Below are 55,750 nucleotides of genomic sequence, written 5' to 3'. Positions count from 1 at the left end.
TCGGCGGCCAGCTGCACGACGGTGCGCGCCCAGACCAGGCGGGCCCAGTGAAACGTCAGCACCATCACGGTGATCCAGGCGACGACCAGCCCCACGCCCGGCCCGGGATGCCCGGCGGCCACGGTCTGGCGCGACCAGATCGCCAACAGCCCCGCGCCGCACGCGATCGCCGAGCCCGCCAGCGCCACCCAGGCCAGCGCCCAGCGCCGTGTCATCAGCGCCAGCATCGAAAAGCCCACGCCGAACACCAGCGCCAGCCAGGCGAACACACGCGACGGGAGGGACACGGCGGCGGCGCCGGCGCCGTGGCTGGAGAACAGCACGTCCCAGCCCCGCACGTGCCCGGTGTGCGGCAGGATGAACGACGCCAGCAGCACGAACACCAGGATCGCGACCACCAAAGCCCTTGGGCCGGGCTCGATCTCGCCGGCCACCCGGCGTTCGGCGGCGTCGATTTCGGTCCGCAGCGCGTCGATGTCGGTGTGTTCTTTCTTCATCGGGCACATCCCAGGGGTTCGAGCGGATCGGTGGCCGGCCCGACGGCCGGCAGGCCCAGGCCGATCGTGCGCGGGCGCCGCCCGGCGGCGTGGGCGTCGCCCGCCCGGGTGCGGCGGTGGCCGAGGATGCCGGCGTCGGCGATGAGGTGGTGCGGCGCGGCCCCGGTGATCTCCGCGGTGACGATGTCGCCGGGCCGGACCTGGTCGTTCGAGGCTTCGGAACAGGCTTCGAAACAGGAAAAGTGCACCAGCCGGCCGTCGCGCGCGCGCCCGGTCATGCGCGCCGTGCGGGCGTCCTTGCGCCCTTCGCCGGTGGCGACCAGCAATTCGACGGTCTGTCCGACCAGCGCGCGGTTGCCCTCCAGCGAGATCTGCTCCTGCAGCTCGACCAGCCGCTCGTAGCGTTCCTGCACAACGGCTTTCGGTAACTGGCCGTCGAAGTCGGCGGCGGGGGTGCCGGGCCGCTTGGAGTACTGGAAGGTGAACGCCGCCGCGAAGCGGGCCTGCCGCACGACGTCGAGCGTGGCGGCGAAGTCCTCTTCGGTCTCGCCGGGAAACCCGACGATCAGGTCCGTGGTGATCGCGGCGTGCGGCATGGCCGCCCTCACGCGCTCGATGATGCCCAGGTAGCGCTCGGCACGGTAGGAGCGGCGCATCGCGCGCAACACCCGGTCGGATCCGGACTGCAGCGGCATGTGCAGCGCCGGGCAGACGTTGGGTGTCTGCGCCATCGCCTCGATGACGTCGTCGGTGAACTCGGCCGGGTGCGGCGAGGTGAACCGCACGCGTTCCAGCCCGTCGATGCGCCCGCAGGCGCGCAGCAACTCGGCGAAGGCGCCGCGATCGCGGGGCTGCGCGGAGTCGGCGAAGGAAACGCCGTAGGCGTTGACGTTCTGGCCCAGCAGGGTGATTTCGAGCACGCCGTCGTCGACCAGCGATTGGACCTCGGCGAGGATGTCGGCCGGGCTGCGGTCGACCTCCTTGCCGCGCAGCGACGGCACGATGCAGAACGTGCAGGTGTTGTTGCACCCGACGGAGATGGAAACCCAAGCGGCATAAGCGGATTCGCGCGCGCTCGGCAGCGACGACGGGAACTGCTGCAGCGCCTCGGCGATCTCCACCTGCGCGACCCTGTTGTGCCGGGCGCGGTCGAGCAGCGTCGGCAGCGATCCGATGTTGTGCGTGCCGAACACGACGTCGACCCACGGCGCCTTGCGCAGTAGCGCGTCGCGGTCCTTTTGGGCCAGGCACCCCCCGACGGCGATCTGCATGTCGGGATTGCCGCGCTTGCGCGGGGCCAGGTGGCTGAGGTTGCCGTACAGCTTGTTGTCGGCGTTCTCCCGCACGGCGCAGGTGTTGAACACCACCACGTCGGCGTCGACCCCGTCGGCGGCCCGCAGGTAGCCGGCCGCCTCCAGCAGGCCCGCCAACCGCTCCGAGTCGTGGACGTTCATCTGGCAGCCGTAGGTGCGCACCTGATAGGTACGCGCTCCCGAGACGTCTCGGGCCACCATCGAAGTCACGGGGCTATGGTACGGCGACCGGGGTCGGCCGAATGAACCCCCAGCTCAGACCCGGCGGCGCTCCCGTTCGGCGGCCAGCTCGGCGAGCACCACCTCGCAGGCCAGGTTCTGGCCGTAGCCGCGGCGCGCCAGCATCCCCACCAGCCGGCGACTCAGCCGCGCGTCGTCGTCGCTGAGCGTCTCGCGCCGCAGCTTGGCCCGCACCAGCTCTTCGGCGCGGTCCCGCTCGGCGGCGGCATCGATCCCGGCCAGCGCGGCGCCGATCAGCTCTTTGCCGACGCCCTTGGTCCGCAGCTCAGCGGCCAACGCGCGCCGGCTCTTTCCCGCCTTGGCCCGCCGGGACTCGACCCACTGCTCGGCGAACTCGGCGTCGTTCACCAGGCCGACGGCGGTCAGCCGGTCGAGCACCCGCTCGGCGACGTCGTCGGGATATCCGCGTTTGGACAGCTGGCCGGACAGCTCGGCCCGGGTACGCGATCTCGCGGTGAGCAGGCGCAGGCACAGCGCCCGCGCCTGCTCCTCGCGGGAGGGCTCAGAAATCGACGGGGGCGGGCAAGACGTCGTCATCGGTCACCACGGCGCCAATGCCGAGCTTTTCCTTGATCTTCTTCTCGATCTCGTTGGCGATGTCGGCGTTTTCCATCAGGAAGGTGCGCACGTTCTCCTTGCCCTGGCCGAGTTGTTCGCCCTCGTAGGTGAACCACGAACCGGACTTGCGGATGAAGCCCTGATCCACCCCCATGTCGATCAGCGAGCCCTCCCGGCTGATGCCGCGGCCGTAGAGGATGTCGAATTCGGCCTGCTTGAACGGCGGCGACACCTTGTTCTTGACGACCTTGACCCGGGTGCGGTTACCGACCGCGTTGGTGCCGTCCTTGAGCGTCTCGATCCGGCGCACGTCCATGCGCACCGACGCGTAGAACTTCAAAGCCTTTCCGCCCGTGGTGGTTTCGGGGCTGCCGAACATGACGCCGATCTTCTCCCGGAGCTGGTTGATGAAGATCGCCGTGGTTCCCGAGTTGTTGAGCGCGCCGGTCATCTTGCGCAGCGCCTGACTCATCAGCCGGGCCTGCAGCCCGACGTGGCTGTCGCCCATCTCGCCCTCGAGCTCCGCGCGCGGCACCAGGGCCGCCACCGAGTCGATGACCAAGATGTCCAGGGCGCCGGAACGGATCAGCATGTCGGCGATCTCCAGCGCCTGCTCACCGGTGTCCGGCTGGCTGACCAGCAGCGAGTCGGTGTCGACGCCGAGCTTCTTGGCGTAATCCGGGTCCAGGGCGTGCTCGGCGTCGATGAACGCCGCGACGCCACCGGCGGCCTGGGCGTTGGCCACCGCGTGCAGCGCGACGGTGGTCTTACCCGAGGACTCCGGGCCGTAGATCTCCACGACCCGGCCACGTGGCAGGCCGCCGATGCCCAATGCCACGTCCAGTGCGATGGATCCCGTCGGGATGACCGAGATCGGCTGGCGCATCTCGTCGCCGAGACGCATCACCGAGCCTTTGCCGTAGCTCTTCTCGATCTGGGCCATCGCCAGCTCGAGGGCTTTTTCGCGGTCGGGGGCTTGCGTCATGGTGCCTCTTCCTATCGTCGTTGGGTTCTTCTGACCGGTATCGGTCGGTTGGCGGTGACCCTAGGCGCGGGGTCCGACAAGTCCCCGAACGCTCACCACAGTAGACGAACACCTGTTCGATTCAAGGTGACACGCCGGGCGCCCGACGGCGTGTGGCAACATTTGCTACCGACAAGGCGCTGACGGGGCTGACAACCTTGAGGAAACCGGTGCGAATCCGGTGCGGTCCCGCCACTGTGATCGGGGACGGACACGTCCCGACCCGAGAGCCAGATACTCACCGTCAGCGCTTCCTCACGAGAACTGGGGCGGATTTCCCCAGAGAGGGTTGGCTGCGCATGGACATTTCTGCCGAACTGGCCGAAATATCTTCCTACAAAAGGTTTTTCACGTTCACCGTCGGCGGCGACGCGGCGGGGTGGCATCCGGTCGGGCAGTCGTACGCCGACGGCTTCGCCGACCTGATCGACGCCACCGCCCGGCGCTATCACACGTCGGACCTGCGGATCGCCGCCTCGCTGGTTCACCTCGGCCACGCCACGCGGTTGTGGTCGCCGGTGCTGGCCTGTGCGCTGGCCCATGGCGTGATCCCCGATCTCAAATGCCTGCAACGCGCCGACGACGGGGCGCAGCTGCGCATCCCCGAGCCCGTCGGGCAGGCCGTCGACCGGCCGTCGGCGAAGTTGCTGTACCGCCTCGTCGTCAGAGGGCACATGAAACCGTTCGCCGCCGGCCTCCGCGTCAAGCTGGCGCCCGCCCTGCTGGCGGGCAACATCGCGTCCGCGCTGGTCGGGGCGTCCCGGGCGCTGCTCGTCGCGCGCCCCGACCTGCGGCCCGCGATCATCGCGATGACCGAGTCCCTGCTGGACACCGGCATGCTGGCCGGGTCCGGCGTGATCACCGGCTCACACCTGGGCTTCCGGCGTCGCAGCTGTTGCCTGTTCTATCGCGTGCCAGGCCGATCGGTCTGCGGCGACTGCGTGTTTCGGCGGACGGGGCGCCCGGGCCGCTGAGTGTGCAGCCAAGGTTTTGCGTGTGCGTCCAGGGCGATAAAAATGCTCCGATCGCGCCGCCAGCTCACACTTAACGCCGCCAAAGCACACTCACCACTGATCGCGCGGCACGTCGAAATCGGCGCAAAGGGCACGCCAGACGTCGCGGGGTTCGACCCCGTCCTCGATCGCCTGGGCAGCGGTGCGGCCGCCGAACCCGGTCAGCACGTGATCCACCAGCACCGACGCACCATAGGTGGAACCGAACCGCAACACAACCCGCTCGTTGAACTCCGTCAGCCGCACGCTCGCCAACATACCCACGGAGCTACCCCGCTAAAGCCAGCGCTTCGCGGCACACCCGCACCGGGTCGGCGACGTCGGCAATGCCGGCGGCGGCCTGGCGCGCGGCGTCGCGGTAGCCGGGCGACGACAGCACCTCACCCACGGCGGCCACCAGCGCGTCGGCGGTCAGCGGCCGGATCAGCCGTCCGCTCCCCTGGCGCACCACCCGGTTGGCCATCTCCCACTGGTCCCCGCCCCCGGGGACCACGACCAGCGGCACGCCGGCCAGCAGCGTCTTGCTCACGATCCCGTGACCGCCGCCGCAGATCATCAGGTCGGCGTGCGCCAGCAGGTCGGACTGGCGCCCCAGGCCGGCCACCGCGTACGGCGGCAGCGTCAGCTCCGCCCCGCCCAGCCGCGAGACCACCAGGCGCGAGCCCGCAGGCAGCGTCTCCCCGGGTATCAGGCACTGCAGCGCGGCTTCGGCCAGGCCCGACGTCCCGGTCGACGCGGTCGACGGCGCGACCACCACCACCGGCCCGGGGCCGGGCGGGACCTCGAGAACCCGATCGGTGGGCTCGAAGTGCAGCGGCCCGACGACGACGGCCTCCTCCGGCCAGTCCGGGCGCGGCACCTCGAGGGCGGGCAGCGTGGCGATCAGGCGGCGCAGCGGCCCCGGGTCGACGGCGGGCAGGCCGATCTCGAGCCGGGCGGCCGCGCGCTGCTTGATGCCGGCGCGCCAGGATCGTCCCGTCAGCGCCCGCATGCCGGCATCGCGCAGCCGGCCGCGGAAGCCGGTGCCCGGCGCCAGCCCGCTGCCGATCGGCGGCAGCCCCTTCGACGGCAGGTACAGCGGATGCGGGTTGAGCTCGATCCACGGGATCCCCAGCAGCTCGGCGGCCATCCCGCCGCCCGCGGTGATGACGTCGGAGACCACCAGGTCGGGCGCCAAGTCGCGCAGCGCCGGGACGTTGAGCACGGCCATCCGCGCGGCGCGGCGATGAATCCGGGCGCCGGCGTCGATGTCCTCGTCGGTGGCGGCCAGCCCGTCCAACTCGGCGGCCTCGATGCCGACCGCGCGGGCGGCGTCGGTCCATTCCGCGCCGGTGAACAGGGTGGGCCGATCGCCCGCCTCGACGAAGCGCTGGCACAGCGCGATCGCGGGGAACGAGTGCCCGGGATCCGGCCCGGCGACCACGGCGACGCGCATCGACCCCACCCTGCCACAGCGCAGCGCCGCCACGCACAGCCCCGGTCGAATAGGCTGGCGGCCATGACCGAGCTGACTGACACAGGCGTCGCGAACACCCGCACGGTCGAGGGTTTCCTGAACGCGCTTCAAGATTCGGACCTCGAGGCCGCCGAGGCCGCGCTGGACGACAACCTCGTCTACGAGAACGTCGGCCTGCCCACGATCCGCGGCCGCGACCGGGCGATCAAGCTGTTCCGCGCGATGGAGGGCCGCGGGGCGTTCGAGGTGAAGATCCACCGCATCGCCGCCGACGGCGCCGCGGTGCTCACCGAGCGCACCGACGCGCTGATCGTCGGCCCGCTGCGGCTGCAGTTCTGGGTCTGCGGCGTGTTCGAGGTGCACAACGGGCGAATCACGCTGTGGCGGGACTACTTTGACTTCTTCGACATGTTCAAGGCGACGCTGCGTGGCCTGGCGGCGCTGGTCGTGCCGTCGCTGAAGGCTTCGTTCTAGGCGTTCTAGGCGTTCTAGGCCTTCGGCAACCCGCCCAGCTCGTCGAACGCCTGCGCCCAACCCAGCAGGCGATCGGTCGCGCCGACCAGCTCATCGCGGTAGCGCTGGTGCGCCGCACCGGCGCCGTCGCCGTTCGCCGATGACACCAATTGCGCTGCGGCGGTGACCATTTCGTTGTACTGACGCACGCCGGCGCTCAACTGCGAGGTGAACGCGTTGATGGTGGGCACCAGATACGACCGCGACGACTCGGCGTACTGCGCCGCCCGCTCCATCGACACCACCTCGGCGGCGGTGGCCGCCATCGCCGAAGAGGTTTTGCGGGCCGCGGCGGTCAGATCACGGATCTCGTCGGCCGGCAGCATGGCGCCGCGCTCGATCACGCCCAACAGCGAGACGAACCCACGCTCGGACGCGCCCAGCGCGTACATCGCGGGCCGCGCGGCGGAGCCCGGCGGCGGCAGCCGGCGGGTGTTGGCGGGCCGCTGTGCCGGCAGCGGCTCGGCGCGCAGCCAGCGGTACCGCAGCAGCAACAGCGTCGCCGGGATCGCCAGCACGACCGCGATGGCGCCGGTGACCTCCAGCAGCAGCGCGAACCAGCCCCACGCCGCCAGCACGCCCGTCACCACGATCCAAAACAGGCAGCCGACGCCGAAGATCACACCCCAGCGCAGGGCGCGGCGCCGGCGGCGCAGCAACCGCGCCCGCGGATCGGCGGCGGCGCTGATCTTTTGGGCGACGAAGTCGGAAAGGTCTGCGGCGGTGTCCAATCCGCGCTGCAACGCCGCCCGCCATGGCGAACGCTGGGCCGCTTTCACCGCCATCGCGAACCGTCCGCGGCGTTACTGACCAAAGGGCTTCTCGACGACCTGACCGCCGGCGCTCTCGGCGGGCGCCGGAGTGGCCCCGGCGGCGGGCGTCCCACCCGCCGGCAGCGCGTCGCCGCGCATCGACGCGCGAATCTGCTCGAGCCGGGAATGGCCGGCCATCTGGATGCCGGCCTGCTCGACCTCGAGCATGCGGCCCTGCACGGAGCCCTGGGCGAGTTCAGCCGACCCGATCGCGTTGGCGTAGCGGCGTTCGATCTTCTCGCGGACCTCGTCGAGGTTCGGGGTGGTGCCCGGGGCGGCGATCTCGCTCATCGAGCGCAGCGACGCGCTGACCTGTTCCTGCATCTTGGCCTGCTCGAGCTGGCTGAGCAGCTTGGTGCGCTCGGCGATCTTCTGTTGCAGAACCATCGAGTTCTGTTCGACGGCCTTCTTGGCCTGGGCCGCGGCGGACAGCGCCTGGTCGTGCAGCGTCTTGAGGTCTTCGACGCTCTGCTCGGCGGTCACCAGCTGCGCCGCGAACGCCTCAGCGGCGTTGTTGTACTCGGCGGCCTTGGCGGCGTCGCCCGCGCCGGTGGCCTGGTCGGCCAGCGTCAGCGCCTGGCGGACGTTGACCTGGAGCTTTTCGATGTCCGCCAGCTGCCGGTTGAGCCGCATCTCGAGTTGGCGCTGGTTACCGATCACCTGCGCCGCCTGCTGGGTCAGCGCCTGGTGCTGGCGCTGCGCCTCCTCGATGGCCTGCTGGATCTGCACTTTGGGGTCGGCGTGCTCGTCAATCTTGGCGTTGAAGAGCGCCATCAGGTATTTCCACGCCTTGACGAACGGATTGGCCATCAGTCAGCTCCACCTTCGCTTCTCGTATGCCGGGCAGGCGCCCTGCCGCTCAATTTAATGGGTCGGCGACGATCGCCCCACCCCTGCGCGGGATCCGCCCCCCTGGCGCGTTCGGGCTAGGCCACGGCCAGCGAGGCCACCGGCGGAATGACGACCTTGGTGCTGGCGTCGATGGTGCTGCTCGCCCCGGCGGTCGCGGCGTTGTGGGCCGCGTGTTCCGCGCTGGCCATCCGCTCCCCGGCGCCGGTGAGGACCGCCGACAGCGGCACCTGCAGCGCGTCGCAGATCGCGTTGAGCAGCTCGCTGGACGGCTCCTTGCGGCCGCGCTCCACCTCCGAGAGATATCCGAGGCTCACCCGTGCCGAATCCGAGACCTCCCGCAGCGTCCGGCCCTGTGACGTCCTGGCCCGGCGCAACACGTCGCCGATGACCTCGCGCATCAATGGCGGCATCCCGCCCTCCTTAGTCCAGTCAGCCCTGCTCAGCACGAAAAACAGACCCCATTCAGCAGGCACTCATAAGGGTCAACGCCGCCGAGGGCGGCCTGGTTCCCGTTCAGCCGGTCGTCTGGCGAACTCGCCTGACGGTCCTGATCGTCGCGACGACGTAGTCGATGCCGGTCACCACCGTGAGCACGATCGCGATACCCATCACCACCGCCGCCACCACCCGGAACGGTCCCGTCAGCGGGAGCACGAACAGGCCGATCGCCAGCGCCTGAACCACCGTCTTGAGCTTGCCGCCCCAGCTCGCCGGGATGACGCCGCGGCGGATCACGGCCAGCCGCAGCAGCGTGACGACGACCTCGCGGGCCATGATCACCACAGTGACCCACCACGGCAGGTCGCCTAGCATCGACAGACCGATCAGCGCCGACCCGATCAGCGCCTTGTCCGCGATCGGATCGACGAACGCGCCGAATTCGGTCGCCATTCCGTAGTTGCGGGCCAACAAACCGTCGAACCGGTCGGTCAGGCAGGCGACGGCGAAAATCACGAAAGCGACTACGCGCCCGACGATTTGGTGACCGTCGCCGGTGAACAACGCGAACAGGAAGACGGGGACCAGCACCAGCCGCAGCAGCGTGAGGACGTTGGCCAGGTTGGCGATGCGGGCGCGGCCAGCCATCCCGGGCGTTTCAGGCTGTGCCGACACGGCATCAGAATAACCGTTGACCAGCGCTCCCTTCGCCGTTGCCGATACTGTTACCCGTGACCGAAAGCTCACGCGACCGCTTGCCCGTGGTCCGGCGCGCACGAACGTCGGATGTTCCCGCGATCAAACACCTCGTCGACACCTACGCCGGGCGCATCCTGCTGGAAAAGAACCTGGTGACGCTGTACGAGGCCGTCCAGGAGTTCTGGGTGGCCGAGGACGCCGACGGCAAGGTGGTCGGCTGCGGGGCGCTGCACGTGCTGTGGTCGGACCTCGGCGAGATCCGCACCGTCGCCGTCGACCCGTCGGTGACCGGCCAGGGCATCGGCCACGCGATCGTCAACCGGCTACTGGAGGTCGCGCGCGAGTTGCAGCTGGAGCGGCTGTTCGTGCTGACGTTCGAGACCGAGTTCTTCGGCCGGCACGGGTTCACCGAGATCGAGGGCACGCCGGTCACCGCCGAGGTGTACGAGGAGATGTGCCGCTCCTACGACATCGGTGTCGCCGAGTTCCTGGACCTGAGCTACGTCAAACCCAACATCCTGGGCAACTCCCGGATGCTGTTGGTGCTTTAACCCCGCGAGCAGACACAAAAGCCCCCGACACGCCGAGGAATTGGGCGCTTTTGCGTCTGCTCGCGCTAGTTGGGTTCGCCGCCCTCGGAGCCGCCGTCCACGCCCCGGATCGCGGCCAGCGTCGCCGCCAGCTCGTCGGGCTTGACCAGCACGTCGCGCGCCTTGGAGCCTTCGGACGGCCCGACGATACCGCGGGTCTCCATCAGGTCCATCAGCCGGCCGGCCTTGGCGAAGCCGACCCGCAGCTTGCGCTGCAGCATCGAGGTCGAGCCGAACTGGCTGGACACCACCAGCTCGACGGCCTGCAGGAACAGGTCCATGTCGTCGCCGATGTCGGGGTCGACGTCGGTGCGCTCGCTGGTGGTCTTGGCGGTGGTGACGCCCTCGGTGTATTCGGGTTCGGCCTGGTCCTTGCAGGCGTTGACGACGGCGTGGATCTCGTCGTCGGTGATGAAGGCGCCCTGCAGCCGGACCGTCTTGCTGGCGCCCATAGGCAGGAACAGGGCGTCGCCCATGCCGATCAGCTTCTCCGCGCCGGCCTGGTCCAGGATCACCCGGCTGTCCGTGAGCGACGACGTCGCGAACGCCAGCCGGGACGGCACGTTGGTCTTGATCAGGCCGGTGACGACGTCGACGGACGGGCGCTGGGTGGCCAGCACCAGGTGGATGCCCGCGGCGCGGGCCTTCTGGGTGATCCGCACGATGGCGTCCTCGACGTCGCGCGGCGCGGTCATCATCAGGTCGGCCAGCTCGTCGACGATCGCCACCACGTACGGGTAGGGCCGGTATTCGCGCTGGCTGCCCAGCGGCGCGGTGATCGCGCCGGAGCGCACCTTCGCGTTGAAGTCGTCGATGTGACGCACCCGAGAGGCCTGCATGTCCTGGTAGCGCTGCTCCATCTCCTCGACCAGCCAGGCCAGCGCGGCCGCCGCCTTCTTCGGCTGGGTGATGATCGGGGTGATCAGGTGCGGAATGCCTTCGTACGGCGTGAGTTCCACCATCTTCGGGTCGATCAGGATCATCCTGACCTCCTCGGGGGTGGCGCGCGTCAGCAGCGACACCAGCATCGAGTTCACGAAGCTGGACTTGCCGGAACCGGTGGAGCCCGCGACCAGCAGGTGCGGCATCTTGGCCAGGTTCGCCGAGATGAAGTCGCCCTCGATGTCCTTGCCCAGCCCGATCACCAGCGGGTGGTGGTCGCGCCGGGTCGACGGCGCGGTCAGCACGTCGGCCAGCCGCACCATCTCCCGGTCGGTGTTGGGCACCTCGATGCCGACGGCGGACTTGCCGGGGATCGGGGCCAGCATCCGCACGCTCTCGGTGGCCACCGCGTAGGCGATGTTCTTCTGCAGCGCGGTGATCTTCTCCACCTTCACCCCGGGGCCCAGCTCGACCTCGTAGCGGGTGACGGTGGGTCCGCGGGTGCAGCCGGTGACGGCGGCGTCGACCTTGAACTGGTTGAGCACCTCGCTGATGGCGTCGGCCATGACATTGTTGGCGGCGCTGCGCTTCTTGGGCGGATCGCCGGCGATCAGCAGGCTCAGCGCCGGCAGCGTGTAGGGCCCCTCGACCACCCGGTCCACCACCAGCGGCTCCGGCTTCTTGGCGCGACGGCGGCTCCGGCCGGGTTCGGGGATGGTGGGCGTCTCGTCGGCGATCGGTTCGTCGAGACTGGCCGGCGCGGCGGCGGCCGACGGCCACGCCTGCGGCTCCGGTTCCGGGGACTCGTCGTAATAGCCGTCGGAGAAGTCGTCGCGCGGCCGGTCGCTGTCGACCTCGTCGTCGAACTCGTCCGCGTAGTCGTAGGCGACGTCGTCGTCGCCGAGCAACCGGCCGCCGAACATGGAACGCACCACGTCGGGTACCTCCCGGATGGTGGTCCCGGTGAGCAGCAGCAACCCGAACATGAAGCCGATGAACAACAGCGGCGCGGCGATCCAGGGCGTCAACCCGTCCGACAGCGGCCCGCCGATGGCGAAACCGATGAATCCCGCTGCGCGGCGGCGCAATTCGGGGTCTTCCGGCGAGCCGGACCACAGGTGGCGCAGGCCGAGCGCCGACAGGGCGATCAGGCTGCCGCCCAGGATGAGCCGCGGGCGCGCATCGGGATTGGGCTCGGTCCGCATCAGCGTGACCGCCACCGCGGCGGCGACCACGGGCAGCGCCAGCACGCCCGAGCCGATGAAGGTCCGCAGCAGCGTGTCGACCCACGCGCCGACCGGGCGGGCCGCGTCGAACCACGAGCTCGCGGCGACCACGACGGCGACGCCGAGCAGCACCAGCGCGATCCCGTCGCGGCGGTGCCCGGGATCGATGTCGCGGGCGCGCCCGATGGAGCGCGCGGCGCCGCCGGTGCCCCGGGCGGCCATCAGCCAGGTGGCGCGCAAGGCGCGCCCGCAGGTCAGCCCCGTGGCGACCAGCAGCGAGGAGTTGCGGCGCTTGGCGGGCCTGCCCGCCTTCTTGCGGGGCGCCGCCGGGCGCGCGCTTCGGGACCTCCCCCGCGAAGGTGCCTTTGACCTGCTCGTTCGGGCTCCGGAGCGGGCGGCGGTCTTACTTGGCATGACGCTCAGAGTAGTCGCAAAAGCCTCATCTACACCACCCGCCACACTGGTAACCATCGGCGGGCGGGCGATGCCGCTGATCGGGCCTGGGTAGGGTGACTAGCGGTGATCTACGTCATGCCGTCACCCACCCCTCTCACCCCCAGGAGGCCCTGAGCATGCCCGTCGTCGTCGTCGCCACCATGACCGTCAAACCCGAATCGGTCGACACCGTCCGCGACATCCTGACCACTGCGGTATCGGAAGTGCACGAGGAGCCCGGCTGCCAGCTGTATTCGCTGCACCAGACCGGCGAGACCTTCGTCTTCGTCGAGCAGTGGGCCGACGAGGAAGCACTCAAGGTGCACAGCACCGCCCCGGCGATCACCAAGCTGTTCACGGCGGCCGGCGAGCACCTGGCCGGCGCGCCGGACATCAAGATGCTGCAGCCGATTCCCGCCGGCGACCCGGACAAGGGACAGCTGCGCGCGTGAGTGGTAACGCCCCGCTGCAAGGAAAGGTCGCGCTGATCACCGGGGCCGCCCGCGGCCAGGGCCGCGCGCACGCGGTGCGGCTGGCCACCGACGGCGCGAACATCATCGCGGTCGACCTGTGCGAGCAGATCGCCAGCGTCCCCTATCCCCTGGCCACCCCGGAGGACCTGGCGGCGACCGTGAAGCTCGTCGAGGACACCGGCGCCCGCATCGTCGCCAAGCAGGCCGACGTCCGCGATCGCGAATCGCTTTCCGCCGCGGTGCGGGCCGGCCTCGACGAATTCGGCCGGCTGGACATCGTGGTCGCCAACGCCGGCATCGCCCCGATGGCATCCGGTGACGACGGCTGGCGCGACGTCATCGACGTCAACCTCACCGGCGTCTACAACACGATCAAGGTCGCGATATCGCCCATGGTCAAGCAGGGCAGCGGCGGGTCGATCGTGCTGATCAGTTCGGCCGCCGGGCTGGCCGGGGTGGGCAGTCCCGACGCCGGCTCGGTCGGCTACGCGGCCGCCAAGCACGGCGTGGTGGGGCTGATGCGGGTATACGCGAATCTGCTTGCGGGCCAAAACATCCGGGTCAATTCGATCCATCCGACGGGTGTCGAAACCCCGATGATCAACAACGAGTTCACGCGGGAGTGGCTCGCCAAGATGGCGTCCCAGACCGACCAGCCGCGCAGCCTGGGCAACGCGCTACCGGTGGAAGTGCTGCAGGCCGAAGACATCGCCAACGCGGTGGCGTGGCTGGTCTCCGACCAGGCCCGCTACATCACCGGCGTCACCTTGCCCGTCGATGCAGGCTTCTTGAACAAGTAGTCGCTCATGGCGCGAAATCCCGCGGCGCAGACGGCGTTCGGCCCCATGGTGTTGGCCGCCGTCGAACACAACGAGCCGGCCGGGCGCCGGCTGGTGGACGACGACCTCGCGGAACTATTCCTGCCGCGCCCGCTGCGATTGCTCGCCGGCGCGACGCGCTGGGGCCCGGCCCGCCGCCTGATGATCCGCGGCTCCGAGTTCACCGGCCCCGGCCTGTGGGCGAATCTGGCCTGCCGCAAGCGCTTCATCGACGACAAGATCGCGGCGGCGCTGGGAGACATCGACGCCGTCGTCGTCCTCGGGGCGGGCCTGGACACGCTGGCCTACCGGCTGACCCGGCGGGCGCGCATCCCGGTCTTCGAGGTGGACCTGCCGGTCAACATTGCGCGCAAGGCCAAGACGGTGCGCCGGGTGCTCGGTGAGCCACCGCTGTCGGTTCGGTTGGTGGCGCTGGACTTCGAGCGCGACGACCTGCTCACCTCGCTGGCCGAGCACGGCTATCGCCCCGACTACCGGGCGTTCTTCGTGTGGGAAGGCGTCACCCAGTACCTGACCGAGGACGGCGTCCGGCGCACCCTGGAGGGCCTGCGTGCGGCCGCGCCCGGCAGCCGGATCGTATTCACTTACGTCCGGCGGGATTTCATCGACGGCAGCCATCGGTACGGCACCCGCACGCTGTACCGGAACGTCCGCGAGCGTCACCAGCTGTGGCACTGGGGCCTAAACCCCGACCAGGTCGCCGGGTTCGTCGGCGAATACGGCTGGCGGCTGGTGGAGCAGGCCGGCCCCGACGAGCTCGTGGCGCGCTACGTGCGGCCCGCCGGGCGCAAACTCGGTGCCTCGCAACTGGAATGGTCGGCGTACGCCGAGAAGAGCTAGACCTCGATGATGGTCGGCACGATCATCGGCTGCCGGCGGTAGGTTTCGCCCACCCACTTGCCGACCGTGCGGCGCACGCCCTGGGCGATGCGGACGGGATCGGTCACGTTGTCGGCGGCCAGCTGCTCCAGCTCCGCCTCGACCTTGCGCATGGCGGGCTCGAGCGCCTTGGGGTCTTCGGAGAAGCCCCGCGAAAGCAGTTGCGGCGCAGCGGCCGGACGCCCGGTGCCGCGCTGCACCACCACGATCACCGCGACGAATCCCGACGAGAGGATGAGCCGCTCACCCAGGGTGATGTCGCCGACGTCGCCGGTGATCAGCCCGTCGACGAACATCTTGCCGACCGGCACGGCCCCGGCGATCTTCGCCTTGCCCGCCATCAGGTCGACGCTGACGCCGTTCTCCGCCAACAGGATCGAGTCCTCGGGCACGCCGGCGCGCGCCGCCAGCTTGGCGTTGGCGCGCAGCATCCGCCAGGTGCCGTGGACCGGCATCACGTTGCGCGGCCGCACCCCGTTGTAGAGGAAGAGCAGCTCCCCCGCATACGCGTGACCGGAAACGTGAACGCGCACTTGCTGGTTCGTGACGACACGGGCCCCGATCTTGGCCAGCTCGTCGATGACCCCGTACACCGCCTCCTCGTTGCCGGGTATCAGCGACGACGACAGGATCACCAGGTCCTCGGCCGTCAGCGTGATGCTGCGGTGCTCGCCGCGCGACATCCGGGACAGCGCGGACATCGGTTCGCCCTGCGTGCCGGTGGTGATCAGCACCACCCGCTCGGGGGCCATCATCTCGGCGGCGGAGATGTCGATCAGGTCGGAATCGTCCACGCGCAGGAAACCCAGCTCCCGGGCGATGCCCATGTTGCGCACCATGGAGCGCCCGACGAACGACACCCGCCGGCCCAAAGCCACTGCGGCGTCGATGATCTGCTGCACCCGGTCCACGTTGGAGGCGAAGCACGCCACGATCACGCGGCCGTCGGCGCCCCGGATCAGCCGGTGCAGCGTCGGCCCGACCTCGCTTTCCGAGGGGCCGACGCCCGGGATCTCCGAATTCGTCGAGTCGCACAGGAACAGGTCTACACCCGCGTCGCCCAGCCGGGACATGCCGGGCAGGTCGGTGGGCCGGCCGTCGAGTGGCAGCTGGTCGAGCTTGATGTCACCGGTGTGCAGCACGGTGCCGGCGCCGGTGTGCACGGCGATGGCCAGGGCGTCGGGGATGGAGTGGTTGACGGCGAAGTACTGGCACTGGAAGACGCCGTGCGTGCTGCGCTGTCCCTCGGTGACCTCGACGAAGACCGGCTTGATGCGGTGCTCGCGACATTTGGCGGCGACCAGCGCGAGGGTGAACTTCGAACCGACGACCGGGATGTCGGGGCGCAGCTTGAGCAGGAACGGGATCGCGCCGATGTGGTCCTCGTGCGCGTGGGTGAGCACCAGCGCCTCGATGTCCTCGAGGCGGTCCTCGATGTGGCGCAGGTCCGGCAGGATCAGGTCGACGCCGGGCTCGTCGTGGGTCGGGAACATCACCCCGCAGTCGATGATCAGCAGCCGGCCCAGGTGCTCGAAAACCGTCATGTTGCGGCCGATTTCGCTGATGCCGCCCAGCGCGGTGACCCGCAACCCGCCCGGAGCCAGGGGACCCGGTGGGGCGAGTTCCTCGTTCACGTTCAACTCACCTGAGAACCGAGGCCGCGCGCATGTCGGCGGCCAGCGCCTCGATCTGCTCCGGCGTCGCCGGCATCTGCGGCAGCCGGGGGTCGCCGACCTCGATGCCCTGCAGGCGCAGACCCGCCTTCGACATGGTCACCCCGCCGAGCCTGCCCATGGCGTTGCACAGTGGCGCGACCGCGACGTTGATCTTGCGGGCGGTCGCCATGTCACCGGAGGCGAAGGCGGACAACAACTCCCGCAGCTGGCCCGCCGCGACGTGCGAGATCACGCTGATGAAGCCGGTGGCGCCCATGGCGAGCCACGGCAGGTTCAGCGCGTCGTCGCCGGAGTAGTAGGCCAGCCCGGTTTCGGCGATGATCTGGCCGCCGCTGTGCAGGTCGCCCTTGGCGTCCTTGATCCCGACGATGTTCGGGTGGGCGGCCAGCGCATGGATGGTCTCGGTCTGGATCGGTATGACCGAGCGGGGCGGGATGTCGTAGAGCAGCACCGGAAGCTCGGTCGCGTCGGCGACGGCGCTGAAATGAGCGATCAATCCGCTCTGCGGGGGCTTCGAGTAGTACGGCGTGACGACCAGCAGCCCGTGCGCACCCTCGGCCGCGCAGGCCTTCGCCAGCCGGACGCTGTGAGCCGTGTCATAGGTGCCGGCGCCGGCGATGACGCGGGCCCGGTCACCCACCGCCTCCAGCACGGCGCGCAACAGCTCGAGCTTCTCGTCGTCGGTGGTGGTCGGCGACTCACCGGTGGTCCCGGAGACCACCAGGCCGTCGCACCCCCCGTCCACCAGGTGGTTTGCCAGGTGCGCCGCGGCCTTGGTGTCCAGCTCGCCGTCGGCGGCGAACGGCGTCACCATCGCCGTCAGCAGGGTTCCCAACCGGGCGGGGGCGTCGAATCCGACGGTGCTCACGGTCTTCAGGTTACCTGGCGGTACCAAACGCAATTAGCCGCCGCGCGGCTCAGGCTTCGGTGGGCTCAGGCCGAATTGCCGCCTCAGCCTTCCCCGACTACGCCGCCTCAGGCTTCGGTGGGCTCAGGCCGGATTGCCGCCTCAGCCTTCCCCGGCTACGCCGCCTCAGGCTTCGGTGGCCAGCGGGCTGGTGGCGACCTCGGTGCCGTCGGCGAGGGTGGAGACCTCGAAGTCGGCGAACACCGCGGGCGCCACGCCGACGAGCTGGCGCAGGCACTCGATGGCCAGCCGCCGGATTTCCACGTCGGCGTGCTCGCTGGCGCGCATGGCGATGAAGTGCCGCCACGCGCGGTAGTTCCCGGTGACGACGATGCGCGTCTCGGTCGCGTTGGGCAGCACCGCGCGGGCGGCCTGGCGCGCCTGTTTGCGGCGCAATATCGCGCTCGGCTGGTCGGCGAACTTGGCTTCAAGCTTCGCCAACAGTTCGGCGTAGGTGGCGCGGCTGGCGTCGGCGGCCTTGACGAGGATCTCCTGCAGTTCGGGGTCGTCGTCCATGCCCGGCGGGACGACGACGCGCGAGTCCCCCTCCGGCACATAGCGTTGCGACAGCTGCGAGTAGGAGAAGTGCCGGTGCCGAATCAGCTCGTGGGTGCAGGATCGCGAGATGCCGGTGATGTAGAACGAGACGCTGGCATGCTCGAGCACCGAGAAGTGTCCGACGTCGATGATGTGCCCGATGTAGCCGGCGTTGGTCGCCGTCTTCGGGTTGGGCTTCGACCAGCTCTGATAGCAGGCCCGCCCGGCGAACTCGACCAGCGCGGGGCCGCCCTCGGCGTCGGTCGTCCAGGGCACGTCCGGCGGCGCCAGGAACTCCGTCTTGGCGATCAGTTGCACGCGCAGCGGCGCGGTCTCGGCCACGGCGCCCACCTTATCGTTGGGCGATCGTTGGGCGCGCCGAGTCTGCGCTGAGCGCGTGTTTCGGGCCCGATCGGGCGCTCTGAGCGTAGTTTCGGCGCTAGACCGGGCCCACCGCTAGCTCGCCCGATATCAGCAACGGCAGCAGCGCGTCGCGGAAGGCGGACAACCGCGCGGACTCCGCGCGGCGCGCGTGACACAGCGCGCCCAGTCCGGTGAGCGTCCGCGCCGCCGCGGGCGCCAGGCGCCGGACGTCGCGGACCGGAACCTCGAGCAAGTCGCGCGGTTGGACGCGCTGGTGGCTCCCCGACGTCCCGGCGGCCCGCCGCTGCAACGTCGCGACGACGTCGGGTTGCCGCAAAGCCGCCCACAGTGCCGACGTGTCGATGCCGACGGGACGCAACACGACGAACTCCGTGCTGGCCAAAGCCATTTGCGGGGGCAGGCCCACCACGTTCCAGACGCGCGGAATCCTGGGATTGAGCTTCGCGAACAGCACGCACGGCTCGGACAGGACGAACTTGGCGCTCTTCACGCTTTCGCCGGCGACCAGCCGAGGTTTGGCGCCGTCGTCGAACGCCGGGATGCTGTAGTGGGCCACCACGTCGTCGAATCCGGGCGGGCGGAGGAGTTCCGTCGACCGGAAGGCGAGGGCGGACAGCGGCACGCGTTCGGAGACCGAGTCGGCGGTCGCGACCATCAGGCTCTCCGCGGCTGCGATCACGCGTTCGTTGGCGGCGATCTTGTCGTCGACGGCGCCGAGCACCTCGGCGATGCGGCGGCGCTGCGGGGCCGCGACGGTCGAGACGCAAACCTCACGCAGGATCGTCTGGTTGAGCAGCGGCTGTCCCGATCCGGCCCGGTGTCCGTTGAGGCCGCAGGTGTGCAGCGCGTAATACCAATACCGCGTCTCCCCTGGGTCCTTGGCCCGGCACACCAGCGCGTTGTCGGTGACCCAGACGTCGGAGTCGCAGTACCGCAGGCTGCCGCAATACGATCCGACGCGCCCGAGCACGATTAGGGGGCCGGCCGCATTGCATTGCGCCGCATAGCCGATCGGCCCGTTGGAGCCGTAAACGCGAAAGCGGCCGTCCGGGGTTCGCGCCGGAGAGCTGGTCCCGTTGCTGAAGTCGAGGTGGTCCCCCAGCTTGGTCTTCACCGCAGCCGCTCCACCTGCTCGCGCACGACCCGCTCCAGCCGGGCGGACTCGTCGAGCGCCGCCAGCAGGTCTCCGGTCAACCGGGCGATCTTGGCGTCGAGCGGCTCCCCGTCGTCGTCGGACGCGGGCGCGCCCACATAGCGTCCCGGCGTGAGCGCATAGCCCGCGGCCCGGACCTCGTCCAGCGACACGGATTTGCAGAAACCCGGAATATCTTGGTAGATAAGGCCTTTAGCGGTGGCGGACTCTGATGCGCACCAAGCGTGGTAGGTGTCGCCGATGCGAACGATCTCCTCGTCGGTCAGTGCGCGCTCCGTGCGGTCCACCAGGTAGCCGAGCGCGCGGGCGTCGATGAACAGCACCTGGCCCGCGCGGTCGCCCTTGTCGAGCGCGAAGAACCACAGGCACACCGGAATTCCGGTGCTGCGGAACAGCTGCCCGGGCAGCGCCACCATGCACGACACCAGGTCCGCCTCGACGATCCGCGCCCGAATGTCGCCCTCCCCGAGTGTGTTCGACGACATCGACCCGTTGGCCATCACCACGCCGGCCTTTCCGCCGGGGGCCAGCTTGGACAGGATGTGCTGAATCCAGGCGTAGTTCGCGTTGGCGGCGGGCGGAACGCCGAAGCGCCAGCGCGCGTCCCGTTCGTCGCGGGCCCAATCCTTGATGTTGAACGGCGGATTGGCCATCACGTAGTCCATCTGCACGCCGGCGTGCTGGTCGCAAACGAACGTGTCGCCGCGGACGAGGCCCGCGTCGTCGATGCCATGGACGGCGAGGTTCATCTTGGCCATCCGCCAGGTCTGCTCGATGCTCTCCTGGCCGTAGATGGTGACTTTCGCGGGGTCGCCGTCGCGCTCGGCGATGAATTGCTCGGTGCGCACGAACATTCCGCCCGAACCGCAGCACGGGTCGTACACCCGGCCGCTGGACGGTTCGAGCACCTCGACCATGACCCGCACGACGCCTGGCGGGGTGAAGAATTCGCCCCCGCGCTTGCCCTCGGAGCGCGCGAAGTTCCCCAGGAAGTACTCGTATATCTCGCCCAGGATGTCCCGGCCCCGTCGCGCCCCGTCGAGCAGGCCCACCAGCTCACCGAGCCGGCGCTGGTCGAGGTTCTCGTAGCGCCGCGGCATCGCGGCGGCCTCCATCGCGTCGTCGATGCGCCGGCCGAGGTCCGGCGATGCCGCGTTGTCCACCAGGGCTTGCCACTGCGAACCGGCGACGTGCTGCAGGAACACCAGGCCCAGGATCACGTCCTTGTACTCGCCGGCCGAGACCGACCCGCGCAGTTTTTCCGCGGCTTTCCAGAGCGTGTCCTTGAGCGCTTTCATCAGCCGGCCCGCTTGGCCGCCGCGCGCAATTCGCCCGCCAGGTCGCCGCGGCCGGCGACGCTGAACCCGCCCAGCCCCAGCCACGACGCCATCGAATTCAGTTCACCCGCCAGCGCCTCGGCGACGGCGGGCCGAGGCACGTCGCGCTCGGCGAACGCGCCCACCACGTGCAGCGAGTCGGTGGCGCGGTCGGCCTTGAGGTCCACCCGCGCGACCAACCGGCCGTCCATCAGCAGCGGCCACACGTAGTAGCCGTATCTGCGTTGGGCGGCCGGGGTGTAGATCTCGATGCGGTAGTGGAAGTTGAACAGCCGCTCCACCCGGGGCCGGAAGAAGATCAACGGGTCGAACGGGCACAACAGCGCGGTGCCGCGATCGGAGCGCGGCAGCGTCCGGCCCGCCCGCAGGTACGCCGGGGCCGACCAGCCGTCGACGTCGACCCGCTCGATCTCACCGGCGGCCAGCAGGTCGGCGATCGCGGGCTTGACCTGCTGGGCCGACAGCCGGAAGTAGTCGCGAATGTCGGCCTCGGTGCCCACGCCCAGCGCGGTGGCGGCCCGCAGCGTGAGCTCGCGCACGGCCTCGTCGTCGTCGACCTCGCGGGCCAGCACGCTCTGCGGCAGCACCCGCTCCACCAGGTCGTAGTGGCGGGCGAAGCCCACCCGGGTGGCCGTGGTGAGGGCACCGGAGGCGAACAGCGCCTCGGCGACCCACTTGGTGTCACTGCGGGTCCACCAGGTCCCCTTTGTTCGCCTTGGCTCGGCGGCCAGGTGCGCCTCGATCTGCCCGGCGGTGCTGGGCCCCAGCTCGGCGACGGCGGCGAGAATGTCCTCGGCGAGTTGGGGATTGGCCTTGACGATGTGGGTGCCCCAGCGGCCGTGCCGGTATTGGCGCATCCGCCACCGCAGCAGCGGCCAGTCGTCGACGGCCATCAACGCGGCCTCGTGGGCCCAGTACTCGACCAGCAGCCGCGGCGAGCGCGCCGAATGCGACCAGGCGGCGCGGTCCAGCACGTCGCGGTCGTAGGGCCCCAGCCGGCTGAACACCGGGGCGTAGTGGGCGCGCACCGCCACCGATACCGAATCCAGCTGCAGCACTTGGATTCTCGAGATCAGGCTCTTCAGATGCGCGCGGGTGACCGGGCCCTTGGGCCGCGGCTCGCTAAACCCTTGTGCCGCAACGGCTAAGCGCCGAGCCTGGGCGGCGGTCAGCGTGCGTTTCCCGATCGGCACGGCGCCGAGAATACCGCGTTTTGGCCGCCCTACGCGGCAACGCTACCGCGGGATCAGCCCGCGCCGACTTTCTCGCCCAGCGGCACGACGACACTCGCCTCCGGCAAATCCTTCTGCTCCTGGCGCGCCGCCGCGAGAGCGGCCGGAACGGGCTCCAGGTCGCGATAGACCCGCTCCAGTTGCTCGAGGATCTTGATACGCTGCTGGCTGGCCTCGTCCGCGGCCCGCCGGGCCTGCTCGCGGTAGTGATCGGCCTCCCGCCGGGCATCGCGCCACGCCTGCTCGATAGCCCGTTCGGTTTCGTCACGCATCTCGGCGAGTTCGGCCTCGAGCTTTATCTTCTCTTCGTCGTAATCCGCCTCGAGGGCCTCCCGGCGCGCGGTCAGCTGCGCCATCTGCTCCTCGTGCTTGCGCCGGGACTCCTCGGCCTCCGCCTCCGCCGACGCGATCAGCGCGTCCGCCTCGGCCCGCGCCTCGGCCTGCAGCTGGGAAACCTCGTCGACCGTGCGCCGCAGCATGTTGGCCATCCGCAGTTGCATGGCGTGGGGCGACGGCGAGGTGTCGGTGAGGACGGCGACCTCCTTGCGCAGCGCCGCGGCTTCGTCGCCGGCCTGCGTCAGTCGCGCCTCCAGGCTCCTGACGTCGTTGAGCAGCAGCTGCTGCTTGGCGGTCAGCGCCTCGATGGACGCGTCAACCGCCGCCGCATCGTAGCCCCTGAACACGCGCGGAAACGTCTTCGCGGGTTCGGTTATCACTGCAAATTCCCCCTTTTACTGGAAATGAGTTTTAGACCCGTGAGACCGACCCCCGAGTCCCGAGTATGTCAGGTCGTGCCCGTCACGCGGGCGGCGCCGCCGGGGCGACCCCTACGGACGACGGTACGTGTGAAACCGGTAGCGCAGCCCCGTGCGGCTGACCTGCCAGTCCTCCGTCACGCCCAGCCACGACTCGTCGAGCACCGGGGCCAGCGCGTCGCCGTCGTCGCGCGGCAGGTCGATCTCGACCTCGGTGACCTCGCAGCGGGTGGCCAGCGGTAGCCCGAGCAGGTAGATCTGCTCGCCGCCGATGACCCACGCCTGCGGCTCGGTCAGCGCCGCCTCCAGCGAGTCGAGCACCTCGGCCCCCTCGGCCACGTAGTCGGGGTCCCGGGACAGCACGACGTTTCGCCGGCCCGGCAGCGGGCGCACCCGCGCCGGCAGCGACTCCCACGTCCGCCGCCCCATCACCACCGTGTGACCCATGGTCACCTCTTTGAAGCGCGCCAGGTCCTCGGGCACCCGCCACGGAATGTCGCCGCCGCGCCCGATCACACCGGACGTCGACTGAGCCCAGACCAGACCCACACGGGTCATACGCGCGTCATACCGCGACGGGCGCTTTGATCGCCGGGTGCGGATCGTAGTTCTTCACGACGACGTCTTCGTAGGTGTAGTCGAAGATCGAATCCCTATGCGCCAGAACTAGTTCCGGGTATGGCCGCGGTTCGCGGCCGAGCTGGGTCCGTACCTGGTCGACGTGGTTGTCGTAGATGTGGCAGTCGCCGCCGGTCCACACGAACTCGCCGACCCCGAGGCCGGCCTGGGCGGCCATCATGTGGGTGAGCAGCGCGTAGCTGGCGATGTTGAACGGAACCCCGAGGAACAGGTCGGCGCTGCGCTGGTAGAGCTGGCAGCTCAGCCGCCCGTCGGCAACATAGAACTGGAACAGCGCGTGGCATGGCGCCAAAGCCATCTGCGGAATGTCACCGACGTTCCACGCCGAGACGATGATGCGCCGGGAATCCGGGTCGGTGCGCAGCAGCTCCAGTGCCGCGCTGATCTGGTCGACGTGCTCTCCGGTCGGCGTCGGCCAGGACCGCCACTGAACGCCGTAGATGGGCCCGAGATCGCCTGTCTCGCTTGCCCATTCGTCCCAGATTGTGACGCCGTGCTCGTGCAGCCAGGCAACGTTGGAGTCGCCGCGCAGAAACCACAGCAACTCATAGACCACCGACTTGAAATGCACCTTCTTGGTGGTCAGCAGCGGGAAACCGGCCGACAGGTCGTAGCGCAACTGCTGGCCGAACAGGCTGCGGGTCCCGGTGCCGGTGCGGTCGGATTTGGCGGCGCCCCGGTCGAGCACTACGCGAAGCAGGTCCTCGTAGGGGGTGGCTATCGGCACGCGGCCAATCTACCCCGCGGGACGGAGAGTAGAACGGATCCCATGCCGAAGTTCACCGACAGCGTCACCACCCCCGACGGCTCCTGCCCCGTCCGTTTTTTCACCCCCGAAGGACCCGGTCCCTGGCCAGGAATTGTGATGTACTGCGACGCCGGCGGGGTCCGAGACACCTTCGACGAGATGGCCGCCAAGCTCGCCGGATTCGGCTACGCGGTCTTGCTTCCCGACGTGTACTACCGCAGCGGCGACTGGGCCCCGTTCGACATGGCCACCGTCTTCACCGACGAGCAGGAACGCAGGCGCCTTTTCGGAATGATCGGCGGCATCACGCCGGACAAGATGGCCACCGACGCCGGCGCGTTCTTCGACTACCTGGCCGGCCGCCCCGAGGTGTCCGGGGACCGGTTCGGCGTGTGCGGATACTGCATGGGCGGGCGGACGTCGTTGGTGGTGGCCGGCCGCCTGCCGGACCGCGTCGCCGCCGCGGCGTCCTTCCACGGCGGGGGGCTGGTAACCGACGGCGCGGACAGCCCGCACCTGCTGGCCGACCGAATGAGCGCGACGGTGTATGTGGGTGGCGCCGAGAACGACGCATCCTTCACGGCCGATCACGCCGAGCAGCTCGACAAGGCGCTGACGGCGGCGGGCGTGGCGCACACCATCGAGTGGTATTCGGCCGCCCACGGGTTCGCGGTCCCGGACAACCCTCCCTACGACCCCGCCGCCGACGAGCGGCACTGGGCGGCGATGACGGAGGTCTTCGGGTCGGCGCTACCGCGCTAGGCTGGCGGCCCCGTCCCGGCTGATCGTCTCCAGCAGCAGGGTCGCCGCCACCGCGGCCCCGTCGGTGCGGACCATGCGCGACACGGCGCCCGCTCGCGCGCGGACCTCGGGGGCCAGCACCGGCTCGAGCGCCGCCGCCAGCGACTCGGCGGTGGGCACCGTCCCCACGTGCGCGGTGCCGATGCCCAGTTCGCCCACTCGTTGGGCCCAATACAACTGGTCGGCGCCCTGCGGCACCACCACCTGAGGGGCGCCCGCGCCGGCGGCCGTCGTCGTGGTGCCCGCGCCGCCGTGGTGCACGACGGCCGCGACGCGCCCGAACAGCGACTGCTGATTGACCTCGCCGACGGCAAAGCAGTCGTCCCCGTCGTCGATCGGCGCCAGGCCGGCCCAGCCCCGGGCGACCACCGCGCGCCGGCCCTGCGCGCGGATCGCCTCGACGGCCGCAAGCGCGATGTCCGCCGGGCCGCGCAGGGGCATGCTGCCGAAGCCGACGTACACCGGCGGCGCGCCCGCGTCCAGGAACTCGACCAGCTCGGCCGGGAGCGGGCGCGTGTCCGGAAGCATCCACGCCCCGGTGTGGACGACGTCGAGGTCCGCCGGCTCCGGCCACGGCCCGAGCGTCGGGTCCGACGCCAACCACGGGCGGTCGGTGAAGGCGTGACCACGGACGTCGTGCACCGGCGGCAGGCCGACCGCGGCGCGGTGACGGTTGAGCGTCGGGCCGAACAGCGCGTTCACGTTCTGGGCGTCCAGGTCCCACAGCGCCCGGTGATCGATCGCGCCCGGTGGCAGCGGCCAGCTCCAGAACGAGGGCGGCCGGTGGTGCGGCGACGGCAGGTTGGTCGGGTGATAGCTCGCGTAAACGTAATGGACGCCGAGCATTTCGGCCGCCGACCGGGCGCCCGCCGCGGCCGGCAGCAGGCCCGCGGCCACCAGCGCATCGCATCCCGGGGCCGCGCCCGCGACGGTGTCGAACTGCGCGGCGATCAACTCGTCGAAGTGTCGCCGCAGGTAGGCCTCGGGCTGAGGACCGGCCGCACTGGTCATGGCGCGCACCGACTCGCCGAATGCCACCAGCGGGACGCCGAAACCGGCGGCCCGCTCGGCGAATTCGTCGTCCGGCGGCGCGCAGATGCGGACCTCCGCGCCGAGCGCTCGCAGTTGCACGGCAAGGCCCAGCAGCGGCTCGACGCCCCCGCGCGAATCGTATGTCGACAGCAACACACGCATTCGCTATCTCCATTCGCAACGGTGATTCGGAAACCGATTGTGCAGGGGCGCCGCCTGCGCCGCGAGCCCACGATACGTCGCCGAAGCTGTTTGCCGAACCAATAGCTATCGATCGCCGTGAGCAAAACCCGGCGTGGGCTCGTTGCGCACGACCGGTGCCGCCGAAAGGCAAGCAACTTGTCGGTTGCGGGGGGTGCGCGCCGGCGGAAGTTAGCGACAGCGCGGGCGCGGCACTTGCTGCCGCGGGGCGGCGACGACGCCGCGTTCATGAGAAGAGTTAGCGAAGCCGACCTACCGGGTTTGCTGCGGGGCAGACCTTAACCCGGTATTGACCGCCGGTCATAGGTTTCAGCTAATAAAACGCCCTAGGAAAACTCATGCCAAAGGTATTGCTTTGGCGCGTCAGTCAATTGTGCACATGACGAATAGCTAATTCAGCTAACGTTCTATGGACTTCTTTCAGGCCTTCCCATAATATTTGCTGAGGGCGCGTTCAAATAAAAGCGCGCCTTTGCCGTATCCGGGCGACAAGGCCGGCGCGACGACGGGAGGACCGTGATCCCGAAGATTCCCACAGCCGCCGACGGCTCGCGCATTGAGCGCCGACGTCCGAGGCCACCCGGCCACTTGCCAATCGACGAGCTACAGCGAATGCCGGCATTGGTCGTCTTGGAACGGCTACCGGCCCCGGCCATCGCGGTCGACCGCGCGGGAACCATCCTGTTCGCCAACGGCTCGTTCTGCGCCATGGTGGGCTACTCGCCCGACCAGCTCGCGTCGATGAACTTCGAAGACCTCTTCTACCGCCTGCCGGCCGACGACGGCTGGATCGCACTGGTCGGCACGGGCGCCAAGCGCGTCGTCGAGCTGCGGAACAGCGGCGGGCACTCGGTGTGGGCCAGCATGAGCAAGTCGGCGATGCGACGCCGTGACGACACCGTCGCGCTGGTCACCTTCCACGACCGCACCGAAGAGATGTGGCTGACCAGCGACCGCCGGCGTCACGAGGACGGCAGGTTCACCAGCTTCGCCAACAGGGCGCGGTGGCGATAAGCGGTGCCCAGAGCTAGCTGATCGCTCTTGGCGCGCTTGAGGTAGAGGTGCGCCGGATACTCCCAGGTCATCCCGATGCCGCCGTGCAGCTGCACGCACTCCTCGGCGGCGTGCACGGCGACGCCGCTGCAGTAGGCCTGCGCGAGCGAGGCCGCGGTTGCGGCGTCGTCATCGCCGCTGGCGCACGTGTCGGCGGCGTGCCTGGCCACCGCCGTCGCCGTGCCGACCTCGAACCAGAGATCCGCCAGTCGGTGCTTGATCGCCTGGTAGGACCCGATCGCGCGGCCGAACTGCTTGCGCTGCTTGACATAAGCCAGCGTGGTGTCGAAACACCACTGGGCCACGCCCAGTTGCTCGGACGCGAGCAGCGCCGCCCCGGTTGCCAGCGCCTCGGCCACCGCGAGGTCCGCCGGCCCCAGCCGTGACGACGTCACCCCCGAAAAGCGCACGCTCGCAAGCGGTCTCGTCATGTCCAGCGCCAGCACCGGCGAAACCTGCACGCCCGCCGCGGTGCGCGACACGGTGTGCAGCTCGAGCCCGTCGGAACCGGCCGCCGGCACCACCAGCACGTCGGCCTCGGCGGCGCCCGCGACGCTGCCGACCTCTCCACCCAGCCCGTCGGCGTCGGCGCTCACGCCCCCGACCGCGTCGCCCGGCGCCGTGGACAGCGGCACCACCAGCGCCGCGGTGAGCTCGCCGCGGGCCAGCGCACCCACCGTCTCGTCGTCGCCGGCCCGCAGCAGCGCGACGGTGGCGAGCACCGCGCTGGACAGGAACGGCACCGGCGCCACCGCGCGCCCGACCTCCTCCATGACGACCGCAGCCTCGCGCGCCGACGCGCCGGCGCCCCCAAGCGACTCGGGGACCAGCAGTCCGGCCACCCCGAGGTCGGCGGCCAGCGTCCGCCAGATTCCCGAAAAGTCTTGTGGTGCAGCGTCGTACGCTCGGGCCACCGATTCGGGCGGGCAACGGTCGGCGAACAGGTGACGAACGCTGTCGCGCAACGCCTCCTCGGTGTCGGAGTACAGGAGGTCGCTCACCGCGGCAGGTCCTTCCACGCGACGTCCTTGTCAACCCGGTGTTCGCCGGGCAGGCCAAGGATTCGTTCGGAGATGGTGTTGCGCAAGATCTCCGACGTGCCGCCCTCGATCGAGTTGCCGCGTGCCCGCAAGTAGCGGTATCCGGGCCCGCGGCCGACCAGGTCGACCGTCTCGGGTCTGCGCATGGTCCAGTCGTCGTAGCGCAGACCCGCGTCACCGTGCAGCTCGATCTCGAACCCTGAGATCGCCTGCGCCAGACGGGCGAAGGCCACCTTCACGCCCGCACCCTCCGGTCCGGGCTGCCCGGTGCTGGCCTGCTGGCGCGAGCGTTCACCCGTCAGCCGAAGGGCCTCCGCGTCGACCCACAGCCGCATCAGCTCGTCGTGCATCGCGGGATTGCGCAGCGCCGGCTGGTCGCGCCAGGCGCCGGTGACCTTGCCGATGTGCCCGCCCTCCCGCGGCATTCCGGCGCGAGTTCCGATGGCGACGCGCTCGTTGTTCAGCGTGGTGGTCGCGACGCGCCAGCCGCCGCCCTCCGCGCCGAGCCGATTCGCATCCGGCACCCGAACGTCGGTCAGGAAAACCTCGTTGAACTCCGCCTCGCCGGTGATCTGGCGCAGCGGGCGGATCTCGACGCCCGGTTGGGTCACGTCGCATAGGAAGTAGGTGAGGCCGGCGTGTTTGGGCACCGTCGGGTCGGTGCGGGCGACCAGGATGGCCATGTCCGCGTGCTGTGCCTGCGACGTCCACACCTTCTGCCCGTTGACGATCCAGTCGTCACCGTCGCGGACGGCGCGGGTGGACACCCCCGCCAGGTCCGAGCCGGCGCCGGGCTCGCTGAACAACTGGCAGTAGATCTGTTCGCCGGTGAACAACGGGCGCAGAAACTTTCGCTTCTGCTCGTCGGTCCCGAACGCCGCGATCGTCGGCGCCGCCATACCCATGCCGATGTAGTTCTTGACGGTGCCGCCCACCGGCGCACCGGCGGCGGCCAGCCGCGCGTCGACAAGCTGCTGTGTGTCCCGCGGCAGGCCGAGCCCGCCGAATCCCGGCGGCAGGTGAACCCAGGCCAGCCCCGCATCGTATTGCGCGCCAAGGAATTCCCGCACTTCGGTGGTGGCCGGGTCGTGCTCGTCGAGCAGCGCCTGGACCCGCGCGGCCAGGTCCGCTGTGACGTCTATGGCGCTCATTGGGCCTGAAATCCCTGGGCGGGGCCGAGCAGCAGGCCGCCGTCGATCACCATCGTCTCGCCGGTGATCCAGCTCGCCGCATCCGAGACCAGGAACGCGACGGCACCCGCCACGTCGGCCGGCTCACCGATGCGCCCGAGCGCAATCGTCGCCGCCAGCGGATCCTCGTGGTCCTTCCACAGCGCCTCGGCCAGCCTGGTGCGCACCACTCCCGGGGCGATGGCGTTGACCCGGACACGGGGCGAAAGTTCCAGCGCCAGTTGCTTGGTGACGTGGATCAACGCGGCCTTGGTGGCGTTGTACATGCCCATCGCCGGCGATTGGTGCAGGCCACCGATCGAGGCGGTGTTGACGATCGACCCGCCGTGCTCCCCCATCCACGCCTTGACCACAAGTGAGGTCCACAGCAGCGGCGCCCACAGGTTGACGTCGAAGATCTTGGTGAAGCGGGCGTGGTCCTGCTCGATCAGCGGGCCGTACGCCGGATTCGTGCCCGCGTTGTTGACCAGGATGTCGACGCTGCCGAAGCGCTCCAGCGTGAGGTCCACGCAGTGGCGGGCGGCGTCCTCGTCGACGGCGTGGGCGCCGACGCCGACGGCCTTCTCGCCGACCTGCGCGGCGGCCGCGTCGGCGGCTTCCTGCTTGCGGGCGGTGAGCACGACGTCGGCGCCGGCGGCGGCCAATTGCTGGGCGATCGCCAGCCCGATTCCGCGCGAGGCGCCCGTGATGATCGCGGTCCGTCCGGTCAAATCCAGTGAGGTCATCGTGTGCCTTCTGTCCGCGCCAATAATTTACGTTAGCGATGTTTTGTACCCGTGTGCGCGTGGTATGCGACACGCATGTTAGCCAAACTAAACCTCGTGAAACCACTGGTCGTGGCCGGGGCGGTCGCCGCAGCGATCGCCGCCGCACCGACGGCCGCCGCGGACGCGTTCGGGGCAGGACCGGCGATGACGGGACCCGCGCAGACCCACATCGTCATCAAGGACGACCCGGGCGGCGGCGGTTGCGACGCCAACGGCAACTGCGGTTCGGGCGGCCAGAACCAGGGGCCCGGCGGCGGCCCCGGCGGGCAGGGTTGCGTGCCGGGCGTCGGCTGCGGCTCGGGCGGCCAGTTCGCCGGACCCGGTGGCGTGCCCGGCGGCACCGGGTGTCTGCCCGGCGTCGGCTGCGGTTCCGGCCACGGATAACCCTGCGGATAACCCTTTGACCGTCAGCCTCCCGGCAGCCTGGTGATCCAGGCCCGGGAGTCTGCCGGGTCGATGACGTCGTCGAGTTCGAACGTGGTGGCCGCCCGCAGCGCCTTCCCGTGCTGGTAGGCCGCCGCCACCAGCTTGTCGAATAGCTGCTGGCGCTGGATCGGGTCCTGTTCGGCCGCAAGTTCTTTGCTGAACCCGAGCCGCACGGCCCCTTCCAGACCCATGCCGCCGATCTCGCCGGTCGGCCACGCGACGGTGAACTGCGGCGCGCGGAAGGAACCGCCGGCCATCGCCATCGCGCCCAGCCCATAACCCTTACGCAGGATGATCATTCCCAGGGGCACCGTCAATCGCGCGCCCCGCACGAACATCCGGCCGAAGCGGCGCACGGCGGCTTCCTTCTCCGCGTCCGGCCCGACCATGAACCCGGGGGTATCGCACAGCGAGATGACCGGCAGCCGGAACGACTCGCACAGCGCGAGAAAGTCACCGGCCTTGTCGGCGGCCTCGGCGTCGATCGCCCCGCCGAGGTGATGGGTGCTGTTGGCGATCAGCCCGTATGCCGCGCCCTCGACGCGAACCAGCGCGGTGACGATCCCGACGCCGTAGTCGGGGCGCAGTTCCAGCACGGAACCCACGTCGACGATCGACTCGATCGCGCGGTGCACGTCGTAGGCGCGTAATCGGTTCTCCGGCACCACATGTCGGGCCACCCGTGGATCCGGCGCCGCCCATTCCCGGATGGGGCCCTCGAAGTACGACAGGTACTGCTTGGCCAGCGACACCGCGTGCGCCTCGTCGCGGGCGACCAGACCCACGACGCCGTTGTGCCGCTGCACGTCGATCGGCCCGATCTCCTCGGGCGGATACACGCCCAGCCCACCGCCCTCGATCATGGCCGGCCCGCCCATTCCGATGTTGGCGTCGGGGGTCGCGATGATCACGTCGCACACCCCGGCCAGGGCGGCGTTGCCGGCGAAGCAGCGACCGGAGACGATCGACACCAGCGGCACCCGGCCGCTCAGTGCGGCCAGCATCCGGAACGTCGGCACGTCGAGACCCGCATGGCCCCCGACGTCGGTGTCGCCGGGCCGGCCGCCGCCGCCCTCGGCAAACAGCACCACCGGCAGGCGTTTTCGAGTTGCCAGCTCGAAGACACGGTCGGTCTTGGCGTGATTGCGCATTCCCTGCGTGCCGGCGAGCACGGTGTAGTCGTAGGACACGACGACGGCCTCGGCGCCCCCGATCCGGGCCACGCCGGCGACGAGGCCGTCGGCCGGGGTGTTGGCGATCAGGTCCTCTTCGGAGCGCCGGCTACGCTGGGCGGCGATGGCCAGCGCGCCGTATTCGACGAAGCTGCCTGGGTCGACGAGGTCGGCGACGTTCTCCCGGGCGGTGCGTCGCCGGCGCGCATGCCGCTTGGCGACGGCTGCCTCCCGGCCCTCGTCCCGGGTGAGCAGGTGCCGCCTATGCACCTCGTCGAGGTCTGCGCGGGGCCGGTCGAGATCCGGTGCAGTCGAGGAGGATTCATTGCCGGCCTCGGCGCCCGTGCGGCTGAAAACCAGCAACGGATCACCGGTTCCGACCACCTGGCCCGGCGCCACCAGGCTCCGGACCGTCCGCAGCGCGTCCGGGGCGGCGAGCACGTGTTGCATCTTCATCGCCTCGAGGACGACGAGCGGGGCGCCGGCCCCGAACGCCTCACCCTCCGCGGCCACCTCCACGACCGTGCCGGCCAGTTGGGCGCGCAACACTTCCTCGCCTGGGTAGAGCTCGACCGGCGCGACGCGGACGTCCTGCTGGTGAGCCAGCGCGGCGGCCGCCAGCGCCGGTAGCTTCTCGTCGAGGAAATCGGTCGTCACCCAGCCCGACTGGATTTCGCTATCGCCCAACAGCTCTCGCAGGAACCCGATGTTGGTGCGCACGCCCTCGACGCCGAATTCACCCAGGGCGGTGTGAGCCTTGCGCACCGCCGCGGGCCACGACGTTCCGCGCACGTGGCTGACGACCTTGGCCAGCAGCGAGTCGTAGCGCGGGCTGGTGACCAGGCCCGGCCGGCCATAGGTGTCGACGCGCACGCCGGGGCCGCTCGGCGGCGAAAACACCGTCAACGTGCCCGCCGCCGGCACCACCGAACCGTCGGCGGCGAACGTCTCCATGTTCACTCGGGCCTGGATCGCGATGCCGCGGCGGGCGGCCGGCTCGCCGATCACTTCGCTTCCGTCCGAGGCGATCCCGGCGGGGAGCCCGAGTTCGTAGTACGACGCGCCGCCCGCGATGGCCAGCTGTACGGCCACCAGATCCACCCCGGTGGTTTCCTCGGTGACGGGGTGCTCGACCTGGATGCGCGGGTTTACCTCGAGGAAGGCGAACCGGTCCCCGGCGACCAGGAATTCGACGGTGGCAACACCGTGCAGGCCCACCCTGGCGCACAGCCGGACCGCGGCCCGATGCACCGAATGGCGTAATGGGTCCGAAAGCCCTTGGGCGGGCGCGATTTCGACCAGCTTCTGGTAGCGCCGCTGGACGCTGCAGTCGCGGTCGCCCAGGGCCAGCGCGCGCGTCTGATGCCCGGCGGGCGCGCCCACGACCTGCACCTCGATGTGCCGCGCGGCGTCGAGGACAGCCTCGGCGAACAGCGCGGGATCCCCGAAGCCGAGTTGCGCCTCCGCCGCGCACTGTTGATAGGCGTGCTCGATCTCCTCGGCGCGGCTCACCTTCCGCATTCCCCGGCCCCCGCCGCCGGCGAGGGCCTTGATCATGACGGCGCCGCCCTGTTCGGCGAAAAACGCCTTGACGTCCTCGACGCTGCTGGGCCCCTGGGTCGCCGGCAGCGCCGGCACGCCGGCGGCGGTCGCGGCGGCCCGAGCCGACGACTTGTCGCCGACCAGCTCGAGCACGTCGGCGCCCGGACCGACGAACGTGTATCCGGCGGCCGCACAGCCGCGCGCGAATTCGGCGTTCTCGGAGAGGAACCCGTAACCCGGGTGGATCAGCTCGGCGCCGGATTGCTTGGCCGCGGCGAGCAGCTCGGGTTGGTTCAGGTAGGCCGCCGGCCCGGCGCCCGGCAGGCCGATCGCTTCGTCGGCCGCGTGCACGTGCGGGCTCTCGGCGTCGTCTTCGGCGTAGACCGCCACCGTTCGGGTGCCCAGTTCCGTTGCCGTGCGGATGATTCGGAGGGCGATCTCGCCGCGGTTGGCGATCAGCAGGGCGCTCATCGGAGCGGGTCGCCCCATTTCACCTCGCCGCGCAGCTTGCCCTTGAGCAGTTTGCCGCCGGCGTTGCGGGGCAGCGCTTCGGTCACCACGGTGACGTATTGCGGAATCTTGTAGTCGGCCAGCCGGCCGCGGCAGTGGTCGAGGACGGCGCGCACGTCGATCTCACCTTCGCCGGCGAACAGGACGGCGCCGACCTTTTCGCCCATCACGTCGTCGGGGACCGCGAGCACGCAGGCGTCGGCGACGTTCGGCGCCGACAACAGCGCCGCCTCGACCTCGACGCTGGAGACGTTCTCGCCGCCCCGGTTGATGATGTCCTTGAGCCGATCGACGATGTGCACCCGCCCCGCATCGTCGACGCGAACCACGTCGCCGGTGTGCAGCCACCCATCCGCGAACGTGGCCCGGTTGGCGTCCGGCCGATTCCAGTAGCCCGCCGTCACATTGGCGCCGCGCGCGACCAACTCGCCCATCCCCGGCTCGTCGCCGCCGAACGGGACCAGGCCGAGCTCCACCGACGGGACGGCGTACCCCACGGAGTCGGCGTGCTCGACGGCGTCGCGATCCGGCAGGACGGTCATCAGCGAGGCGGTCTCGGTCATGCCGTACCCGTTGAACACGGTGGCTTGCGGAAACGCCTCCTTCACCGCCCCCACCAACGAGGGCGCGATGGGCGCGCCCCCATAACCGACCCAGCGCACCGCGGACACGTCGGCGCCGGCAAAGGCCTTGTGCCGCAACATCAGGGCATAGATCGCCGGCACCGTCACCATCACGGAGATGCGTTCGGCGGCCAGCGTCGCGATCAATTCGTCGAGGTTGAGCGCGGGCATGATCACCGACGCTCCCCCGAGGCGAGCGGCGGCCAAAAGTTGTGAATTGCAACCGGTTACATGGAACAGCGGCACCGAGATGAGGGTGCGCATTTCCTCGCCGAGGTCCCTCGGCTGGTCGAGGCAGCGGATCGCGTTCTCGGTGTTGGTCACGAACGCCTCGTGGGTGGTCGGCACGCCCTTCGGATGGCCGGTGGTGCCCGACGTGTAGAACAGGGCGGCAATGTCCGTGGGCCCGAGCCCGTGGGTCACGTAGGGGTCGCCGTCGGGCAATGGCGCGTCCGGCGCCAGGTCCATCCTCGCGCCCGAGTCGGACAGGACGAACTCGACCTCCGGTTGCGCCGAGCGCGTATTGACCGCGACCGCAACGCCACCGGCCATCACGGTGCCCCAGAACGCGAGGACCCAGTTGATGCCGGCCGGGTAACGCACGGCGACGCGATCACCCGGGCTCAGGCCGTCCGCCCGAAGGCCACCGGCCACCCGCGCCGCACGGTCCCACAGCTGCCGATAGGTCAATCGGCCGGCGCCCAATTCAGCGACGGCCTCGCTGTTCGGGCGGTTGTCGACCTGTTCGGCAAGCATGTCCAGCAGGGTGGCGGGCAGGCGCTCGTAGCGCGGGATACCGTCCGCGCCGCGGGACACGCCGGTCGTCGGGAATGGGTTGTGCGTGCGGGGAATTTCGATCACTGGAGGCATGCCGGATCCTTATTATCCTCCTGTCCTATCGTGATAGCGGTGACCATCGAGGATTCCGCCATCATGCCCGAGGCGTTCTTCGCTGTCGATGGCGACTCCTATCTGCCCGGCCCGCTGACGCGAGGACCCTGGGGCACGGCGCTGGGAGGTCAAAACGTCGGCGGCCTGCTGGCGTTCGGCATCGAGCGATCCGGGATCGACCCCGACCTTCAGCCCGCGCGCATCACGGTCGACCTGCTGCGCCCGGTGCTGCCCGAACCGGTGCGGATCGAGACCTCGGTGCAGCGCGAAGGCCGGCGCATCAAACTCGTCGACGCCGCGCTGGTGCAGAACGGGCGAATCGTGGCGCGGGCCAGCTCACTGTTCCTGCGGCGGGGCGAGCACCCCGAGCAAGAGGTGTGGTCCGGCCCGGTCGAGATGCCGCCGCTTCCGGCCGACTCCGACGGCTTCCCGGCCGACATGCCGTTTCTGATCTGGGGGTACGGGGCCACCCTCTCGGGCAGCCCCGGCATCGCAGCGGGCGAGTGGGAACAGGCCCATTCCCAGAAGTTCGCCTGGACGCGGCTGTTTCGCCCGATGGTGCAGGGCTTCCCGCTCACGCCCTTGGTTCGGCTGGCGTTCGTCGGAGACATCACGAGTTCGCTGACCCACTGGGGCACTGGGGGTTTGCGCTACATCAACGCCGACTACACCGTCACCGCGAGCCGCCTGCCGGACGGCCAGTTCCTCGGGCTGGCGGCCCAGAGCCATTACGGCACCGCGGGTGTGGCCACGGGCACCGCGATCCTTTTCGACCGGCACGGGCCGTTCGGCTCCAGCACGGCGCTGGCGCTGGCCCAACCCGCGGACGCGTTCATGCCGGCTTCGTTCGATCAACCCATCAACTGAGCGGCGACGGTCGCGCCGAGGTTCCAGCACGATTCCAGGTCGGCCTTGCTGGGCTTGCCCGAAACCACCACGGTTTCAGCAACTTTCGCCCAGCCCAGCCCGGTGGTGATGGCCTCGATGCCCCGCTCGGCACCCTCGGTGCCCTCGTTGCCGTGCAGGTACACGCCGAACGGTCGCCCGCGCGTCGCGTCGAGGCATGGGTAGTAGCAGACGTCGAACGCGTGCTTGAGGGCGCCGCTCATGTAGCCTAGGTTGGCGGGGGTCCCGAGCAGGTAGCCGTCGGCCCCGAGCACGTCGGCGGGCGCGAGGGTGAGAGCGGGCCGTCGCACGACCTCGACGCCTTCGATGTCGGGATCGGTGGCGCCGGACAGCACGGCCTCGAACATCTCCTGCATATGCGGGGACGGCGTGTGGTGCACGATCAGCAGCGTCTTACTCACGGCCGGCCCTGGAGTTGCACGGCGGTCTTCATCGCCTCCCGCGCGCGCCGGCGATCCCCGGCGTAGTCGTAGGCCCGCGCCAGCCGGTACCAGCGCCGCCAGTCGTCGGGTTCGGCCTCGACCTCGGTGCGCACGGTGGCGAACAACGCGTCGGCCGCGTCCCGCTCGATGCGGCCCGACGGCCGCCGCGGCAGCTCGCTGGTGTCGAGTTCCATTCCGTCAGCGGCGATCAGGCGGGCGAGGCGCTGGTGGGCGAACCCGGCTCGCAGCGTGGCGATCATGGCCCACAGGCCGATGGCGGGCATGATCAGCAGCGCCGCGCCGAGGCCGATGGCGGCGGGCCGGCCCGACGCGATCATCGCGGCGGCCAGGCGGCCCAGCAGCACCAAGTACACCAGCATCGCCACGCACAGGAACGCGATGAGCAGCTGGATGTACAGCGTGCGTCCGGTCATGCGAGGTTCAGCAGGGGCTCGAGGCCCACGGTTAGGCCGGGGCGCTCCGTGATCCGCCGCACGGCCAGCAGCACGCCCGGCACGAACGACGTGCGGTCCAGGCTGTCGTGGCGGATGGTCAGCGTCTCGCCCTCGGTGCCGAACAGGATCTCCTGATGGGCGACGAGCCCGGCCAGCCGCACGGAGTGCACCGGTATTCCATCGACGTCCGCGCCGCGGGCGCCGGGCAGGCTGCTGCTGGTCGCATCGGGGTTGGGCGGCAAGCCCTTTCGGGACTCGGCGATCAGTTTCGCGGTGCGGGCGGCGGTGCCCGACGGGGCGTCGGCCTTGTGCGGGTGGTGCAGCTCGATCACCTCGGCCGAGTCGAAGAACGGCGCCGCCTGCTTGGCGAAATGCATGGACAGGACGGCGCCGATCGCGAAGTTGGGCGCGATCAGCACACTCGTGTCGGGCTTGTCGGCCAGCCATGACTGCACCTGGTCGAGGCGCTCCTGGGTGAAGCCCGTCGTCCCGACCACGGCGTGAATCCCGTTGCCGATCAGGAACTCTAGATTGCCCATCACCACGTCGGGGTGGGTGAAGTCGATGACCACCTCGGTGTCGCCCTCGGTCAGCAGGCTCAGCGGATCACCGGCGTCCACCTCCGCCGACAGGATCAGATCATCGGCGGCCTGCACGGCCGCCACCATCGTCGATCCGACTTTGCCCTTCGCCCCCAGCACGCCTACCCGCATGGCCTTCACCCTAGACCGGGGAATTGCCGCTCCTCGAGGATCCTCGTCCGACCGCTGGCGGATTTGCCGAATTTGCTTCAAGATATTGAGCGTTCCAATTTTGGGCAAACCTAAAAAAGGAGAGGAACCATGGCGGCACAGAGGCGCTCTGGCCGGTTTATGAGCTTGGCGGCAATAACTATCCCACTTGTGGCCGCCGGGGTCGTCTGGGCCGGCCCGGTTCAGGCCGACCCCATCTCCTACCTCAACGACCTGCACAACGCCGGGATCCAGGACTTCGCCGGCGGTGACGCGGCGCTGTTGCAAACGGGTCAGCGGCTGTGCCAGCAACTTTCGTACGGCGTTCCGCCCGCGCAGCTGCAGGCCCTGGCGCTGCAGAAGTCCGATACCGACCTAGGCCCCAACGGGCTGAACCCCGCGCAGGCGGACCTCCTCGTTTACTGGGCCCAACGCGATCTGTGCCCGAGCGCCTGACATTTCCCTCGGAAATGGCTTTATCCACAGTTCGGAATTGATCCACAGGAACGCGTTTTTTCGATAGCCGGTGTGGGCGGCGCCGGATAGCATTCGAACATGAGTTCGATGGAGTTTCCGGCCGAGGTGTCCGCCGCGCTGGACGAGCTGCACGCGGCCACGGCGAAGGTCGCCGGGCTGAATTTCGGCACCCTCAGCCCGATCGTCCGGCTTCGCGCGCTGGAGCAGATGGAAGCGTCGCGCCGCCGCCAGGTCGCGGTAAGCCACGACGTGATCGCCGGCCTCGCCGATGAGGACTCCGCCGACATCGGCGGACCGATCCACAAGGTGGTCGCTGACTGGCTTCGGATCAGCTACGCGGAGGCCGCCCGTCGCGTGCGCGACGTCAAACAGCTTTCTCCGCGCGTGACCCTGACCGGTCAGGACCTGCCGCCCGAGCTGCCGGCGACGGCCGAGGCATGGCGAGACGGCGTGCTCGACGGGCAGCACCTGCGGGTGATTCAGACGTTCTTTCACGAACTGCCGGACGCCGTGCCGGTCGAAACGGTGGAGAAGACCGAGCGATTCCTGGTTCGCCAGGCGTTGAAGTTGCGCCCCGACCAATTGCAAGGGGTCGCGAACCGGTGCGCGTTGCTGATCAATCCCGACGGGAAGTTCTCCGATTCCGACCGGGCCCGCCAGCGCAGTTTCACCTGGTGCGGTCAGCGCACCGACGGGATGAGCGTCGGGAAGCTGGTGGCTTCGCCGGAGTTGCGCGCCAACATCGATGCGTGGCTGGCGCGGTTCGCGGCACCCGGGATGTGCAACCCGGACGATCAAACCCCCTGCGTTGATGGCGAGCCCGCCGAGGAGTTCGCCAGCAGGGACACCCGCAGCCACGCCCAGCGCCAGCACGACGCGCTCAATGCGCTGCTGCGTAGCCGGCTGGGCGACCCCGAACTCGGCGTGCACAACGGGTTGCCGGTGACCGTCATCGTGTCGACCACGCTGCGGGAACTGACCGCCGCCGCGGGCCGAGCCGTGACGGGCGGCGGGACGCTGCTGCCCATGCGCGACGTGATCCGGATGGCCAGCCACGCCTACCACTATCTTGCGGTGTTCGACGAACACTCGAATCGGCCGTTGTATCTGGGCCGGTCAAGGCGAATAGCGTCAGCGGATCAGCGCATCGTCCTCTACGCGAAGGACCGCGGCTGCACGCATCCCGGCTGCGACGTGCCGGGCTACTGGTCCGAGGTCCACCACGTCGACGACTGGGCCGCCGGCGGCATGACCGACGTGGACAAGCTCACGTTCGCTTGCACGCCCGATCACAAGCTCATCGAAAAAGGCTGGCGGACAAGAAAACTCCCTGATGGCCGCACCGAGTGGATCCCACCGCCCCATTTGGACCGCGGGCAACCGCGCACCAATGACTATCACCACCCGGAACGCCTCTTCGATGACTATGACGACGATGACGGCGAGGCGCCTTGACCCGCCCGCCTACGTCTTGAACCGCCCCGCGAACCCGCGCAGCGGCAGGTCGGCGCTGGTGATGAGTCCCGGGCGCGCGGCCACCACCGACTTAATCGCCCGGAGGGCGGGCATGCCCGTCACGGTCATGCCGATGGAGGCGAAGTTGTCCGGGTTGGACAGGTCGACGCCGGGCTTGGGGAAGATCATGTGCTTGTTGTAGACGCACGGGTCGCCCTTGATCTGAGTGATGTAGCAGCCCTTGATGTTCCAGCTCGGGTCGGTGTGCGGGGTCATCTGCCACTCCAGGTGCGTCTCGACGCGGGGCACCCCGTCCACCATGCCCTGGTACTTGATGTAGTTGCCGCCCAGCGACCCCTTGGGCAGCGTGTACCAGCCCAGGTCCACGTCCTTGGTGCAGGCGCCGAGCTCGTAGCTGAACTTCACCTCGTCGAGCGGCAGGTCGAAGCAGTCGGCCATCATCAGCACGCTGTCGGCGAAGACGCGGGTGTACTTCTCCAGCTTCGACGGGATCGATGGATCGTCGACCGGCTGGCCGTAGCCCACCTCGAGCCAGGTGTCCTTGGAGTGGTGGCACGACACGTCGACGGACTCGATGGTGGTGACGTTCTCGATGTCGGCCACGTCGGCGGAGCACACCACGCCGAGGATCTGGTTCAGGCCCGGGTTCATGCCGGTGCCGTAGAACGTCGCGCCGCCCTTCTCGGCGGCCTCGGCCAGCAGCTGGGTCACCGGCTTGCCCGACGGGTGCGGGTGGTTCGTGTCGCGGTGCCAGCCGGTGATCCAGTCGGCCGTGGTGACGATATTGATGCCCGCCTCAAGCACTTTGACGTAGAGGTCCTCGTCGGGGAAGACGCCGTGAAACGTCAGCACATCCGGCTTGGCCGCGATGATCTCCTCGACGGTGCCGGTGGCCGTCACGCCGTTGGGCGCGATGCCCGCGAGCTCGCCGGCATCGCGCCCGATCTTCTCGGGCGAATAGCAGTGCAGACCAACGAGTTCCAGGTCCGGCTGCGTGGCGATGCGCTTGATCATCTCGGAACCGACGTTTCCGGAAGCCACCTGGAAGACGCGGATCGGTGCATTCATTTTGGCTTAGCCTTCCTGGTAGAACTGCTTGGCCCACTTGCGGATCGCGGTGAAGCCTTCGTACTCGTCGGGAGCCAGCGCGGGCGGGTCGGAGTAGCGCTGGTGCTGCCAGATCTCGATGTCCTGCTCGAACTGCCGGATCACCTCGCGGCCGAATTCGGCCGCCCTCAACTCGGCCCGCGCCGGATCCTTGCCCGGCGCGCGCCCGATGTAGACCATGAACCGGACGTCGGAGGTGGATTCGTCGACGGGGGTGACGGCGGAGATGGTGCGGTTGTCGACCATCCCCCAGCTCTTGGTCACCGCGACGCCCAACCCGCCGTTGATCGCCTCCACGCCGCTGTTGACGTCCTCGATCTTCTGCCCGTCATCGCCCTCGAACGTGATGGTGAAGTCGACGAAGGACACCGCGTCGGCGAAGTCGTGGCGGGTGAACACCGGCACGATCGGCGTGTTGTGCACGAACTTGAAATGCGCGAAGTCCACACCGTTTTCGAGCACGTACTGCGGGTGCAGCTCCAGCCCGGGGCGATACAGCCGCTGCTGCGGGTAGTAGTCGTCGGCGCTGCGTCCGTCGTCGAACGAAGCGAATACGTCGGGCGCGTCGAAGAAGGGTTCGCGGCGCTCGACGTCATGCCAGATGTAGACCGACTGGTTGCGCTCCACCACGGGATAGGTGCGAATTCGCCTGCCGCGGTTGGGCCGATCCTGGTACGGGATGCAGACGTTGCGGCCCTCGGCGCTCCACTGCCAGCCGTGGAACGGACACTGCAGCACCTCGCCGACGACCTTGCCGCCGTAGCCGAGGTGCGCGCCGAGGTGCTCGCAGTAGGCGTTCATCACGGTGAGGGCGCCGGATTCGGCGCGCCAGGCGACCATCTCCTGGTCGAAGTACTTCATCTTGTGCACGCCGCCGGCGCCGATCTCGTCGGACCAGGCGACCTGGAACCATCCGGTCGGCTTCATCGACAGCGGCGGCTTGGCCATGGGGGCATCCCTCCTCGCCGAATCAGAGTACCCTCTATGAAAATGTTAGGCTAGGCGGGTGACCGAAACCAAGGTCGCCGGGCGGCGCCCCAACCGGCGCGGCAACGCGACGCGCGAGAGCATGCTCGAGGCCGCGCTGAAGTCGCTGGCCTCGGGCGAGCCGGGGTCGGTGTCGGCCAACCGCATCGCCAAGGACATCGGCGCCACCTGGGGTGCGGTGCAATACCAATTCGGCGACACCGACGGCTTTTGGGCCGCCGTGCTGCACCGCACCGCCGAGCGGCGCGCCGCCACGTTCTCGGTGTTGTCGGAGCCGCAACACCCCGACGCCCCGCTGCGCGAGCGCGTCGGCGCCATCATCGACACGCTCTACCGCGGCCTGGCGTCGGCGGATTCCCGCGCCATCGAAAACCTGCGGGCCGCGCTCCCCCGCGACCCCCGCGAGCTCGAACGCCTCTACCCGCGCACGGCGGCCGAGCTGTTCTCCTGGGGCAAGAGCTGGCTCGAGACGTGCCAGAACGCCTTCGCCGGCCTGGATGTGGACCCGGACCGGGTGCGTGAGGTGGCCGCGCTCATCCCCGGCGCGATGCGCGGGCTGGTCTCGGAGCGCCAGCTCGGCTCGTACGCCGACCTGGACATGGCCCGGCGCGGTCTGACGAACGCCCTGGCCGCCTATCTGGAGCGACGGCCCGACCGTTGACCCTTAGCCTTGACGTGTGGAGGCCCTCGACATCCGGATCCGCGAAGCCACGCCCGACGATTTCGCCGACGTCGCGGAGATGCACTACCCGGTTTGGCGGCGGTCCTGGGACGGAATACTCACGCCGCCACTGCTCGACATCCTGGGTCCGCCGAAGCGCTGGGTCGCCGAGATCTATCCCCACACGCTGAACCGCGACGGCTGGCGGATGTGGGTCGCCGAGTCCGGTGGCCGGACGCTGGGCGTCGCCATCTTCGGGCCGGACCCCGACGAACGGGGCGCCGTCCAGATCGACGCGCTGTACATCGCGGACGAAAGCCAGCGGCACGGCATCGGCCGCCGCCTCCTCGACGAAATCCTGAGCGCGCACCCGTCCGGTGACGTGATCCTGTGGGCCGCGGTGCGGAACGACAAGGCGCGCCGCTTCTACGAGAAGAACAACTTTCGCGTCGACGGCCGGACCCTCGACTGGGAGCCGCTGCCCGGCATCAAGGTGGCCCACGTGGGCTACCGGCTTACGCGTCGATGACCAGCCGATCGCCGCTGGCCCGCGACACGCAGACCACCATCTCGTCGTCGCCGACGGCCACGCGGCCGCGGTGATCGACCTGTCCGCCAAGCACTTTGACCTTGCACGTTCCGCAGAACCCCTGCTGGCACGAGTACGGGGTGGTCGGATCGAGATCACGCATGACGTCGAGCGCCGAACGATTCGCCGGCACGCTGAGCACTCGTCCCGAGCGCGCCAGCTCCAGCTCGAACGGCACGCCGTCGACCACCGGCGGCGGGCTGAATCGCTCGTAATGCAAGGGCGCGCCGGCGAATTCGTTGCGCGCCACGCGCACCGCCTCCAGCATGGGCGTCGGCCCGCAGACGTACACCGCCGTCGTCGGGCCGGCGCCGGCCAGCAGGTCGTCGACACCCGCGAAGCGGCCGTGCTCGTCGTCGGCCCAGACCGTCAGCCGGTCCCCGGCCAGCGCGGAGACCTCGTCCAGGAACGGCATGTACTCGCGGCTTCTTCCGGCATAGATTGCGCACCAATCGATTCCGCGCTGTGACGCCGCCCGCATCATAGGCAGGATGGGCGTCACCCCGATGCCGCCGATGACGAACAGCACGTCGCGCTCGGCGGTGCCGAGGTAGAACGCGTTGCGCGGGCCCTCGAACACCAACGTGTCCCCCACCGCGAAGGCGTCGTGCATCTCGATGGAACCGCCTCCGCCGTCGGCGATCCGGCGCACGGCGATGCGGTAGTCGATGCGCCGCCCGGGCGGGCCGCACAGCGAGTACTGCCGGCGCCGGCCCGAGGGCAACTGCACGTCGATGTGCCCGCCCGGTGTCCACGACGGGAGCAATCCGCCGTCCGGGTCGGCCAGCGTCAGCGCGACGACGTCGGGGGCGACGAGTTCGCGCTTGGTGATCACCGCGCGCAGGGCCCGCGGCACCGGCTTCACCCGCGACTGCTGCCACCGCGAGACCGCGGCGAATCCGCCGAACCACAGCCGCACGCCCCACAGCATCGTGCCGAGGCGGTCGCGGTCGCGCCGGCCGTAGAGGTCGACGGGCCTGCTTCCCCAAATACTCTCGGGCACGGCGGAATCCCTAACTCTGCCGGATGTCGTAGCGGGCGAACAGGCGCAGCGCCGACGGGCTGATGCGGCGCAGCGCGTAGCCGATCCGGGATTCGGCGGCGATCGGCAGCACGGCGGGGCCGGTCTCGACGGCCCGGACGATCGCCTTGGCCACGGCCTCCGGCGTGTAGTTGCGGCGCCGGTACGCCGCGTCGGCCTTCTCCCGGGCACGCTCCTGTTGTTCGGCGCTCATGCCGGCGTAGACGGTGCTCTTGGCGATGTTGGTGTTGACGAATCCCGGGCAGACGGCCGTGACGGAGATGCCCTCGTCGGCGAGGTCGGCCCGCAGCGATTCGCTGAACGCCAGCACCGCCGCCTTGGTGGTGCCGTAGGCGACCATGGATTTCGACGGGACGAACGCCGCCGCCGACGCCACGTTGATGATTGTGCCGCCCTCGCCGCGCTCGACCATCTGCGCGGCGAACGCCCTGCTGCCGGAGATGACGCCGCGGACGTTGACGCCCAGGATGTCGTCCCAGTTCGCCGAGCTGGTCTCCAGGAACCGGCCCGCCATCCCGATGCCGGCGTTGTTCACCAGGATGTCGACCACACCGTGCTCGTTAAACACCTGCGCGGCAAGGTCGTTCATGGCGGACTCGTCGCTGACGTCGACCTGGTACACCGCCGCCTCGGCGCACGCCGCGCGCACCGCGTCCGCGCTGTCGTTGGCGGCGGCCAGGTCGCGGTCGACGATCAGCACCTTGCGGGCGCCGCGCCGGGCCAGCTCCAGCGCGGTGGCCCGGCCGATGCCCGCGCCCGCCCCGGTGACCAGCGCGAGCTTGCCGCCGACCTCGCGCGGTCCGCCGCGCACCACCGAGCCGGCGGCGCCGCCGCCGACGGTGTGGTCGACCCACTCGGCGGTCAGCCGGGCGATCACCTCGGGGCGCGATGTCACCACCCAGTGGCCGCCCTCGATCGGAATCACCCGCCCCTCTTCGGGAATCGCGCCGGTGAACCGTTGCACCGCGGGCGTCACGAAGATGTCCTTGCGCGGTACCAGGGTCTGGACGGCGACGGTGGTCTTGGGCAGCTCCGGGCCGGGCCGCAGCATCGGCCCGGGCATGTTGGCGCGGTACAGGCCCAGCCCGTTGACGTAGTCGGGGATGGACCGCGGCGGCCGCTCTCGCCGGCTGCGCGTGCTCGTCCGGCCGATGCGCTCAAGGGCCTCATGGACTTTCACGCCCAGCCGCGAGCGAAACGCCAGCTCCGGCACGCCGGGACACAGGAAGAACGCGATGTAGATCGATCCCATCAGCTGCCTGGCGACCTGGCCGACGGCCCGCGGGGTTCGCGCCGAGCGCAGGAACCTGCCCGCGTAGCGCAGGTGCGGCCCCGAAATCGACGTGAACGACGCAACTTTGGCCATCACCGAGTCGTCGGTGATCCCCGCCCAGGCCTGGATCGAACCCCAGTCGTGGGCCAGCAGGTGCACCGGCCCGACACCCAGGCTGTCGATCACCGTGCCGATGTCGGACACCAGCTGCGCAAAGGCGTAGCCGGATCGCTTTGCGGGACGGGATGATTCGCCGGCGCCGCGGACGTCGTAGGCCACCACGTTGTAGCGGCCGGCGTGGCGCTCATCGAACTCGTGCGCCACGCCGTCCCAGAGGTGGTGGTTGTCGGGCCAGCCGTGAATCGCGAGGATGGTCGGGCGCGTCGCGTCGATCTCGGTGTAGCGGTGCACCGCCAAGGCGACGCCGTCGGAGGCGGTGACGCTCGAGGTCGCGGCCATAGGTCAGTGCGACGCCCGCGCGGCGGGCGAGAGCGCCAGGTAGTCGACGGCCGCCTCCAGCCCGCCGAGCTGGGACGGGTGGAAACCCGGCCGGTAGTAGTCGGCGACCACCCGCACGAAGCGCAGCGGCCCGGGCACCAAACCCCGGCGCGCCGCACGGATGTACTCCCACCAGTGCGGCTTGGTCCCCGGCGGCAGGTGCGGGTCCACCGAGTACAGGAAGCGGACCCCGCGGACCCAGAACAACAGCATGGCCGGCGTCACGACCAGTTGGGCGCGCACCCGGCGCAGATAGCCGGCGCGCAGGTGCTTCATGGTGTCGAAGGCGACGGCCTTGTGCTCGACTTCCTCGGCGCCGTGCCAGCGCAGCATGTCCAGCATCACCGGGTCGGTGCCGATGGCGTCGTGCGCGGGCGCGCCCAACACCCACTCGCCGAGGATGGCGGTGTAGTGCTCGACCGCCGACACGATCGAAACCTGCTCCAGCAGCCAGCTGTGCCGGCGTCGCCGGCCCCACCCCGGCTTGGGGCCGAGCAGCTTCTCGAACAGCCACCTGATCTGGTCGGTGAATGGGGTGAGGTCGACGCCCTGCGCGGCGAAGTGGGCGAGCACCTTCGAGTGCGCCTGCGAGTGCATGGCCTCCTGGCCGATGAAGCCCTGCACGTCAAGGCGCAGCTGGTCGTCCTTGATCAGCGGCAACGCCTGCTTGAACACGTCGACGAAGAACTCCTCGCCGGCGGGCAGCAGCAGGTGCAGGACGTTGAGGACGTGGGTCGCGAACGGCTCGCCGGGCACGTAGTGGAAAGGCAGCTTGGCCCAGTCGAACTCCACGTCGCGCGCCTCGAGGACCAGGCGTTCGTGGTCGAGCGACGCGTCATGAGGGCCCGCGGCCTGGTCTTCGACGGTGAACATCGCAGGCAAGTATAGTGACGCGGCCCGGCTATGCGAAACCGCCGGTACCGGGTTTATCCTGCCGCGACGCGGCGGCGCAGGTCGTACTGTGCCGGATCGGCGTTTGCCAGCATGGCGCGGTGCTTGGCGGGCGTGAACGGCCAAACCTCGGGCACCCCGTCCTTGTTCAGGTACCAGCTGTTGCAGCCGGTGGTCCACACGGTGTCGGGCATCGCGGCGCGCAGCTGCGCGTTGTAGCGCTCGGTCGCCGCGGCCGTCGGCTCGATGGTGTCGAATTCGCCTCGGCGCCAACGCTCGATCCAGCCCAGGATGTGCTCGGCCTGGTGTTCGGCGACGGCGGTGAGCGAGTGATTACCCACCGGGCTGTGCGGGCCGAGCATCATGAAGAAGTTGGGGAAACCGGGCATCGCGACCGTTTGGTAGGCCCGCGGCCCGTCGCGCCAGACGTCGTCGGCGGCGATGCCGTCCCGCCCGGTCAGGCACATCGGCCGGAAGAACGCGTGCGTGTCGAACCCGGTGCACAGCACGATGATGTCCACCTCGTGCAGCTCGCCGTCCTCGGTCACGATGCCCCGCCGCTCCACGTGGTCGATGCCGGCGGTGACCAGCTCTACGTCGTCGCGCTGCATCGCGCGGTAGAAGTCGCCGGACACCACCAGCCGCTTGCACATCGGCTGGTAATCGGGCGTCAGCGCCGCGCGCAACTCGGGATCGCGCACCTGGCGCAGGCTGACCCGGCACAGCGCCCCCATCGCCTTTCGTCGCAGTCCCGGCTTGGTCAGCGCGACGGCGAAGGTGTCGAAGATGAGGCCGTAGGCCCGATACGCGAACCGGTCGAGCCAGGGAACGGCCCGGTGGGTGCGGCTGGCGAACCCGGAGTATTGCGGGTTGGGCATCGGGACGATCCACTGCGCGGTGCGCTGGAACAGCAACACCCGGCCCGCCACGCCGGCCAGCCCGCAGACCAGTTGCACGCCGGTGGATCCGTTGCCGATCACCGCGATTCGCCGCCCCGACAGCTCCACCGAATGGTCCCAGCGCGCCGAGTGGAAGGCCTGGCCGCCGAAGTTCTCCAGCCCGGCGATCGACGGCATCCGGGGATGGTGCAGCACGCCGGTCGCCGAGATCAGGAAGTCGACACTCGATTCCTCGCCGGCGTCCGTGCGCAGCACCCAGCGGTCGTTTTCGAACCGGGCGCCGACGATTTCGGTGCCGAACCGGATCCGGTCCCGCAGGCCGAACTGGTCGGCCACTCCCCGGAAGTAGGACTGGATCTCGCCGCCGGGCGAGAACATGTGCGACCAGTCGGGCTTGGTGGCGAAGGTGTACTGGTACACCCGCGACGGCACGTCACAGGTCAGGCCGGGATAGGTGTTTTCCCGCCAGGTGCCACCCACCTCGTCGGCCTTCTCGTAGATGGTGATGTCGCGAATGCCGCTGCGCAGCAACGTGATTGCCACGCACAGGCCGGACATGCCGGCCCCCACGATCGCTACCGCGGGATCGCGCTTCATCCGCCGATCATAAGGCTAAATCGGTGCCGCACCACGAAGATGTTCGAAAATCAGCGACGTCTGGGTGCCCGCGACGTCGGCGTCGGCGTTGAGGTTCTCGACGACGAACGAGCGGAGGTCCTCGGTGTCGCGGGCGGCGACGTGCAGGATGAAATCGTCTGCGCCGGCGAGGAAATAGACGTCCATGACCTGCCGCCGGGTGCGGATCTGCTGGATGAAGCTGCGGATCTTGCCGCGCGCGTTGGACTGCAGGGTGACCGAGATCATCGCCTGCAGCGGCAGCCCGACGGCGACCGGATCCACGTCGGCGTAGAAGCCGCGGATGACGCCGAGGTCCACCAGCCGCCGAACCCGGCCGTGGCATGTCGACGGCGCGATCCCGACCGCCTCGGCGAGCGCGTTGTTGGTGATGCGCGCATCGGCGTGCAGCAAGGTCAGGATTTTGCGGTCGACCGCATCGAGGGGCGCGGGTCGAACATCCTTCGGCGGGTCGGCGGCCCTGCCCTTCCGTTCGGGAGATGGATCGGGCACGACACGAGCCTACAGAATTATCATCAGCATGTTTGCTGCGCTCTCGAACTTTCTTCACACTTGAGGCATGCGCATCGGGATCCCCACCGAGACCAAGACCAACGAATTCAGGGTGGCCATCACCCCGGCCGGTGTCGCGGAATTGACCCGCCGCGGCCACGAGGTCCTCGTCCAGTCCGGCGCCGGGGAAGGGTCGGCGATCCCCGACGCGGAGTTCAAGGCCGCGGGCGCCGAGCTGGCCGGCGCCGCCGAACAGGTGTGGGCCGAAGCCGACCTGCTGCTCAAGGTCAAGGAGCCGATACCGGCCGAATACGGGCTGCTGCGCCGCGGCCAGGTCCTGTTCACGTACCTGCATCTGGCGGCCTCGCGCGCCTGCACCGACGCCTTGTTGACCGCCGGCGCGACCTCGATCGCCTACGAGACGGTCCAGACCGCCGACGGCGCGCTGCCCTTGCTTGCCCCGATGAGCGAGGTCGCCGGACGGCTGTCGGCTCAGGTCGGCGCCTATCACCTGATGCGCACCAAGGGCGGCCGCGGCGTGCTGATGGGCGGGGTGCCGGGCGTCAAGCCCGCCGACGTCGTGGTGATCGGGGCCGGCACGGCCGGCTACAACGCCGCCCGGGTCGCGAGCGGCATGGGCGCAACCGTCATGGTGTTCGACGTCAACATCGCCAAGCTCCGACTGCTGGACGCGGAGTTCGCGGGCCGCGTCGGCACCCGATACTCGTCGGCCTACGAGCTCGAGGGTGCCGTCAAGCGGGCCGACCTGGTGATCGGCGCCGTCCTGGTGCCCGGCGCCAAGGCCCCCACGCTGATCTCGAATTCCCTTGTCGCGCAGATGAAGCCGGGGGCGGTGCTGGTGGACATCTCCATCGACCAGGGCGGCTGCTTCGAGGATTCCCGGCCCACCACGCACGACGATCCGACGTTCGCCGTGCACGACACCCTGTTCTACTGCGTGGCGAACATGCCCAGCGCGGTGCCCAAGACGTCGACCGTCGCGCTGACCAACGCGACGATGCCGTACGTGCTCAGGCTCGCCGAGGCCGGTTGGCGGTCGGCGTGCCGGTCGGATCCCGCTCTGGCCAAGGGCCTTTCGACGCACGACGGGATGCTGCTGTCCGAGCGGGTGGCCACCGACCTCGGCCTGCCCCACACCGACCCGGCGAGCGTGCTAGACGTCGAGGCCGGCGACGATGTCGGCCACCGGCCCCGGTCGGGCATCACCGAATGACGTTCCGGCCCAAAGGGTCATCCCGTCCGGGTCTTCCCGTTCGGTGGCGGCTTCCCGGATCGGCAAGGTCATCTGGTTGACCTCGGGGTAACCGAGCGGGGCGACCGTGTCCAGGCGCCGGATGAAGTCGTTTTCCAGGCTGCGCGCGTAGCGGCCCGAGAACGCGCGCGAGACGATGGTCTTGCCGAAAAGCTGGTTCTTCATGGCGGTGCGATGGGCCTGGCTGGTGCCGGCCTCGTTGGACAGCAGCAGCGCGGTGCCGACCTGTGCGGCCACCGCTCCCCGGCGCAGCACGCCCGCGACGTCTTCGGCGGTGCCCAGCCCGCCCGCCGCGATGATCGGTATGTCGCGGTGCGCCCGGTGGATCCGGTCGATCAGCTCGTGCAGCGACTCGGTGCCGGGTTCCATGTCCGGCGCGAAGGTGCCGCGGTGCCCGCCCGCGTCGGGCCCCTGGACCACCAGGCTGTCCGCGCCCGCGGCGACGGCGATCCCGGCCTCGTACGGCGACGTCACCGTGACCATCACCAACAACCCCTGCGCGCTGAGCCGCCGGATCACGTCGGGGGGCGGCACGCCGAAGGTGAAGGAGACCAGCTCGGGATGGACGTCGGACACCACCTCGAGCTTGCGCTCCCAGTCGTCGTCGTCACCGAACTCGGGCCGGCCGACCTCGCACTGGTAGTGGTCGGCGATGTTTTCGAGTTCCTCGGCGTAGTAGTCGAGCGCGATCCAGTCGGCGACGCTGGGCTGGGGTACCAACAGGTTCACGCCGAGCGGGCCCGTCGTCAGGGCACGTGCGGCTGCGATGTCCTCGGCCAGCCGCTCGGCGCTGATGTATGCGGCGGGAAGGAACCCGAGCCCGCCCGCGTTGGAGACCGCCGCGGCCAGCGCCGGGGTGCCGGGACCGCCGGCCATCGGCGCACCCACGATGGGCACTGAGATATCCCAGAAGCCGAGGACCATGCGGCTAAGATACCATCGCCCGAAGTTGTTGGGGCAGCGATCGTTTCGACGCGTACGGGCCCAGAACGGCGGCGCCGTAGCGCTTGCCCAGCAGCCGGCGGGCCACCGCGTTGACCTCCTCGACGGTGACCGCGTCGATCTGCTGCAGGGTGTGTTCGATGCTGCGGTGTTTGCCGTAGTTCAGCTCGCTGCGGCCGATGCGGCTCATCCGGGAGCCGGAGTCCTCCAGCCCAAGGACCAGCCCGCCGCGCAGGGACCCCTTGGCGATGCGGCATTCCGCCTCGGTGATGCCGTCGCGCGCGACCGCGTCGAGAACGTCGCTGGTGACCCGCATGACGTCGGTGAAACGCTCGGGCAGGCACGCGGCGTACACGGACAGCGAGCCGCTGTCGGCGAAGATGTCCACCGCCGAGTAGACCGAATAGGCCAGGCCGCGCAGCTCGCGGACCTCCTGGAACAGCCTGGAGCTCAGGCCGCCGCCCAGCGCGGTGTGCAGCACCGACAGCGCCCAGCGATGCTCCCAGCTGCGGCCGGGGGTGCGGACGCCCAACGTGACGTGGGTCTGCTCGGCATCCCGGTTGACCAGCGTCAGCCCGGGCTGTCCGGTGACCCCCCCGGCGCCCTTGCGGGGAGCGACCGGCTGGCGCCCGCGGATCAGGTGCGGCCCGAAGTGCTCGCGCACCAACGCGACCACCTGGTCGTGATCGACGTTGCCGGCGACCGCGACGACCATCCGTTCGGGGGTGTAGCGCCGCACGTGAAACGAGTGCAGCTGGCCGCGTGTCATCGCCGAAACCGAACGCGCGGTGCCGATCACGGGCCGGCCCACGGGGTGGTCACCGAAGAGCGCCGACAGATAAATGTCGCCCAGCGCGTCCTCGGGGTCGTCGTCGCGCATGGCGATCTCCTCGAGGACGACGTCGCGTTCCAGCTCCACGTCCTCGGCGGCGCAGCGTCCGTTGAGCACCACGTCGGCGACCAGGTCGATCGCCAGCTCCAGGTCGCTGTCCAGCACGTGCGCGTAATAGCAGGTGTGCTCCCGGGCGGTGAACGCGTTCAGCTCGCCGCCGACGGCGTCCATCGCCTGGGCGATGTCGACGGCCGTGCGGGTGGGGGTCGACTTGAACAGCAGGTGCTCGAGGAAGTGCGCCGCCCCGGCCACGGTGGAACCCTCGTCGCGCGATCCGACGCCGACCCACACCCCGACCGAGGCCGACCGCACGGCGGGCAGGTGCTCGGTGACCACACGCAGGCCGCCCGGCAGTGTGGTGCGGCGCACTGCCTTGTGGTCGGTGTTCACCTCGGCGATCTGCGTGCCGCGACGCAGGGACGCCGCGGGGTTAGCTGCTTGCCGTGGCGGCATCGGCAGGAGCGGGCGCGGCGGACGGCGTCTCCGCTGCTTCCGCTGAGTCCTCGTCGGCCACCAGGACCAGGGAGATCTTGCCCCGCTTGTCGATGTCGGCGATCTCCACCCGCAGCTTGTCGCCGACGTTCACGACGTCCTCGACCTTGGCGATGCGCTTGCCCCTGCCGAGCTTGGAGATGTGCACCAGGCCGTCGCGGCCGGGCAGCAACGACACGAACGCGCCGAAATCCGTTGTCTTGACCACGGTTCCGAGGAAGCGCTCGCCCACGGTCGGCAGCTGCGGGTTGGCGATGGCGTTGATCCGGTCGATCGCGGCCTGCGCCGAGGGCCCGTCGGTGGCGCCGACGAACACGGTGCCGTCGTCCTCGATGGAGATCTGCGCGCCGGTCTCCTCGGTGATGGCGTTGATGACCTTGCCCTTGGGGCCGATGACCTCGCCGATCTTGTCCACCGGGACCTTGATGGTGGTCACCCGCGGCGCGTAGGGGCTCATCTCGTCGGGCGCGTCGATGGCCTCGGCCATCACCTCGAGGATGGTCAGGCGCGCGTCCTTGGCCTGGGCCAGCGCGCCCGCCAGCACCTGCGACGGGATGCCGTCGAGCTTGGTGTCCAGCTGCAGCGCGGTGACGAAGTCCTTGGTGCCGGCGCACTTGAAGTCCATGTCGCCGAACGCGTCCTCGGCGCCGAGGATGTCGGTCAGCGTGACGAAGCGACGCTCGGTGTTGCCGTCAACCTCGACGTCGTCGGAGACCAGGCCCATCGCGATGCCGGCCACCGGCGCCTTGAGCGGCACACCGGCGTTGAGCAGCGCCAGGGTGGACGCGCAGACGGAGCCCATCGAGGTCGAGCCGTTGGAGCCCAGGGCCTCCGACACCTGGCGGATGGCGTACGGGAACTCCTCGACGCTGGGCAGCACCGGGATCAGCGCCCGCTCGGCGAGCGCGCCGTGCCCGATCTCGCGCCGCTTGGGCGAACCGACCCGGCCGGTCTCGCCGGTGGAGAACGGCGGGAAGTTGTAGTGGTGCATGTAGCGCTTGGACGTTTCCGGTCCCAGCGAGTCGATCTGCTGGGCCATCTTGACCATGTCGAGCGTGGTGACCCCGAGGATCTGGGTCTCGCCGCGCTCGAACAGCGCGCTGCCGTGCGCCCGCGGAACGACGGCGACCTCGGCCGACAGCGCGCGGATGTCGGTGATGCCCCGGCCGTCGATGCGGAAGTGGTCGGTCAGGATGCGCTGGCGGACCAGCTTCTTGGTGAGCGACCGGAACGCGGCGCTGACCTCTTTTTCGCGGCCCTCGTAGGTTTCGGCGAGCCGCTGGGCCACTTCGGCTTTCAGCTCGTCGGTGCGCGCGTCGCGCTCGGCCTTGCCGGCGATGGTCAGCGCCTTGGCCAGCTCGTCGGTGGCGATTGAGGCGACCGAGTAGTAGACGTCCTCCTGGTAGTCCGGGAACGTCGGGTACTCACCGACAGGCTTGGCGGCCGCGTCGGCTAACTCCTGCTGCGCGCTGCACAGCACGTTGATGAACGGCTTGGCGGCCTCCAGGCCTTCGGCCACAACGGTTTCCGTCGGCGCCTGGGCGCCACCCTCGACCAGTTCGATGACCTTGTCGGTGGCCTCGGCCTCGACCATCATGATGGCGACGTCTCCGTCGACCTTCCGGCCGGCGACCACCATGTCGAACACGGCGCGCTCGAGCTGCTCGACGGTCGGGAAGGCGACCCAGGTGCCGTCGATCAGCGCCACCCGCACGCCCCCGATGGGGCCGGAGAACGGCAGGCCGCTTATCTGGGTGGAGGCCGACGCGGCGTTGATCGCCAGCACGTCGTACAGGTCGTTGGGGTCCAGGCTCAGGATCGTCACCACGACCTGGATCTCGTTGCGCAGGCCGTTGACGAACGACGGCCGCAGCGGGCGGTCGATGAGCCGGCAGGTCAGGATCGCGTCGGTGGACGGGCGTCCCTCACGGCGGAAGAACGAACCGGGGATGCGGCCCGCGGCGTACATCCGCTCCTCGACGTCGACGGTGAGCGGGAAGAAGTCGAAGTGCTCCTTGGGGCTCTTGCTGGCGGTGGTCGCCGAGAGCAGCATGTTCTCGTCGTCCAGGTAAGCGACCACGGAGCCGGCGGCCTGCTGGGCCAATCGACCGGTCTCGAAACGTACGGTGCGGGTGCCGAAGCTCCCGTTGTCGATGGTGGCGGTCGCCTCGTACACGCCTTCTTCAATTTCAGCTACAGACATGGGTGTCCGTATGGCCTCTCTGGGTATTGAGCTGTTTCGCGTCGTCACGCGCGAGTAACCCGAGAGCTTCCCTGAAAGGAAGAAGTCTGAATGCGGCTACGGCCATCGATCGAAGCGGCCGACCTGCCCCAGATCCGGAGAGCCCGGCAGCCACTACCGAAGACCGCCCGATACAGACCGGGCTGCTCCCTTGTGACTTGCTGGAACGGCCTACGCGGATCTGCGCAAACCGCACCGTTTGCTCGGGCCGAACCGGCCCAGAACGCTCCTATGCTACACGGGCGAACTTGGCCGGCCAGCCCCACTGGCGATTTGCCAGGCGTCAGCGACGCAGCCCCAGCCGCTCGACGAGGGAGCGGTAGCGCTCCACGTCGATCTGGGACACGTACTTCAGCAGCCGGCGGCGCCGGCCCACCAGCAGCAGCAGTCCGCGCCGCGAGTGGTGGTCGTGCTTGTGCACCTTGAGGTGCTCGGTCAAATCGGCGATCCGCCTGGTCAGCAGCGCGACCTGGGCCTCCGGGGACCCGGTGTCGGTCTCGTGCAGGCCGTAGGAGGTCAGGATCTCCTTTTTTTGCTCGGCTGTAAGCGCCACGAAAATATCTCCATCAATTGGTCCGCGATCATTGGAATTCACGGCGCGGCCACCGCGAACCGCAGCACGCGCCGATGTCGTCAGGCAGTTTAGCAGCGGCGCATCCCCGGGGCACAAAGGACGAACCTCCGACGCCGCATCCTTCACTTTCGCCTCATTGGTCCCTGGCCGGGAAAGCACTGCGTGTGCCCGCCTTCCAGCGACAACGGCCACAGACGGCACCGACGATGCGCCGTTGTCGCTTTGAGGTGGGCACACAGGGCGCCGCCGCGCGCAGAGACTGATGTGGCAAATGTGACTACAGAGATCAACCCGCCGACAGCAGGTTGCGCGCCCGCTCGGTGTCGTCACCCATCGCGGCGACGAGGCCCTTCACCGTCTCGAACTTGCGCTGGCCGCGGATGCGCGCGACGAAGTCCAGCGCGACGTGCTGTCCGTACAGGTCGGCCGCGGTGTCCA

Annotated in this window: 56 protein-coding genes and 1 riboswitch (1 of these 57 cut by a window edge); of the genes, 15 read left to right on the top strand and 41 right to left on the bottom strand. The window is 69.6% G+C overall.

Annotation, left to right across the window (positions count from 1 at the left end; all coding sequences use genetic code 11):
- The 4 genes in view from A5706_RS08830 to recA are tightly spaced (at most 54 nt apart) and all read right to left on the bottom strand, a layout consistent with a single transcriptional unit that may run on beyond the window.
- Positions 1–506: the 5' portion of a hypothetical protein gene (locus tag A5706_RS08830; protein ID WP_068129156.1), read on the bottom strand. 97 nt of this gene lie to the left of the window's left edge; the window shows 506 of its 603 coding nt (coding positions 1–506); the start codon lies at positions 504–506; its stop codon lies off the left edge, out of view.
- A complete protein-coding gene (miaB, locus tag A5706_RS08825; RefSeq protein WP_068129212.1) occupies positions 494–2,011 on the bottom strand; it encodes a tRNA (N6-isopentenyl adenosine(37)-C2)-methylthiotransferase MiaB in 1,518 nt (505 codons plus the stop codon). Before miaB ends, A5706_RS08830 begins: the two co-directional genes overlap by 13 nt.
- 54 nt (positions 2,012–2,065) lie before the next feature.
- Positions 2,066–2,587, bottom strand: coding sequence for a recombination regulator RecX (gene recX, locus A5706_RS08820; protein ID WP_068129154.1), 522 nt, complete (start codon positions 2,585–2,587; stop codon positions 2,066–2,068).
- Positions 2,553–3,593, bottom strand: coding sequence for a recombinase RecA (recA, locus tag A5706_RS08815; RefSeq protein ID WP_067009078.1), 1,041 nt, complete (start codon positions 3,591–3,593; stop codon positions 2,553–2,555). Before recA ends, recX begins: the two co-directional genes overlap by 35 nt.
- 166 nt (positions 3,594–3,759) lie before the next feature.
- A riboswitch (cobalamin riboswitch) is annotated at positions 3,760–3,893 on the top strand.
- A 38-nt stretch (positions 3,894–3,931) separates the two neighbouring features.
- Between recA and A5706_RS08810 the strand changes: the two genes are divergently transcribed.
- Positions 3,932–4,606: a (2Fe-2S)-binding protein gene (locus A5706_RS08810; RefSeq protein ID WP_068129152.1), complete on the top strand. Its 675-nt coding sequence runs from the start codon at positions 3,932–3,934 to the stop codon at positions 4,604–4,606.
- Positions 4,607–4,696: 90 nt separating this feature from the next.
- Here A5706_RS08810 and A5706_RS08805 read toward each other — a convergent pair whose 3' ends face one another.
- On the bottom strand, positions 4,697–4,903 hold the full coding sequence (locus A5706_RS08805) for a DUF3046 domain-containing protein (protein ID WP_068129151.1): 207 nt from the start codon (positions 4,901–4,903) through the stop codon (positions 4,697–4,699).
- 10 nt (positions 4,904–4,913) lie between these two features.
- Positions 4,914–6,080: a glycosyltransferase gene (locus A5706_RS08800; protein ID WP_068129210.1), complete on the bottom strand. Its 1,167-nt coding sequence runs from the start codon at positions 6,078–6,080 to the stop codon at positions 4,914–4,916.
- Positions 6,081–6,143: 63 nt separating this feature from the next.
- On the opposite strand from A5706_RS08800, the gene A5706_RS08795 reads away from it, so the two are divergent.
- Positions 6,144–6,575 (top strand): limonene-1,2-epoxide hydrolase, encoded by a 432-nt coding sequence (locus tag A5706_RS08795; protein ID WP_068129149.1) that lies wholly within the window; start codon positions 6,144–6,146, stop codon positions 6,573–6,575.
- Between the two features lie 14 nt (positions 6,576–6,589).
- On the opposite strand, the gene A5706_RS08790 is transcribed toward A5706_RS08795, so the two are convergent.
- From A5706_RS08790 to pgsA, 4 genes are all read right to left on the bottom strand, one after another.
- The gene (locus A5706_RS08790) at positions 6,590–7,399 is read right to left on the bottom strand and encodes a hypothetical protein (protein WP_068129148.1); all 810 of its coding nucleotides are present in this window, start codon (positions 7,397–7,399) and stop codon (positions 6,590–6,592) included.
- An 18-nt stretch (positions 7,400–7,417) separates the two neighbouring features.
- Positions 7,418–8,236 (bottom strand): phage shock protein PspA, encoded by an 819-nt coding sequence (pspA, locus tag A5706_RS08785; protein ID WP_068129146.1) that lies wholly within the window; start codon positions 8,234–8,236, stop codon positions 7,418–7,420.
- Between the two features lie 116 nt (positions 8,237–8,352).
- The gene (gene clgR, locus A5706_RS08780) at positions 8,353–8,688 is read right to left on the bottom strand and encodes a transcriptional regulator ClgR (protein ID WP_068129144.1); all 336 of its coding nucleotides are present in this window, start codon (positions 8,686–8,688) and stop codon (positions 8,353–8,355) included.
- Positions 8,689–8,791: 103 nt separating this feature from the next.
- Positions 8,792–9,364, bottom strand: a complete 573-nt coding sequence (pgsA, locus tag A5706_RS08775) for a CDP-diacylglycerol--glycerol-3-phosphate 3-phosphatidyltransferase (RefSeq protein WP_068129142.1) — start codon at positions 9,362–9,364, stop codon at positions 8,792–8,794.
- Positions 9,365–9,447: 83 nt separating this feature from the next.
- Between pgsA and A5706_RS08770 the strand changes: the two genes are divergently transcribed.
- Positions 9,448–9,966 (top strand): amino-acid N-acetyltransferase, encoded by a 519-nt coding sequence (locus A5706_RS08770; RefSeq protein ID WP_142282043.1) that lies wholly within the window; start codon positions 9,448–9,450, stop codon positions 9,964–9,966.
- Positions 9,967–10,031: 65 nt separating this feature from the next.
- Here A5706_RS08770 and A5706_RS08765 read toward each other — a convergent pair whose 3' ends face one another.
- Positions 10,032–12,584, bottom strand: coding sequence for a DNA translocase FtsK (locus tag A5706_RS08765; RefSeq protein WP_197517790.1), 2,553 nt, complete (start codon positions 12,582–12,584; stop codon positions 10,032–10,034).
- Positions 12,585–12,685: 101 nt separating this feature from the next.
- Between A5706_RS08765 and A5706_RS08755 the strand changes: the two genes are divergently transcribed.
- From A5706_RS08755 to A5706_RS08745, 3 genes are read left to right on the top strand one after another with little or no spacing between them, the layout of a single operon-like run.
- A complete protein-coding gene (locus A5706_RS08755) occupies positions 12,686–13,000 on the top strand; it encodes a putative quinol monooxygenase (protein ID WP_068129134.1) in 315 nt (104 codons plus the stop codon).
- Positions 12,997–13,821, top strand: a complete 825-nt coding sequence (locus A5706_RS08750; protein ID WP_068129132.1) for a mycofactocin-coupled SDR family oxidoreductase — start codon at positions 12,997–12,999, stop codon at positions 13,819–13,821. The genes A5706_RS08755 and A5706_RS08750 overlap by 4 nt, the downstream gene beginning before the upstream one ends.
- A 6-nt stretch (positions 13,822–13,827) precedes the next feature.
- Positions 13,828–14,700 carry an SAM-dependent methyltransferase gene (locus A5706_RS08745; protein WP_068129131.1) on the top strand — a complete coding sequence of 291 codons (873 nt, stop codon included), beginning with the start codon at positions 13,828–13,830 and terminating at the stop codon, positions 14,698–14,700.
- On the opposite strand, the gene A5706_RS08740 is transcribed toward A5706_RS08745, so the two are convergent.
- From A5706_RS08740 to A5706_RS08700, 9 genes are all read right to left on the bottom strand, one after another.
- Positions 14,697–16,373, bottom strand: coding sequence for a ribonuclease J (locus A5706_RS08740; RefSeq protein ID WP_068129208.1), 1,677 nt, complete (start codon positions 16,371–16,373; stop codon positions 14,697–14,699). The two genes, A5706_RS08745 and A5706_RS08740, sit on opposite strands and share 4 nt — an antisense overlap.
- Positions 16,374–16,380: 7 nt before the next feature.
- The gene (gene dapA / locus A5706_RS08735) at positions 16,381–17,283 is read right to left on the bottom strand and encodes a 4-hydroxy-tetrahydrodipicolinate synthase (protein ID WP_068129129.1); all 903 of its coding nucleotides are present in this window, start codon (positions 17,281–17,283) and stop codon (positions 16,381–16,383) included.
- A 165-nt stretch (positions 17,284–17,448) separates the two neighbouring features.
- A complete protein-coding gene (gene thyX / locus A5706_RS08730) occupies positions 17,449–18,201 on the bottom strand; it encodes an FAD-dependent thymidylate synthase (RefSeq protein WP_068129205.1) in 753 nt (250 codons plus the stop codon).
- Between the two features lie 97 nt (positions 18,202–18,298).
- Positions 18,299–19,357, bottom strand: coding sequence for a restriction endonuclease subunit S (locus A5706_RS08725; RefSeq protein WP_068129127.1), 1,059 nt, complete (start codon positions 19,355–19,357; stop codon positions 18,299–18,301).
- Positions 19,354–20,694, bottom strand: a complete 1,341-nt coding sequence (locus A5706_RS08720; RefSeq protein ID WP_068129125.1) for an N-6 DNA methylase — start codon at positions 20,692–20,694, stop codon at positions 19,354–19,356. The genes A5706_RS08725 and A5706_RS08720 overlap by 4 nt, the downstream gene beginning before the upstream one ends.
- Positions 20,694–21,920: a winged helix-turn-helix domain-containing protein gene (locus A5706_RS08715; protein ID WP_068129203.1), complete on the bottom strand. Its 1,227-nt coding sequence runs from the start codon at positions 21,918–21,920 to the stop codon at positions 20,694–20,696. Before A5706_RS08715 ends, A5706_RS08720 begins: the two co-directional genes overlap by 1 nt.
- Positions 21,921–21,979: 59 nt before the next feature.
- Positions 21,980–22,681, bottom strand: coding sequence for a cell division protein DivIVA (locus A5706_RS08710; RefSeq protein ID WP_068129122.1), 702 nt, complete (start codon positions 22,679–22,681; stop codon positions 21,980–21,982).
- Between the two features lie 111 nt (positions 22,682–22,792).
- Positions 22,793–23,278 carry a dihydrofolate reductase gene (locus A5706_RS08705; RefSeq protein WP_068129120.1) on the bottom strand — a complete coding sequence of 162 codons (486 nt, stop codon included), beginning with the start codon at positions 23,276–23,278 and terminating at the stop codon, positions 22,793–22,795.
- Positions 23,279–23,285: 7 nt separating this feature from the next.
- Positions 23,286–24,086 carry a thymidylate synthase gene (locus tag A5706_RS08700; RefSeq protein WP_068129118.1) on the bottom strand — a complete coding sequence of 267 codons (801 nt, stop codon included), beginning with the start codon at positions 24,084–24,086 and terminating at the stop codon, positions 23,286–23,288.
- A 42-nt stretch (positions 24,087–24,128) separates the two neighbouring features.
- On the opposite strand from A5706_RS08700, the gene A5706_RS08695 reads away from it, so the two are divergent.
- Positions 24,129–24,869, top strand: a complete 741-nt coding sequence (locus A5706_RS08695; RefSeq protein WP_068129115.1) for a dienelactone hydrolase family protein — start codon at positions 24,129–24,131, stop codon at positions 24,867–24,869.
- On the opposite strand, the gene A5706_RS08690 is transcribed toward A5706_RS08695, so the two are convergent.
- Entirely contained in the window at positions 24,858–26,102 is a 1,245-nt protein-coding gene (locus A5706_RS08690) for a glycosyltransferase (protein WP_068129113.1), read from the bottom strand. The two genes, A5706_RS08695 and A5706_RS08690, sit on opposite strands and share 12 nt — an antisense overlap.
- A gap of 651 nt (positions 26,103–26,753) precedes the next feature.
- On the opposite strand from A5706_RS08690, the gene A5706_RS08685 reads away from it, so the two are divergent.
- Positions 26,754–27,155, top strand: a complete 402-nt coding sequence (locus tag A5706_RS08685) for a PAS domain S-box protein (protein WP_068129111.1) — start codon at positions 26,754–26,756, stop codon at positions 27,153–27,155.
- Here A5706_RS08685 and A5706_RS08680 read toward each other — a convergent pair.
- From A5706_RS08680 to A5706_RS08670, 3 genes are read right to left on the bottom strand one after another with little or no spacing between them, the layout of a single operon-like run.
- Positions 27,104–28,195: an acyl-CoA dehydrogenase family protein gene (locus A5706_RS08680; RefSeq protein ID WP_068129108.1), complete on the bottom strand. Its 1,092-nt coding sequence runs from the start codon at positions 28,193–28,195 to the stop codon at positions 27,104–27,106. The genes A5706_RS08685 and A5706_RS08680 overlap by 52 nt on opposite strands.
- Positions 28,192–29,385 carry an acyl-CoA dehydrogenase family protein gene (locus A5706_RS08675; protein ID WP_068129106.1) on the bottom strand — a complete coding sequence of 398 codons (1,194 nt, stop codon included), beginning with the start codon at positions 29,383–29,385 and terminating at the stop codon, positions 28,192–28,194. The genes A5706_RS08680 and A5706_RS08675 overlap by 4 nt, the downstream gene beginning before the upstream one ends.
- Positions 29,382–30,149 carry an SDR family oxidoreductase gene (locus A5706_RS08670; RefSeq protein WP_068129104.1) on the bottom strand — a complete coding sequence of 256 codons (768 nt, stop codon included), beginning with the start codon at positions 30,147–30,149 and terminating at the stop codon, positions 29,382–29,384. Before A5706_RS08670 ends, A5706_RS08675 begins: the two co-directional genes overlap by 4 nt.
- 96 nt (positions 30,150–30,245) lie before the next feature.
- Here A5706_RS08670 and A5706_RS08665 point away from each other — a divergent pair, with 96 nt between their 5' ends.
- The gene (locus A5706_RS08665) at positions 30,246–30,575 is read left to right on the top strand and encodes a PE-PGRS family protein (protein ID WP_068129201.1); all 330 of its coding nucleotides are present in this window, start codon (positions 30,246–30,248) and stop codon (positions 30,573–30,575) included.
- A 23-nt stretch (positions 30,576–30,598) separates the two neighbouring features.
- Here the strand turns inward: A5706_RS08665 and A5706_RS08660 are convergent, their stop codons facing one another.
- Positions 30,599–33,802: a carboxyl transferase domain-containing protein gene (locus A5706_RS08660; RefSeq protein ID WP_068129198.1), complete on the bottom strand. Its 3,204-nt coding sequence runs from the start codon at positions 33,800–33,802 to the stop codon at positions 30,599–30,601.
- Positions 33,799–35,334, bottom strand: coding sequence for a class I adenylate-forming enzyme family protein (locus A5706_RS08655; protein ID WP_197517789.1), 1,536 nt, complete (start codon positions 35,332–35,334; stop codon positions 33,799–33,801). Before A5706_RS08655 ends, A5706_RS08660 begins: the two co-directional genes overlap by 4 nt.
- 39 nt (positions 35,335–35,373) lie before the next feature.
- Between A5706_RS08655 and A5706_RS08650 the strand changes: the two genes are divergently transcribed.
- Positions 35,374–36,222: a thioesterase family protein gene (locus A5706_RS08650; RefSeq protein ID WP_197517788.1), complete on the top strand. Its 849-nt coding sequence runs from the start codon at positions 35,374–35,376 to the stop codon at positions 36,220–36,222.
- On the opposite strand, the gene A5706_RS08645 is transcribed toward A5706_RS08650, so the two are convergent.
- Genes A5706_RS08645 through dapB form a run of 3 tightly spaced genes read right to left on the bottom strand, consistent with a single transcriptional unit; the run spans position 36,207 to position 37,851 of the window.
- Positions 36,207–36,617, bottom strand: a complete 411-nt coding sequence (locus tag A5706_RS08645) for a flavodoxin family protein (protein ID WP_156767020.1) — start codon at positions 36,615–36,617, stop codon at positions 36,207–36,209. The genes A5706_RS08650 and A5706_RS08645 overlap by 16 nt on opposite strands.
- A 41-nt stretch (positions 36,618–36,658) precedes the next feature.
- Positions 36,659–37,117, bottom strand: coding sequence for a hypothetical protein (locus tag A5706_RS08640; protein WP_068129099.1), 459 nt, complete (start codon positions 37,115–37,117; stop codon positions 36,659–36,661).
- Entirely contained in the window at positions 37,114–37,851 is a 738-nt protein-coding gene (gene dapB, locus A5706_RS08635; protein WP_068129097.1) for a 4-hydroxy-tetrahydrodipicolinate reductase, read from the bottom strand. The genes A5706_RS08640 and dapB overlap by 4 nt, the downstream gene beginning before the upstream one ends.
- Before the next feature lie 129 nt (positions 37,852–37,980).
- On the opposite strand from dapB, the gene A5706_RS08630 reads away from it, so the two are divergent.
- A complete protein-coding gene (locus A5706_RS08630; RefSeq protein ID WP_068129095.1) occupies positions 37,981–38,325 on the top strand; it encodes a DUF732 domain-containing protein in 345 nt (114 codons plus the stop codon).
- A 99-nt stretch (positions 38,326–38,424) separates the two neighbouring features.
- On the top strand, positions 38,425–39,801 hold the full coding sequence (locus A5706_RS08625) for an HNH endonuclease signature motif containing protein (protein ID WP_068129093.1): 1,377 nt from the start codon (positions 38,425–38,427) through the stop codon (positions 39,799–39,801).
- Between the two features lie 9 nt (positions 39,802–39,810).
- On the opposite strand, the gene A5706_RS08620 is transcribed toward A5706_RS08625, so the two are convergent.
- Both A5706_RS08620 and A5706_RS08615 read right to left on the bottom strand, forming a co-directional pair.
- A complete protein-coding gene (locus A5706_RS08620; RefSeq protein WP_068129091.1) occupies positions 39,811–40,890 on the bottom strand; it encodes a dihydrodipicolinate reductase in 1,080 nt (359 codons plus the stop codon).
- 6 nt (positions 40,891–40,896) lie between these two features.
- The gene (locus A5706_RS08615) at positions 40,897–41,877 is read right to left on the bottom strand and encodes a Rieske 2Fe-2S domain-containing protein (RefSeq protein ID WP_068129089.1); all 981 of its coding nucleotides are present in this window, start codon (positions 41,875–41,877) and stop codon (positions 40,897–40,899) included.
- Positions 41,878–41,998: 121 nt separating this feature from the next.
- Here A5706_RS08615 and A5706_RS08610 point away from each other — a divergent pair, with 121 nt between their 5' ends.
- Positions 41,999–42,577 (top strand): TetR family transcriptional regulator, encoded by a 579-nt coding sequence (locus A5706_RS08610; RefSeq protein WP_068129195.1) that lies wholly within the window; start codon positions 41,999–42,001, stop codon positions 42,575–42,577.
- Between the two features lie 16 nt (positions 42,578–42,593).
- Positions 42,594–43,106, top strand: coding sequence for a GNAT family N-acetyltransferase (locus A5706_RS08605; protein WP_068113383.1), 513 nt, complete (start codon positions 42,594–42,596; stop codon positions 43,104–43,106).
- On the opposite strand, the gene A5706_RS08600 is transcribed toward A5706_RS08605, so the two are convergent.
- Genes A5706_RS08600 through A5706_RS08580 form a run of 5 tightly spaced genes read right to left on the bottom strand, consistent with a single transcriptional unit; the run spans position 43,093 to position 48,897 of the window.
- Positions 43,093–44,169, bottom strand: a complete 1,077-nt coding sequence (locus tag A5706_RS08600; protein ID WP_068129087.1) for a PDR/VanB family oxidoreductase — start codon at positions 44,167–44,169, stop codon at positions 43,093–43,095. The two genes, A5706_RS08605 and A5706_RS08600, sit on opposite strands and share 14 nt — an antisense overlap.
- 10 nt (positions 44,170–44,179) lie before the next feature.
- Complete coding sequence (locus tag A5706_RS08595) at positions 44,180–45,940, bottom strand: SDR family oxidoreductase (protein ID WP_068129085.1); 1,761 nt, start codon at positions 45,938–45,940, stop codon at positions 44,180–44,182.
- Between the two features lie 3 nt (positions 45,941–45,943).
- A complete protein-coding gene (locus A5706_RS08590; protein WP_068129084.1) occupies positions 45,944–46,852 on the bottom strand; it encodes a metal-dependent hydrolase in 909 nt (302 codons plus the stop codon).
- Between the two features lie 53 nt (positions 46,853–46,905).
- A complete protein-coding gene (locus tag A5706_RS08585; RefSeq protein ID WP_068129082.1) occupies positions 46,906–48,366 on the bottom strand; it encodes an NAD(P)/FAD-dependent oxidoreductase in 1,461 nt (486 codons plus the stop codon).
- Between the two features lie 15 nt (positions 48,367–48,381).
- Positions 48,382–48,897 carry an Lrp/AsnC family transcriptional regulator gene (locus A5706_RS08580; protein ID WP_068129080.1) on the bottom strand — a complete coding sequence of 172 codons (516 nt, stop codon included), beginning with the start codon at positions 48,895–48,897 and terminating at the stop codon, positions 48,382–48,384.
- A gap of 67 nt (positions 48,898–48,964) precedes the next feature.
- Here A5706_RS08580 and ald point away from each other — a divergent pair, with 67 nt between their 5' ends.
- The gene (ald, locus tag A5706_RS08575; RefSeq protein WP_068129078.1) at positions 48,965–50,131 is read left to right on the top strand and encodes an alanine dehydrogenase; all 1,167 of its coding nucleotides are present in this window, start codon (positions 48,965–48,967) and stop codon (positions 50,129–50,131) included.
- On the opposite strand, the gene A5706_RS08570 is transcribed toward ald, so the two are convergent.
- The 5 genes from A5706_RS08570 to A5706_RS08550 all read right to left on the bottom strand — a co-directional run.
- Entirely contained in the window at positions 50,072–51,094 is a 1,023-nt protein-coding gene (locus A5706_RS08570; RefSeq protein WP_068129076.1) for a nitronate monooxygenase, read from the bottom strand. The genes ald and A5706_RS08570 overlap by 60 nt on opposite strands.
- A 4-nt stretch (positions 51,095–51,098) precedes the next feature.
- Positions 51,099–52,457: a pitrilysin family protein gene (locus tag A5706_RS08565; protein ID WP_068129074.1), complete on the bottom strand. Its 1,359-nt coding sequence runs from the start codon at positions 52,455–52,457 to the stop codon at positions 51,099–51,101.
- Positions 52,435–54,699: a polyribonucleotide nucleotidyltransferase gene (locus A5706_RS08560; protein ID WP_082964259.1), complete on the bottom strand. Its 2,265-nt coding sequence runs from the start codon at positions 54,697–54,699 to the stop codon at positions 52,435–52,437. Before A5706_RS08560 ends, A5706_RS08565 begins: the two co-directional genes overlap by 23 nt.
- Before the next feature lie 322 nt (positions 54,700–55,021).
- On the bottom strand, positions 55,022–55,291 hold the full coding sequence (rpsO, locus tag A5706_RS08555) for a 30S ribosomal protein S15 (protein WP_066928262.1): 270 nt from the start codon (positions 55,289–55,291) through the stop codon (positions 55,022–55,024).
- Positions 55,292–55,598: 307 nt separating this feature from the next.
- Positions 55,599–55,750, bottom strand: a 152-nt coding sequence (locus A5706_RS08550; protein ID WP_304528388.1) for a riboflavin kinase, incomplete at its 5' end; no start/stop codon positions are given.

The organism is Mycobacterium sp. E796 (assembly GCF_001672815.1).
In the GTDB taxonomy this organism is placed as follows: domain Bacteria; phylum Actinomycetota; class Actinomycetes; order Mycobacteriales; family Mycobacteriaceae; genus Mycobacterium.
Note: the sequence above shows the minus strand (reverse complement) of the source record. Positions and strands in the feature narration are given on the sequence as shown.

Bases quoted from the DNA above. Each gene is read 5' to 3' on its own strand.
- miaB (WP_068129212.1), bottom strand. From the start codon at position 2,011: ATGGTGGCCCGAGACGTCTCGGGAGCGCGTACCTATCAGGTGCGCACC.
- recX (WP_068129154.1), bottom strand. From the start codon at position 2,587: ATGACGACGTCTTGCCCGCCCCCGTCGATTTCTGAGCCCTCCCGCGAG.
- recA (WP_067009078.1), bottom strand. From the start codon at position 3,593: ATGACGCAAGCCCCCGACCGCGAAAAAGCCCTCGAGCTGGCGATGGCC.
- A5706_RS08810 (WP_068129152.1), top strand. From the start codon at position 3,932: ATGGACATTTCTGCCGAACTGGCCGAAATATCTTCCTACAAAAGGTTT.
- A5706_RS08805 (WP_068129151.1), bottom strand. From the start codon at position 4,903: ATGTTGGCGAGCGTGCGGCTGACGGAGTTCAACGAGCGGGTTGTGTTG.
- A5706_RS08800 (WP_068129210.1), bottom strand. From the start codon at position 6,080: ATGCGCGTCGCCGTGGTCGCCGGGCCGGATCCCGGGCACTCGTTCCCC.
- A5706_RS08795 (WP_068129149.1), top strand. From the start codon at position 6,144: ATGACCGAGCTGACTGACACAGGCGTCGCGAACACCCGCACGGTCGAG.
- A5706_RS08790 (WP_068129148.1), bottom strand. From the start codon at position 7,399: ATGGCGGTGAAAGCGGCCCAGCGTTCGCCATGGCGGGCGGCGTTGCAG.
- pspA (WP_068129146.1), bottom strand. From the start codon at position 8,236: ATGGCCAATCCGTTCGTCAAGGCGTGGAAATACCTGATGGCGCTCTTC.
- clgR (WP_068129144.1), bottom strand. From the start codon at position 8,688: ATGCCGCCATTGATGCGCGAGGTCATCGGCGACGTGTTGCGCCGGGCC.
- pgsA (WP_068129142.1), bottom strand. From the start codon at position 9,364: ATGGCTGGCCGCGCCCGCATCGCCAACCTGGCCAACGTCCTCACGCTG.
- A5706_RS08765 (WP_197517790.1), bottom strand. From the start codon at position 12,584: ATGGTTACCAGTGTGGCGGGTGGTGTAGATGAGGCTTTTGCGACTACT.
- A5706_RS08755 (WP_068129134.1), top strand. From the start codon at position 12,686: ATGCCCGTCGTCGTCGTCGCCACCATGACCGTCAAACCCGAATCGGTC.
- A5706_RS08745 (WP_068129131.1), top strand. From the start codon at position 13,828: ATGGCGCGAAATCCCGCGGCGCAGACGGCGTTCGGCCCCATGGTGTTG.
- A5706_RS08720 (WP_068129125.1), bottom strand. From the start codon at position 20,694: ATGAAAGCGCTCAAGGACACGCTCTGGAAAGCCGCGGAAAAACTGCGC.
- A5706_RS08705 (WP_068129120.1), bottom strand. From the start codon at position 23,278: ATGACCCGTGTGGGTCTGGTCTGGGCTCAGTCGACGTCCGGTGTGATC.
- A5706_RS08695 (WP_068129115.1), top strand. From the start codon at position 24,129: ATGCCGAAGTTCACCGACAGCGTCACCACCCCCGACGGCTCCTGCCCC.
- A5706_RS08690 (WP_068129113.1), bottom strand. From the start codon at position 26,102: ATGCGTGTGTTGCTGTCGACATACGATTCGCGCGGGGGCGTCGAGCCG.
- A5706_RS08685 (WP_068129111.1), top strand. From the start codon at position 26,754: ATGCCGGCATTGGTCGTCTTGGAACGGCTACCGGCCCCGGCCATCGCG.
- A5706_RS08675 (WP_068129106.1), bottom strand. From the start codon at position 29,385: ATGAGCGCCATAGACGTCACAGCGGACCTGGCCGCGCGGGTCCAGGCG.
- A5706_RS08670 (WP_068129104.1), bottom strand. From the start codon at position 30,149: ATGACCTCACTGGATTTGACCGGACGGACCGCGATCATCACGGGCGCC.
- A5706_RS08660 (WP_068129198.1), bottom strand. From the start codon at position 33,802: ATGAGCGCCCTGCTGATCGCCAACCGCGGCGAGATCGCCCTCCGAATC.
- A5706_RS08655 (WP_197517789.1), bottom strand. From the start codon at position 35,334: ATGCCTCCAGTGATCGAAATTCCCCGCACGCACAACCCATTCCCGACG.
- A5706_RS08645 (WP_156767020.1), bottom strand. From the start codon at position 36,617: ATGCAGGAGATGTTCGAGGCCGTGCTGTCCGGCGCCACCGATCCCGAC.
- A5706_RS08640 (WP_068129099.1), bottom strand. From the start codon at position 37,117: ATGACCGGACGCACGCTGTACATCCAGCTGCTCATCGCGTTCCTGTGC.
- dapB (WP_068129097.1), bottom strand. From the start codon at position 37,851: ATGCGGGTAGGCGTGCTGGGGGCGAAGGGCAAAGTCGGATCGACGATG.
- A5706_RS08630 (WP_068129095.1), top strand. From the start codon at position 37,981: ATGGCGGCACAGAGGCGCTCTGGCCGGTTTATGAGCTTGGCGGCAATA.
- A5706_RS08625 (WP_068129093.1), top strand. From the start codon at position 38,425: ATGAGTTCGATGGAGTTTCCGGCCGAGGTGTCCGCCGCGCTGGACGAG.
- A5706_RS08620 (WP_068129091.1), bottom strand. From the start codon at position 40,890: ATGAATGCACCGATCCGCGTCTTCCAGGTGGCTTCCGGAAACGTCGGT.
- A5706_RS08615 (WP_068129089.1), bottom strand. From the start codon at position 41,877: ATGGCCAAGCCGCCGCTGTCGATGAAGCCGACCGGATGGTTCCAGGTC.
- A5706_RS08610 (WP_068129195.1), top strand. From the start codon at position 41,999: ATGCTCGAGGCCGCGCTGAAGTCGCTGGCCTCGGGCGAGCCGGGGTCG.
- A5706_RS08595 (WP_068129085.1), bottom strand. From the start codon at position 45,940: ATGGCCGCGACCTCGAGCGTCACCGCCTCCGACGGCGTCGCCTTGGCG.
- A5706_RS08590 (WP_068129084.1), bottom strand. From the start codon at position 46,852: ATGTTCACCGTCGAAGACCAGGCCGCGGGCCCTCATGACGCGTCGCTC.
- A5706_RS08585 (WP_068129082.1), bottom strand. From the start codon at position 48,366: ATGAAGCGCGATCCCGCGGTAGCGATCGTGGGGGCCGGCATGTCCGGC.
- ald (WP_068129078.1), top strand. From the start codon at position 48,965: ATGCGCATCGGGATCCCCACCGAGACCAAGACCAACGAATTCAGGGTG.
- A5706_RS08570 (WP_068129076.1), bottom strand. From the start codon at position 51,094: ATGGTCCTCGGCTTCTGGGATATCTCAGTGCCCATCGTGGGTGCGCCG.
- A5706_RS08565 (WP_068129074.1), bottom strand. From the start codon at position 52,457: ATGCCGCCACGGCAAGCAGCTAACCCCGCGGCGTCCCTGCGTCGCGGC.
- A5706_RS08560 (WP_082964259.1), bottom strand. From the start codon at position 54,699: ATGTCTGTAGCTGAAATTGAAGAAGGCGTGTACGAGGCGACCGCCACC.